Origin of the sequence: Rhizobium sp. BR 315 (assembly GCF_050577975.1) — a bacterium.
GTDB lineage: Bacteria > Pseudomonadota > Alphaproteobacteria > Rhizobiales > Rhizobiaceae > Rhizobium > Rhizobium miluonense.
On record NZ_JARWKZ010000035.1, the window covers coordinates 1 to 55559 of the forward strand.

The 55559-nt window shown below is 60.1% G+C and carries 56 protein-coding genes and 1 pseudogene (1 of these 57 running past the window's edge); 33 read left to right on the forward strand and 24 right to left on the reverse strand.

Features of this window, described 5'->3' with window-relative positions:
• A pseudogene (locus QD409_RS25240) lies at window positions 1–153 on the forward strand (IS5/IS1182 family transposase); the annotation flags it as partial.
• 100 nt (window positions 154–253) lie between these two features.
• Here QD409_RS25240 and QD409_RS25245 read toward each other — a convergent pair.
• A complete protein-coding gene (locus tag QD409_RS25245) occupies window positions 254–2155 on the reverse strand; it encodes a L,D-transpeptidase family protein (protein ID WP_430763965.1) in 1902 nt (633 codons plus the stop codon).
• Window positions 2156–2564: 409 nt separating this feature from the next.
• Here QD409_RS25245 and fumC point away from each other — a divergent pair, with 409 nt between their 5' ends.
• On the forward strand, window positions 2565–3956 hold the full coding sequence (gene fumC / locus QD409_RS25250; protein WP_092854971.1) for a class II fumarate hydratase: 1392 nt from the start codon (window positions 2565–2567) through the stop codon (window positions 3954–3956).
• Between the two features lie 73 nt (window positions 3957–4029).
• Here fumC and QD409_RS25255 read toward each other — a convergent pair whose 3' ends face one another.
• The gene (locus QD409_RS25255) at window positions 4030–4269 is read right to left on the reverse strand and encodes a hypothetical protein (RefSeq protein ID WP_092854973.1); all 240 of its coding nucleotides are present in this window, start codon (window positions 4267–4269) and stop codon (window positions 4030–4032) included.
• 254 nt (window positions 4270–4523) lie between these two features.
• Here QD409_RS25255 and QD409_RS25260 point away from each other — a divergent pair, with 254 nt between their 5' ends.
• Both QD409_RS25260 and QD409_RS25265 read left to right on the forward strand, forming a co-directional pair.
• Window positions 4524–6131 (forward strand): fumarate hydratase, encoded by a 1608-nt coding sequence (locus QD409_RS25260; RefSeq protein ID WP_430763966.1) that lies wholly within the window; start codon window positions 4524–4526, stop codon window positions 6129–6131.
• A gap of 199 nt (window positions 6132–6330) precedes the next feature.
• Complete coding sequence (locus QD409_RS25265) at window positions 6331–7398, forward strand: GGDEF domain-containing protein (RefSeq protein WP_430763967.1); 1068 nt, start codon at window positions 6331–6333, stop codon at window positions 7396–7398.
• Window positions 7399–7453: 55 nt separating this feature from the next.
• On the opposite strand, the gene QD409_RS25270 is transcribed toward QD409_RS25265, so the two are convergent.
• Window positions 7454–8062 carry a pyridoxamine 5'-phosphate oxidase family protein gene (locus tag QD409_RS25270; RefSeq protein WP_430763968.1) on the reverse strand — a complete coding sequence of 203 codons (609 nt, stop codon included), beginning with the start codon at window positions 8060–8062 and terminating at the stop codon, window positions 7454–7456.
• 60 nt (window positions 8063–8122) lie between these two features.
• On the reverse strand, window positions 8123–9088 hold the full coding sequence (locus QD409_RS25275) for an alpha/beta hydrolase (RefSeq protein ID WP_430763969.1): 966 nt from the start codon (window positions 9086–9088) through the stop codon (window positions 8123–8125).
• A 48-nt stretch (window positions 9089–9136) separates the two neighbouring features.
• Here QD409_RS25275 and QD409_RS25280 point away from each other — a divergent pair, with 48 nt between their 5' ends.
• Complete coding sequence (locus QD409_RS25280; RefSeq protein ID WP_092854985.1) at window positions 9137–9622, forward strand: MarR family winged helix-turn-helix transcriptional regulator; 486 nt, start codon at window positions 9137–9139, stop codon at window positions 9620–9622.
• On the opposite strand, the gene QD409_RS25285 is transcribed toward QD409_RS25280, so the two are convergent.
• The gene (locus QD409_RS25285; RefSeq protein ID WP_092854987.1) at window positions 9616–10815 is read right to left on the reverse strand and encodes a low temperature requirement protein A; all 1200 of its coding nucleotides are present in this window, start codon (window positions 10813–10815) and stop codon (window positions 9616–9618) included. The two genes, QD409_RS25280 and QD409_RS25285, sit on opposite strands and share 7 nt — an antisense overlap.
• 34 nt (window positions 10816–10849) lie before the next feature.
• On the reverse strand, window positions 10850–11224 hold the full coding sequence (locus tag QD409_RS25290; RefSeq protein ID WP_092854989.1) for a gamma-butyrobetaine hydroxylase-like domain-containing protein: 375 nt from the start codon (window positions 11222–11224) through the stop codon (window positions 10850–10852).
• Window positions 11225–11416: 192 nt separating this feature from the next.
• Between QD409_RS25290 and moaA the strand changes: the two genes are divergently transcribed.
• On the forward strand, window positions 11417–12406 hold the full coding sequence (moaA, locus tag QD409_RS25295) for a GTP 3',8-cyclase MoaA (protein ID WP_430763988.1): 990 nt from the start codon (window positions 11417–11419) through the stop codon (window positions 12404–12406).
• Window positions 12407–12424: 18 nt separating this feature from the next.
• The gene (locus tag QD409_RS25300; RefSeq protein WP_430763970.1) at window positions 12425–13177 is read left to right on the forward strand and encodes an MBL fold metallo-hydrolase; all 753 of its coding nucleotides are present in this window, start codon (window positions 12425–12427) and stop codon (window positions 13175–13177) included.
• A 105-nt stretch (window positions 13178–13282) separates the two neighbouring features.
• On the opposite strand, the gene QD409_RS25305 is transcribed toward QD409_RS25300, so the two are convergent.
• On the reverse strand, window positions 13283–15832 hold the full coding sequence (locus QD409_RS25305; RefSeq protein WP_430763971.1) for a methyl-accepting chemotaxis protein: 2550 nt from the start codon (window positions 15830–15832) through the stop codon (window positions 13283–13285).
• 332 nt (window positions 15833–16164) lie between these two features.
• Here QD409_RS25305 and QD409_RS25310 point away from each other — a divergent pair, with 332 nt between their 5' ends.
• Genes QD409_RS25310 through mobB form a run of 3 tightly spaced genes read left to right on the forward strand, consistent with a single transcriptional unit; the run spans window position 16165 to window position 18264 of the window.
• Window positions 16165–17076, forward strand: a complete 912-nt coding sequence (locus QD409_RS25310) for a DMT family transporter (RefSeq protein WP_092854995.1) — start codon at window positions 16165–16167, stop codon at window positions 17074–17076.
• A gap of 10 nt (window positions 17077–17086) precedes the next feature.
• Window positions 17087–17737: a molybdenum cofactor guanylyltransferase MobA gene (mobA, locus tag QD409_RS25315; protein ID WP_092855065.1), complete on the forward strand. Its 651-nt coding sequence runs from the start codon at window positions 17087–17089 to the stop codon at window positions 17735–17737.
• Window positions 17734–18264, forward strand: a complete 531-nt coding sequence (gene mobB / locus QD409_RS25320; RefSeq protein ID WP_430763972.1) for a molybdopterin-guanine dinucleotide biosynthesis protein B — start codon at window positions 17734–17736, stop codon at window positions 18262–18264. Before mobA ends, mobB begins: the two co-directional genes overlap by 4 nt.
• 47 nt (window positions 18265–18311) lie before the next feature.
• On the opposite strand, the gene QD409_RS25325 is transcribed toward mobB, so the two are convergent.
• Complete coding sequence (locus QD409_RS25325) at window positions 18312–20789, reverse strand: OmpA family protein (protein WP_430763973.1); 2478 nt, start codon at window positions 20787–20789, stop codon at window positions 18312–18314.
• Window positions 20790–21158: 369 nt separating this feature from the next.
• Between QD409_RS25325 and QD409_RS25330 the strand changes: the two genes are divergently transcribed.
• From QD409_RS25330 to QD409_RS25345, 4 genes are all read left to right on the forward strand, one after another.
• Window positions 21159–21941: a lysine/arginine/ornithine ABC transporter substrate-binding protein gene (locus QD409_RS25330; protein WP_092855001.1), complete on the forward strand. Its 783-nt coding sequence runs from the start codon at window positions 21159–21161 to the stop codon at window positions 21939–21941.
• A 118-nt stretch (window positions 21942–22059) separates the two neighbouring features.
• A complete protein-coding gene (locus tag QD409_RS25335; RefSeq protein ID WP_092855003.1) occupies window positions 22060–22872 on the forward strand; it encodes an ABC transporter permease in 813 nt (270 codons plus the stop codon).
• On the forward strand, window positions 22869–23699 hold the full coding sequence (locus QD409_RS25340) for an ABC transporter permease (protein ID WP_092855005.1): 831 nt from the start codon (window positions 22869–22871) through the stop codon (window positions 23697–23699). The genes QD409_RS25335 and QD409_RS25340 overlap by 4 nt, the downstream gene beginning before the upstream one ends.
• 185 nt (window positions 23700–23884) lie before the next feature.
• Window positions 23885–24151: an usg protein gene (locus tag QD409_RS25345; RefSeq protein WP_092855007.1), complete on the forward strand. Its 267-nt coding sequence runs from the start codon at window positions 23885–23887 to the stop codon at window positions 24149–24151.
• A gap of 50 nt (window positions 24152–24201) precedes the next feature.
• On the opposite strand, the gene QD409_RS25350 is transcribed toward QD409_RS25345, so the two are convergent.
• Window positions 24202–24927: a DUF2270 domain-containing protein gene (locus QD409_RS25350; RefSeq protein ID WP_092855009.1), complete on the reverse strand. Its 726-nt coding sequence runs from the start codon at window positions 24925–24927 to the stop codon at window positions 24202–24204.
• A gap of 143 nt (window positions 24928–25070) precedes the next feature.
• Here QD409_RS25350 and QD409_RS25355 point away from each other — a divergent pair, with 143 nt between their 5' ends.
• From QD409_RS25355 to QD409_RS25370, 4 genes are all read left to right on the forward strand, one after another.
• Window positions 25071–25895: a methyltransferase domain-containing protein gene (locus QD409_RS25355; RefSeq protein WP_430763974.1), complete on the forward strand. Its 825-nt coding sequence runs from the start codon at window positions 25071–25073 to the stop codon at window positions 25893–25895.
• 129 nt (window positions 25896–26024) lie between these two features.
• Window positions 26025–26717, forward strand: a complete 693-nt coding sequence (locus tag QD409_RS25360) for a glutathione S-transferase family protein (protein ID WP_092855013.1) — start codon at window positions 26025–26027, stop codon at window positions 26715–26717.
• Window positions 26710–27054 carry an ArsR/SmtB family transcription factor gene (locus QD409_RS25365; protein ID WP_092855015.1) on the forward strand — a complete coding sequence of 115 codons (345 nt, stop codon included), beginning with the start codon at window positions 26710–26712 and terminating at the stop codon, window positions 27052–27054. Before QD409_RS25360 ends, QD409_RS25365 begins: the two co-directional genes overlap by 8 nt.
• Window positions 27051–27527 (forward strand): SRPBCC family protein, encoded by a 477-nt coding sequence (locus QD409_RS25370; RefSeq protein ID WP_092855017.1) that lies wholly within the window; start codon window positions 27051–27053, stop codon window positions 27525–27527. Before QD409_RS25365 ends, QD409_RS25370 begins: the two co-directional genes overlap by 4 nt.
• Here QD409_RS25370 and QD409_RS25375 read toward each other — a convergent pair.
• The 4 genes from QD409_RS25375 to QD409_RS25390 all read right to left on the reverse strand — a co-directional run bounded on the left by QD409_RS25375 (window position 27524) and on the right by QD409_RS25390 (window position 31526).
• Window positions 27524–28315, reverse strand: a complete 792-nt coding sequence (locus QD409_RS25375) for an ATP-binding cassette domain-containing protein (protein ID WP_092855019.1) — start codon at window positions 28313–28315, stop codon at window positions 27524–27526. The genes QD409_RS25370 and QD409_RS25375 overlap by 4 nt on opposite strands.
• Window positions 28316–28325: 10 nt before the next feature.
• A complete protein-coding gene (gene ssuC, locus QD409_RS25380; protein WP_092855021.1) occupies window positions 28326–29162 on the reverse strand; it encodes an aliphatic sulfonate ABC transporter permease SsuC in 837 nt (278 codons plus the stop codon).
• A gap of 24 nt (window positions 29163–29186) precedes the next feature.
• Window positions 29187–30362 carry an FMNH2-dependent alkanesulfonate monooxygenase gene (gene ssuD / locus QD409_RS25385; RefSeq protein WP_430763975.1) on the reverse strand — a complete coding sequence of 392 codons (1176 nt, stop codon included), beginning with the start codon at window positions 30360–30362 and terminating at the stop codon, window positions 29187–29189.
• Between the two features lie 195 nt (window positions 30363–30557).
• Window positions 30558–31526 (reverse strand): aliphatic sulfonate ABC transporter substrate-binding protein, encoded by a 969-nt coding sequence (locus tag QD409_RS25390; RefSeq protein ID WP_430763976.1) that lies wholly within the window; start codon window positions 31524–31526, stop codon window positions 30558–30560.
• A gap of 267 nt (window positions 31527–31793) precedes the next feature.
• Between QD409_RS25390 and QD409_RS25395 the strand changes: the two genes are divergently transcribed.
• Window positions 31794–32666: an NAD(P)-dependent oxidoreductase gene (locus tag QD409_RS25395; RefSeq protein ID WP_092855025.1), complete on the forward strand. Its 873-nt coding sequence runs from the start codon at window positions 31794–31796 to the stop codon at window positions 32664–32666.
• A 61-nt stretch (window positions 32667–32727) separates the two neighbouring features.
• On the opposite strand, the gene QD409_RS25400 is transcribed toward QD409_RS25395, so the two are convergent.
• The 3 genes from QD409_RS25400 to QD409_RS25410 all read right to left on the reverse strand — a co-directional run bounded on the left by QD409_RS25400 (window position 32728) and on the right by QD409_RS25410 (window position 34486).
• Complete coding sequence (locus QD409_RS25400; protein ID WP_069613098.1) at window positions 32728–33216, reverse strand: Lrp/AsnC family transcriptional regulator; 489 nt, start codon at window positions 33214–33216, stop codon at window positions 32728–32730.
• Window positions 33217–33282: 66 nt separating this feature from the next.
• Entirely contained in the window at window positions 33283–33915 is a 633-nt protein-coding gene (locus QD409_RS25405; protein ID WP_430763977.1) for a uracil-DNA glycosylase family protein, read from the reverse strand.
• A complete protein-coding gene (locus QD409_RS25410) occupies window positions 33905–34486 on the reverse strand; it encodes a thermonuclease family protein (protein ID WP_430763978.1) in 582 nt (193 codons plus the stop codon). The genes QD409_RS25405 and QD409_RS25410 overlap by 11 nt, the downstream gene beginning before the upstream one ends.
• A gap of 123 nt (window positions 34487–34609) precedes the next feature.
• Here QD409_RS25410 and QD409_RS25415 point away from each other — a divergent pair, with 123 nt between their 5' ends.
• Window positions 34610–36139: a sensor histidine kinase gene (locus QD409_RS25415; RefSeq protein ID WP_092855031.1), complete on the forward strand. Its 1530-nt coding sequence runs from the start codon at window positions 34610–34612 to the stop codon at window positions 36137–36139.
• Window positions 36140–36156: 17 nt separating this feature from the next.
• On the opposite strand, the gene QD409_RS25420 is transcribed toward QD409_RS25415, so the two are convergent.
• Together QD409_RS25420 and cobT are read right to left on the reverse strand one after the other, a co-directional pair.
• Window positions 36157–36549, reverse strand: coding sequence for a diacylglycerol kinase (locus tag QD409_RS25420; protein ID WP_092855033.1), 393 nt, complete (start codon window positions 36547–36549; stop codon window positions 36157–36159).
• Window positions 36550–36735: 186 nt separating this feature from the next.
• Window positions 36736–37752 carry a nicotinate-nucleotide--dimethylbenzimidazole phosphoribosyltransferase gene (gene cobT / locus QD409_RS25425; protein ID WP_092855035.1) on the reverse strand — a complete coding sequence of 339 codons (1017 nt, stop codon included), beginning with the start codon at window positions 37750–37752 and terminating at the stop codon, window positions 36736–36738.
• A 128-nt stretch (window positions 37753–37880) separates the two neighbouring features.
• Between cobT and QD409_RS25430 the strand changes: the two genes are divergently transcribed.
• From QD409_RS25430 to QD409_RS25445, 4 genes are all read left to right on the forward strand, one after another.
• Complete coding sequence (locus QD409_RS25430; RefSeq protein ID WP_092855037.1) at window positions 37881–38657, forward strand: adenosylcobinamide-GDP ribazoletransferase; 777 nt, start codon at window positions 37881–37883, stop codon at window positions 38655–38657.
• 19 nt (window positions 38658–38676) lie between these two features.
• Window positions 38677–38898 (forward strand): DUF1289 domain-containing protein, encoded by a 222-nt coding sequence (locus QD409_RS25435; RefSeq protein ID WP_092855039.1) that lies wholly within the window; start codon window positions 38677–38679, stop codon window positions 38896–38898.
• On the forward strand, window positions 38895–39596 hold the full coding sequence (locus QD409_RS25440) for a retropepsin-like aspartic protease family protein (RefSeq protein WP_430763979.1): 702 nt from the start codon (window positions 38895–38897) through the stop codon (window positions 39594–39596). Before QD409_RS25435 ends, QD409_RS25440 begins: the two co-directional genes overlap by 4 nt.
• A 104-nt stretch (window positions 39597–39700) precedes the next feature.
• The gene (locus tag QD409_RS25445; RefSeq protein WP_092855043.1) at window positions 39701–40606 is read left to right on the forward strand and encodes a DMT family transporter; all 906 of its coding nucleotides are present in this window, start codon (window positions 39701–39703) and stop codon (window positions 40604–40606) included.
• A 25-nt stretch (window positions 40607–40631) separates the two neighbouring features.
• On the opposite strand, the gene QD409_RS25450 is transcribed toward QD409_RS25445, so the two are convergent.
• The 5 genes from QD409_RS25450 to QD409_RS25470 all read right to left on the reverse strand — a co-directional run bounded on the left by QD409_RS25450 (window position 40632) and on the right by QD409_RS25470 (window position 44789).
• Window positions 40632–41171: a GNAT family N-acetyltransferase gene (locus tag QD409_RS25450; protein WP_092855045.1), complete on the reverse strand. Its 540-nt coding sequence runs from the start codon at window positions 41169–41171 to the stop codon at window positions 40632–40634.
• Window positions 41171–41932: an ABC transporter permease gene (locus QD409_RS25455; RefSeq protein WP_092855047.1), complete on the reverse strand. Its 762-nt coding sequence runs from the start codon at window positions 41930–41932 to the stop codon at window positions 41171–41173. The genes QD409_RS25450 and QD409_RS25455 overlap by 1 nt, the downstream gene beginning before the upstream one ends.
• Window positions 41929–42855: an ABC transporter ATP-binding protein gene (locus QD409_RS25460; protein ID WP_092855049.1), complete on the reverse strand. Its 927-nt coding sequence runs from the start codon at window positions 42853–42855 to the stop codon at window positions 41929–41931. Before QD409_RS25460 ends, QD409_RS25455 begins: the two co-directional genes overlap by 4 nt.
• Before the next feature lie 386 nt (window positions 42856–43241).
• Window positions 43242–43496, reverse strand: a complete 255-nt coding sequence (locus QD409_RS25465; RefSeq protein ID WP_092855051.1) for a hypothetical protein — start codon at window positions 43494–43496, stop codon at window positions 43242–43244.
• Window positions 43497–43601: 105 nt separating this feature from the next.
• The gene (locus QD409_RS25470) at window positions 43602–44789 is read right to left on the reverse strand and encodes an extensin family protein (RefSeq protein ID WP_092855053.1); all 1188 of its coding nucleotides are present in this window, start codon (window positions 44787–44789) and stop codon (window positions 43602–43604) included.
• A 246-nt stretch (window positions 44790–45035) separates the two neighbouring features.
• On the opposite strand from QD409_RS25470, the gene QD409_RS25475 reads away from it, so the two are divergent.
• The 6 genes from QD409_RS25475 to QD409_RS25500 all read left to right on the forward strand — a co-directional run bounded on the left by QD409_RS25475 (window position 45036) and on the right by QD409_RS25500 (window position 49469).
• Window positions 45036–45425, forward strand: a complete 390-nt coding sequence (locus QD409_RS25475) for an acyl-CoA thioesterase (RefSeq protein WP_092855055.1) — start codon at window positions 45036–45038, stop codon at window positions 45423–45425.
• A 4-nt stretch (window positions 45426–45429) separates the two neighbouring features.
• The gene (locus QD409_RS25480) at window positions 45430–46020 is read left to right on the forward strand and encodes a hypothetical protein (protein ID WP_092855057.1); all 591 of its coding nucleotides are present in this window, start codon (window positions 45430–45432) and stop codon (window positions 46018–46020) included.
• A 115-nt stretch (window positions 46021–46135) separates the two neighbouring features.
• Complete coding sequence (locus tag QD409_RS25485) at window positions 46136–46756, forward strand: tetratricopeptide repeat protein (protein WP_159432214.1); 621 nt, start codon at window positions 46136–46138, stop codon at window positions 46754–46756.
• Between the two features lie 54 nt (window positions 46757–46810).
• The gene (locus QD409_RS25490; protein WP_245298154.1) at window positions 46811–47881 is read left to right on the forward strand and encodes an SEL1-like repeat protein; all 1071 of its coding nucleotides are present in this window, start codon (window positions 46811–46813) and stop codon (window positions 47879–47881) included.
• A gap of 150 nt (window positions 47882–48031) precedes the next feature.
• On the forward strand, window positions 48032–48865 hold the full coding sequence (locus tag QD409_RS25495) for an RDD family protein (RefSeq protein ID WP_092855069.1): 834 nt from the start codon (window positions 48032–48034) through the stop codon (window positions 48863–48865).
• 109 nt (window positions 48866–48974) lie between these two features.
• On the forward strand, window positions 48975–49469 hold the full coding sequence (locus tag QD409_RS25500) for a hypothetical protein (protein ID WP_430763980.1): 495 nt from the start codon (window positions 48975–48977) through the stop codon (window positions 49467–49469).
• A gap of 51 nt (window positions 49470–49520) precedes the next feature.
• Here the strand turns inward: QD409_RS25500 and QD409_RS25505 are convergent, their stop codons facing one another.
• Complete coding sequence (locus QD409_RS25505) at window positions 49521–50771, reverse strand: MFS transporter (RefSeq protein WP_430763981.1); 1251 nt, start codon at window positions 50769–50771, stop codon at window positions 49521–49523.
• Window positions 50772–51055: 284 nt separating this feature from the next.
• Here QD409_RS25505 and uvrB point away from each other — a divergent pair, with 284 nt between their 5' ends.
• From uvrB to QD409_RS25520, 3 genes are all read left to right on the forward strand, one after another.
• Window positions 51056–53839: an excinuclease ABC subunit UvrB gene (gene uvrB / locus QD409_RS25510; protein WP_092855143.1), complete on the forward strand. Its 2784-nt coding sequence runs from the start codon at window positions 51056–51058 to the stop codon at window positions 53837–53839.
• Window positions 53840–54038: 199 nt separating this feature from the next.
• A complete protein-coding gene (locus QD409_RS25515) occupies window positions 54039–54494 on the forward strand; it encodes an SRPBCC family protein (protein WP_004109317.1) in 456 nt (151 codons plus the stop codon).
• Between the two features lie 164 nt (window positions 54495–54658).
• Window positions 54659–55559: the 5' portion of an adenylate/guanylate cyclase domain-containing protein gene (locus tag QD409_RS25520; protein WP_430763989.1), read on the forward strand. It continues 158 nt past the right edge of the window; 901 of the gene's 1059 nt are visible here — the first part of the coding sequence; its start codon is at window positions 54659–54661; the stop codon falls past the right edge of the window.

The following is a 55559-nucleotide window of genomic DNA, read 5'->3' on the forward strand; positions in this document are numbered from 1 at the left end:
CCCGCAGAACATCCGTTCGGCACCATCAAACGGATGATGGCAGGCGGACGTTTCCTGACCAGAAACCTCAAGGGCACCAGAACCGAAATGGCCCTCTCGGTGCTCGCCTACAACATCAGGCGCACCATAAACATAACATCAAAACCCGCATAGACCCAGAAACCAAAAGAGGCCCCGGTCAAACCGGAGCCTCCAAACGTTTCCACACAGGCTGCAACGGGCCGCCCTTTGTTGTTTGTCCACTATGCGAAACTCAGATCTGCGCGGTGCGCGACTTCGAGGTGGCATCCAGCGCCCGCTGCGTGGCAGCGTCACGATCGTAAACATCGTTGAAATACTGAACCACGCCGTCCTTGTTCGGCCATGCGGTGAAGTAAGCGATGTAGATCGGGAACTTCTGCGGCACGGCGACAGCCTTGTTTTGGCCGGCTGCAATTTGCTTGGCGATATCGTCAGGCGTCGTGTTCAACACGGCCGCAGCCATTGCGCGCGGATCGGCAAGGCGGACGCAGCCATGGCTAAGCGCACGCATATCCTTCTTGAAGAAGCTCTTCTGCGGCGTGTCGTGCATGTAGATCGCATGCGAGTTCGGGAAGAGGATCTTCAGCTCTCCCAGAGCATTGTCGCTGCTCGGCGGCTGGCGCACGGAGATGCTCTTAGTCGAGCCATACCAGTCGACGCTGGAGGACGCGACGGCATGACCGCCGACTTCGACCTGATAGCCCATGCGATCCAGATAGTTCGGGTCGGCACGCAGCTTCGGCAGCATCTCGTTGATGATGATCGACTGCGGAACGCCCCAGAACGGATTGAACTCGACCGTCTGCACCTGGTTTTCGAAGAAGAAAGTCTGGTGCTGCTTGCTGCCGACGACAACCCGCATCGACAGCTGTTCCTGGTTGTTGTTGTAGTAGTAAACCATGAACGCCGGCTGATTGATGAAAACGTAGCGCGATCCGAGCTCGACCGGCAGCCAACGCAGCTGCTCCATCGCAATGATCAGCTTCTGGATCTTCACGTCATTATTCTCGCCGACCATGGCGCGAACCGAGGACGCGCCAATGACGCCGTCAGCCGTCAGACCCTTCTCCCGCTGGAAGTCCTCAACCAGCGACACGAGTTCGGGGGTGTAGTCCGGCGTGCCCAGATAAGCGGCGAAGAGATCGGCATGTGCTTTCTTCAGCGCATCGGAGCCACGGTGCTCAATCGCCTTGACGATGTTGGCCATTTCCGGCGAGCTGCCGCCCGGCTTCAGCGTACCCGTCAGGGAAACCGAAATATGGGTACCATCGGAGCCGGATTCGGCACGCAGCTTCGCAAGCTCGGCCTTAAGCAGCGTGAATTGCTGGTTGGACGGGTTGCGGCTGTTGATATAGGCGGCAACATCGGGGCTCGCACGCAGCACGTCGAGCGCGGCGGTCAGGTTGACGTCCTTGCGCTTGAAATCGTGATAGCCGGAGAGCTTGTTCGGGTCGATGCGGCCACGGACCGTATCCTGGACGAACATCAGCACCTTGGTGGAAAGCGCCAGCTCGAATTGCATGAGGGCGCGATCGCGCATCACAGGATCGGCGCCGGTCGCATCCGCATTCGGTAGCGTCACCGCATAATCCGCCGGGTCGAGACCGACAGAGCCCGCATCGGCAAGAACTGCCATGGCCGCCTTCGCCTTCTCGTTGACGGCGTGATCGGCAACCCAGAGGATCGGCTTGCTCTGATCGGCATAATAGGTCTCGATCGCCTTGGCGACGTCATTGGTCGCCATCACGCGTGCATCCGCCAGATAGCGGCGCTGCGAGATCTCGGTATCGACTGCGCTCGGCGTCGGCGACGCATCGGCAACGGCGCCGGTCACCACCGGATCGGCAAAATGCACCGTCGACACCAGACGCATCGAGTCGGCCTTATAGGTATAGTATTTCGGCGCACTGACGGTCGGCAACGCCTGCTTGGGCTGCCCTGGCTGGTTCGGGTTCAGCATCGTCTGCGCCGGGTTGTTCGGAACAGGAGCCGAAACCTGCGTGCTTTGCTGACGTCCTTGACCGCCACGGATGAAATCCATGAGGGTCATCGCGCTCGCCGACGTCGCGCCGATGGAGGAAAGGCAACAGGAAAGAGCCAGGACGGATGCTGTGGCTTTGGCTGCAAGTTTCATTCTCTAATCAGTCCCTGTATCGTGCGGTAGGTTCGAGCCAGACGGTGCTGCTTCGGTTGGGCCGCGATGTCGAAAACATCGTATACTCACTACTATAAAAACAGCGAGACCCCGCCTTTTGTTCAATGCCTCAACTTCACGTTACGAAGCAGAGACGTTCTCAGCGATTCAATTCACACAAAATTATGAAATTATTGGTTAATCTTTTATTGAAATCGCCCAAAGTTTTTACGCGGATGAAAATTTCGCGTTCACGAATATATGAGGAGCGTGTTAAAAAGAGCACGCTCGGCAAAGCGCACTAAAAACATGATTATTCCAATCACGTAAATGCGCTTCGGTGTTTTCATAAGCACCGTTCGGGCCTATATGGCTGCTATCTATTTCCATAGAAAGCAGGATCAGGAACATGACTTCCACCCGCACCGAAACCGATACCTTTGGCCCGATCGAAGTCGCCAGCGACCGATATTGGGGCGCGCAGGCGCAACGTTCGCTCGGCAACTTCAAAATCGGCTGGGAAAAGCAGCCGCTATCGGTCGTCCGCGCCCTCGGCATCGTCAAGCAGGCAGCCGCCCGCGCCAACATGGAGCTCGGCCAACTCGACCCCGCGCTCGGCAAGACAATCGTCGAAGCGGCGCAGGAAGTCATCGACGGCAAGCTCAACGACCACTTCCCGCTGGTGGTCTGGCAGACCGGCTCAGGCACGCAGTCCAACATGAACGCCAATGAAGTGATCTCGAACCGCGCAATCGAGATGCTCGGCGGCATCATGGGCTCGAAGAAGCCGGTGCACCCGAACGATCACGTCAACATGAGCCAGTCGTCGAACGACACCTATCCGACGGCCATGCACATCGCCTGCGCCGAGCAGATTGTCCATCATCTGCTGCCGGCCCTGCGGCACCTGCACGCAGCGCTGGAAAAGAAGGTCGCGGACTTCGCTCATATCATCAAGATCGGCCGCACCCATACACAGGACGCCACGCCGCTGACGCTCGGCCAGGAATTTTCCGGCTATGCCGCGCAGGTCGCCTCCTCGATCAAGCGCATCGAACTGACGTTGCCGGGCCTTTGCGAACTCGCCCAGGGCGGCACCGCAGTCGGAACCGGCCTCAATGCGCCGATCGGCTTTGCCGAGAAGGTCGCGGACGAGATCGCCAAGATCACCGGCCTGCCCTTCGTCACGGCCCCGAACAAGTTCGAAGCGCTGGCTGCCCATGATTCCATGGTCTTCAGCCATGGCGCGATCAATGCCGCCGCCGCCGCACTCTTCAAGATCGCCAACGATATCCGCCTGCTCGGCTCTGGCCCACGCTCCGGTCTCGGGGAGCTGGCGCTGCCGGAAAACGAGCCGGGCTCGTCGATCATGCCGGGCAAGGTCAATCCGACCCAGTGCGAGGCGCTGACGCAGGTCTGCATCCATATTTTCGGCAACAATGCCGCCCTGACCTTTGCCGGTAGCCAAGGTCATTTCGAGCTCAACGTCTATAATCCGATGATGGCCTATAATTTCCTGCAGTCGGTACAGTTGCTCGGCGATGCTGCCGTCTCCTTCACAGACAACTGCGTCGCCGGTATCGAGGCCCGCGAGGACAACATCAAGGCCGGCCTCGAGCGCTCTCTGATGCTGGTAACCGCACTGGCGCCGAAGATCGGCTACGACAATGCCGCCAAGATCGCCAAGACGGCCCACAAGAACGGGACGACGCTGAAGGAAGAAGCTCTGGCGAGCGGATTGGTATCCTCGGAAGAATATGACGCCATCGTCCGTCCGGAAACAATGATCGGCCCGAAGTAAGCCAAAGCAGAGACTCGTTAATACGGGCAGGCATCTCCGAATATTGGCGGGATGCCTGTCTGTTCAGCCAAGGCTAGCGAACGCTTGCTGTCTCCGCCTTGTCTTGCCTTGGGAGCACAGCCCTTCTCTCCGGCATCCGCGAAACCATGTCTGTGGCCGTGATGACGGTCGCGGGATCGATGCTGGCAAGAATTTCCTTGTGAAAGGCGTGCTTCAAGTAGCCGCCGTGGACCACAGCAAATAGGCCGACAGCGGCAACGAGCGCCGCGATAGCCAGCGGCGAAATGTGGTGGTGATTGTGGGAGATATCCATGATCTCAATCCCTTGGCTTCGGGCCTTTAGTCTTCAGGACAGCGAGCTTGTCTGCCCTGCCCGTGTTGAGATCTATTTGCGCCTTTCCCACCCGTCTTTGAAGTCGGCAATTTCGACACCGATCGTCTACGCCGCATTGACAATCTACCTATCGAAATCGCGAGGCGCTTTGCAGCCGATTGCATTTGGCGCGAGCCGGATTTAGACCACCTCCAAACATTTTCCTCCGCCATCCGGCTTGAAAGGTTCCCCATATGGCTGACGATCTATTTCCCCTCGGCGACGACAAGACCCCCTATCGCAAGATTTCGGGCGACTATGTTTCCGTCGACACCTTCAAGGGCCAGGAAATCCTGACCGTCGATCCTGAGGGCATTCGCCTGCTCGCTGAGACGGCTTTCGCCGACATCAATCATCTGCTGCGCCCCGGCCATCTGAAGCAGCTCGCCTCGATTCTGGAAGATCCGGAAGCCACCGACAACGATCGCTTCGTCGCCTACGATCTACTGAAGAACGCCAATATCGCCGCCGGCGGCGTGCTTCCGATGTGTCAGGACACCGGTACCGCCATCATCATGGCCAAGAAGGGCCGCCGCGTCTGGACCGAAGGCGGCGACAGCGGTGCGATGGCCAAAGGCGTGCTCGACGCCTACGAGAAGAAGAACCTGCGCTACTCGCAGCTTGCGCCGATCAAGATGTTCGAAGAAAAGAACACCAAGAACAACCTCCCGGCCCAGATCGACATTTACGAGGAAGGCACCGACGCCTACGAATTCCTCTTTGTCGCCAAGGGCGGCGGCTCGGCCAACAAGACCTTCCTCTATCAGGGCACGCCATCGCTGCTCACGCACGACCGCATGATCGATTTCCTCAAGGAGAAGATCCTTACGCTCGGCACCGCAGCCTGTCCCCCCTATCATCTCGCCATCGTCATCGGTGGCACCTCGGCCGAGATGAACCTCAAGACGGTCAAGCTCGCCTCGACGCGATATCTCGACTGTCTTCCCACGGAGGGCTCCGAAAGCGGGCATGCCTTCCGGGATATCGAAATGGAGAAGGAAATCCACAAGCTCACACAGGGCCTTGGCGTCGGCGCGCAGTTCGGCGGCAAATATTTCTGCCACGATGTCCGGGTTATCCGCCTGCCCCGTCATGGTGCCTCGCTGCCGATCGGTCTTGGCGTCTCCTGCTCTGCCGACCGCCAGGCCAAGGGCAAGATCACCCGCGACGGCATCTTCATCGAGCAGCTCGAGACCGATCCGTCCAAGTACATGCCTGAGATCGACGAGGCGAAACTCTCCGAATCGATGGTTCGCATCGATCTCAACCGGCCGATGGCCGACATCCTGGCCGAGCTGTCGCAGCATCCGGTCAAGACGCGCCTGTCGCTCACCGGCACCATCATCGTCGCGCGCGACCTAGCGCATGCCAAGATCCGCGAACGCCTGGAAAAGGGCGAAGGCATGCCGGAATATCTGAAGAACCATCCGGTCTACTATGCCGGCCCGGCAAAGACGCCGGCCGGCTACGCCTCCGGTTCCTTCGGCCCGACGACGGCAGGCCGTATGGACAGCTATGTCGACCAGTTCCAGTTGTTCGGCGGCTCCATGGTCATGCTGGCGAAGGGCAATCGCTCGCGCGCCGTGCGCGAAGCCTGCAAGACCCATGGCGGCTTCTATCTCGGCTCGATCGGCGGCCCGGCAGCCCGGCTTGCTCAGGACTGCATCAAGAAGGTCGAAGTATTGGAATATCCAGAACTTGGCATGGAAGCCGTCTGGAAGATCAAGGTCGAAGATTTCCCTGCCTTCATCGTCATCGACGACAAGGGCAATGACTTCTTCCAAGAGCTCAATCTGGGATAAAGACTAGCCGTATCTATATGTTCCATCCAAAGAGGGCGCCAATAGCGCCCTCTTCTGTAAAACCAGTTTCAATTCTATTTATTTTTGAATAAAGCTGTAGTGACGGGGGATTTTTCATAACCATCTCCTTAATATTTTTTCAAAGAATCTCTGCATAAGTAAAAATAGGAATTAACCAATACATGTACGGAGCTCACCGATGAGTACGGCGATTGCGCCCAAGGCGCAAATTCCCGACGTGGCAGGGCAGATTACCTACGCCATGCGATCCATGGGGGTCGCACCGATTCCGCGGAATTACGAACTTTTCTATGAAGCCTATATCGGCTCCAATCCCGCGCTAACCCGTGAATTGGCAGCTCTTGGCAACAGCGCGACGCAGGAAGAATTGGACGATATCGGCGCCAAATACTTTCCACGCCATGCGGGCCGCATTTTCGACGACGCTCACGCCCGCCTGTCTGTCGAACTGGATGCCGTTCTGCGCGCGTTGAAACAGGAGCAGCTGACACTCGATAGCTACAACCGGCTTCTCGGCGAGACCTGCGAGCGCATCACCTCGAGGAACCACAACGGCGCAGATCTGCTGCGCAGCGCCATAGACATACTGACTGCCGCCACCGGCGATACGATGGCCCAGGGCGAAAAGGTCGTTGAGAACGTCGCCCAGCGCAGCCAGGAAATGGATCAGGTGCGCAAGGAGCTGGACGAATATAAGCGCATAGCCAACACGGATGCCCTGACGCGGCTCTCCAATCGCCGCGCGTTCGAGGATCGGCTGATCTCGATTTTCGACAACCAGCTGACCCGCCCGACGACGGCGCTCGTTCTGGCCGATGTCGATCATTTCAAAAGGATCAACGACACCTACGGTCACCCGGTCGGCGACAAGATCCTTGCGACCGTAGCCTCAGTCATTCGCGCCAATGTCCGGCGGGAAGTCTTCGTCGCTCGTGTCGGCGGCGAGGAATTTGCTTTGATCGTGGAAGGCACTACGGCGGAAGAAGCCATGACGATGTGCGAGCGCATCCGCCGCGCGCTGGAAACGACGCCCTTCAAGAATTCCCGGACGAAGGTCGATTACGGTCCGATCACCATATCGCTCGGAATCTGCATGGCTTCGGAAGCGGCCAATTCCGGCGAACTCTACAACAAGGCAGACCTCGCGCTCTATTGCGCCAAGAACGCCGGTCGCAACTGCTGCAATGTCTATCAGGACGGCATGCAGAAGGACTTCACGAAAAGTTGGCTCATTTACAAGAACTAAAAGTGAAGCCAACCAACCGCCGGCGCAGCTTTCCCAGGCAGCCCGGCGGTTTTGTTTACCAGAGTGTCTTCGCCGCCCGCGCCGGCCATTCCCGATCGTAGGTTTCCTGATCGAAGTCGCCCTTTGCCGCCTTGAGCATCACGCCAGGGCTCGGCAGGCTCGCGGGATCGGCGAAGCGCTCCGCATTCCAGAGCTCCGCCCGCATCACCGCCCGCGCGCACTGGAAATAAACCTCATCGATCGTGATCACGACGACGCAGCGCGGATGTTTGCCATCCATCGCGAAGCTCTCGAGCAGGCCTGGCTCGATGGAGATGACGGCGCGGCCGTTGAGCCGCATCGTCGTGTTCGACCCAGGAACCAGGAACATCATCGCCACCCGCGGGTCGCGCACAATGTTCTCGAGGGAATCGACGCGATTGTTGCCTCGCCAATCCGGAAGAAGAAGCGTCCGCTCGTCCTCTACACGGACGACGCCGCCAAGGTCACCGCGCGGCGAACAATCCAGCCCTTCCGGCCCGACGGTTGCCAGCGCCATGAAGGGCGAAGCTTCGATCATCCGTCGGTAAGGCGGCGTCAGTACCTGCGTTACCTTGGTGATCGATGCCTCGCCAACGCCGCCATAAAGCGCTCTCAACTCCTCGACGGACGTAACGATACCCATGCTGCCTCGCATTCTTTTCCGCGGTGATCTGCCAAAAAATCCGGTGCAGCGCGCGCCTTGCTACGAGGAGCGCCGAACCGGGGTCCGGTAAATGGATAGCACTGTCCCATCGTCGCTTTCGAGAGATTTTTCCGTTTTGACCACTTCCGAAAGGAAGCCGTCGATCGCCTCGAACACGGGAGCAGCGCTGACGATGCGCCGGTGCCCGAAGCCATTGGCCCAGAAGAGGCGAACATGCTCTCCTTGGGCGGCATAGGCGCGGGCGTGATCGGCACTCACCTCCTTGTCGTCCTCGGCATGGATGACCAGCACGGGCCGGCTTGGATCGAGTACGCCGTGTGGTTCGTCATAGGCGGTAAGCGCCCTGCCCGTAATCCGCCCGACTTCCGCCTCCAGTTCCGTCTGCACCTGCGGGCGAAGTCTCATGAAGCGACCGAAATCCCTGAACAGCCATCGCATGGCGCTCGGCGCTCCGATGAGCACCAGCTTCTTCGTCTCGATAGCATCTATACGAGGCAGGAAACCCGCGGAGGCCAGTGCCAGGCACGCGCCGCCAAAAGAATGCCCGATCGCGGCGTCGAAGGCGCCGAAGCGTATGGACGCGGCCGATATGGCCGATATGGCGAGGTGCACATTGAGAAAGCGACCTGCCGAGCGGCCATGCCCCGGAAGATCGAGCGAAATCACTTCCGCTCCGGTACTTGCAAGGAAAGCCGTCAGCTCCGACATGTATTCGCTGCTGGAGCCCCAGCCATGCACAACGAGGTAGCGCTTGCGCGGCCCCTTGGCTCCGCCGTTGAAACGATAGGCCATGGCGCGGCCGCCCGGGAAAGGCAGAATGAACTCCTCTGCCACGACCAGCCGCTCTCGGCCCTCCCTATGAGCGGTTTTCGCCTTGGAACCGCGCGGTCTGCGTGAGGGCGTAAGGCAGAACAGCCTGAATGCGACCTTGCCGGCGAGCTTCGGTGAAAACCTGCCGAGACCGGACAATCCCGACCGGGTGACCTTGAGTGCAAAGGATGGCATAGTGGGAATCCAAGAAAAATGTTCAACTATGAACAATAAAGTACAACGATGAACAAAAATCAATCCCTTCCTTGGGACCATCCGCGTTTTCGAAGCTGGATCGCCGTGGCGCGCGCCTGCCAGTTGATGCAGCAATCGCTGGCGCGGGCATTGGCACATCTCGACATCAAGCCGCCGCACCTCGACATTCTGGTCAACCTGTTTCGCTTCGAAGGCATCTCGCAGCAGGAACTCGCCCGCAAGCTGCTGGTCGGCCGCTCAAATATGAGCATGCTTTTACCGCAGATGGAAAAGCGCGGGCTGATCGAACGCCGCGGAGACAAGCAGGACAAGCGTGTGCTGCGCCTCTATCTGACGGCGGAGGGCCGCCGCGTCACGGAAGAAGCCATGACCATTCAGACCGCCCTCATCGACCGCATGATGTCACATGCGCCAGTCGAAGAGTGTGAAATCATGACCGCACACATGGAGCGGGTCGTTACACTGTTGATGCAGGACGAACGCGAGCCGCTGGAGACGGTGGGCGATCAGTGACCGCCCGTCGAGCGCGACGATGGGACAACCCGCGACAGTGACGCGAACTCCCATATCGCTACGACGACCAGCACTGCTGTGGCGAGAATGCCGAGCTGGTAGACCACGACCATCGGCAATGTGAGGAGCAGCAGCGCCAGCCCGCCAAGACCCACCATATGCGACAGCGGCGGCCGGCCAGTAGTCACACCCTTGAACCAGAGGTTTCCTAGCAGGAAGACCGCCGGGCCACCGAGAAGAGCCGCTGCAGTACGCATATCTGCGGCGCCGTGCGGATGGGCAAACAGGAACTCGTCACCGACGACGCTCAGCATGATGCCGGCGAGAATCGGAATGTGAGCATAGGTGAACGCCTGTCGTGCCAGGCTTCCCGGCGTGTCGTCATGCTCGATACGGTGGACGGCCCGTTCGTGGCCGAACTGGAAATAGATCCACCAGAGAGCGACCGTGCCGACGAAAGCAGTGATGAACACGGCGACGATCAGCGGCGTCACCGGCTGCTCGGCAAAGGTCTTGCCGGCCTGCAGAACGGCTTCGCCAAGGCAGATGATGATGAACAGCGCGCAGCGTTCCGCGAGATGCGCGCCCGAGACGTTCCAGTCCGCCGTCGTCGACTTGCCAAGGCCGGGCACGCGGAAGCCGAGCGCAGGCGCCGAATACTCGATCACGAGGGCGATCAGCCAAAACATGACCCGCGTCTCGCCTTCCATCAGCGCCCCTGCGATCCAGAAGATGGCGGAAAAGACAAGCCAGCTGGTGATACGCAGGAAATTGCGATGATTGGCCTTGCTGGCGTTCTTGAGCGCGTAGACGGTGAACAACGACCGGCCGACCTGCATGAAGACATAGGCGCCGGCGAAATAGATCCCCTTCTCGCCAAAAGCTTCGGGGATCGAGGCGGAGAGAATGAGCCCGGCAAACATCAGCGTGAACAGCATGATGCGCACGGGCATTCGATCCGGGTCCAGCCAGTTCGTCACCCAGGCGGTAAAGACCCAAACCCACCATACCGCGAAAATCAGCATGATGGCTTCCAGCCCGCCCAATGGCGTGAAATGTTCCGCTAGGGTATGGGCAAGCTGCGAAATCGAGAAAACGAAGACGAGATCGAAAAACAGCTCGACGAAAGAGACCTTGCTCTCGTTCTTGCTGCCCTTGGCGCGAAGCCAGTTTTCCCTACCCCCAAGGATCATGCCTGCGCCCTTCTTTCCGTTGATGGCGATTGTGCTAGTGCGGCCTTCCGCTCGGGTCGCGACTGAGACCCTTTTCCTTCAATTCGGCTTCATAAGCCGCGAAAAGCGCACCGCCCTTCTCGCCGAGTTCGCGCAGATAGGACCATGTGAAAATGCCCGTATCATGCATGTCGTCGAACCCGATGCGCACAGCGTAGTTGCCAGTGGGCGTCATCGACATGATGCCTACATTGCGCTTGCCCGGCACGGTAACCTTCTGGCCCGGTCCATGCCCCTGCACCTCGGCCGAAGGCGATAGCACCCGCAGCATTTCCGCCGGCAAATCGAAGCTTGCGCCATTGTCGAATGTCACTATGAGGTGATGGCGGTCCTTCGATACCCGCAATTCGGTCGGCCAAACGTCGCTCATCGGTTTTCCCATGCCTTTCAGTGTCTTTCCGAGAATTATGCCGCTGCTCGTTCACACGCAAGTGTATTCGAAAAGCATTTTCCTTGACGCAACAATCGCCTATGCCCACATTAGCAGTATATGGAGGCATGAGTGAACAGCATCGTCGGCAACATAGGCAACGCATCGCAGCTTCGGTCGGATGCAGGCCCCATGATGGACCCTTTCGGGCGCGCCGTTACCTATTTGCGTGTTTCAGTCACTGATCGCTGCGACTTCCGCTGCACATACTGCATGGCCGAGCACATGACCTTCCTGCCGAAGAAGGATCTGCTGACGCTCGAAGAGCTCAACCGGCTCTGTTCCGCCTTCATAACCAAGGGCGTTCGCAAGATCAGGTTGACCGGTGGCGAACCTCTGGTGCGCAAGAACATCATGTTTCTGGTTCGCGAGCTCGGCAAGCAGGTGCAGGACGGCGCGCTCGATGAACTGACGCTGACGACAAACGGCTCGCAGCTTGCCCGCTATGCCGACGAACTCTACGATTGCGGTGTGCGGCGCATCAACGTCTCGCTTGATACGCTCGATCCAGATAAGTTCCGCACCATCACCCGCTGGGGCGATTTCACCAAGGTGATGGAAGGTATCGACGCAGCGCAGAAGGCCGGCTTGAAGATCAAGCTCAATGCCGTGGCCTTGAAGGACTTCAACGAGACGGAAATTCCCGACCTGATGCGTTTTGCTCACGGCCGGGGCATGGACCTGACCGTCATCGAGACGATGCCGATGGGCGAGATCGAGGAAGATCGTACCGACCAGTACCTGCCGCTCTCGCAGTTGCGCGCCGATCTCGAGCGTCAGTTTACGCTAACCGATACCGCCTATCAGACCGGCGGCCCTGCCCGCTATGTTGAAGTTGCCGAAACCGGCGGACGGCTCGGCTTCATCACGCCGATGACCCATAATTTCTGCGAGAGCTGCAATCGCGTGCGGCTCACCTGTACCGGCACGCTCTACATGTGTCTCGGTCAGAACGACGCGGCCGACCTGCGCACGGCGCTGCGCGCTACGGAAGACGATGCGCTCCTTCACGCTGCAATCGATGAAGCCATCACCCGCAAGCCGAAGGGCCACGACTTCATCATCGATCGCACCCATAACCGCCCCGCAGTCGCGCGCCATATGAGCGTCACCGGCGGCTAGCCAACATCGAGAAAATCAATGCGGCTTGAGCTCCTTCGCAATGCGACGCTGAAGATCAACTATGGCGGCCATGTGCTGCTGATCGATCCCCATTTCGCGCCGCGCCACAGCCTTCCCTCGTTCACCGGTCGCTCTCCCAATCCGATGACAGAATTGCCGCGCTCGATCGACGATATCCTCCAAGGCGTCGATCTGGTGATCGTCTCGCATCTGCATACCGATCACTTCGATTCGGTGGCGAAGGAGCGGGTCCCGAAATCGCTGCCGATCCTCTGCCAACCCGGCGATGAAGGAAGCATTCGAGATGCCGGTTTCACCGGCGTCACGCCCCTATATGAAGCGACCACCTGGAATGGCTTGACGATCACACCGCGGCAAGGCAGCCATGGCCTCGGGCAGGTTGTCGAGAAAATGGGACGGGTCATCGGCTTCACGCTGGAGGCAGCCGGCGAGCCCACCGTCTATTGGGCAGGCGATACCGTGTTTTATCCGCCCGTTGCCGAGACGATCCAACAGGTTCCCCCGGATATCATCGTCACCCACTCCTGCGGCGCGCGCTGGGATGGCGATCTCATCGTCATGGATGCGGAGCAGACCGTCGCAGTCAGCCGCCTCGCGCCGCATGCAATCGTCATCGCAACCCACATGGAAGCGCTCGACCACGCCACGATTACGCGGCAGGACCTTCGCCAGGCGGCGAATGCGGCAGGTATCGATCCCTCGCGCCTGCTGATCCCCGCCGATGGCGAAACACTCCAGCTGGACAGATAGTCCGAGCGAACGTCGTCAGACGCGATGAGCACACCCAATTGAAAAGCGCCGGACCATTGGCCCGGCGCATTTCTGTTGCATAGGTCTCTCTATCGATCTGCCGGCTTATGCAGCACGATAGCGTGCGTCAGGACCATTGTAGTCTTCATAGCCCACTTCGCCTTCGCCAGTCCGGAAGCGATCGATCTTCTCGGATAGCATGTCGACGCGCTGGCGCAGACCATGGATTTCGGCGTTGTTTTCCTCGACCATGGCCGCGTTGCGCTGGGTAATCAGCTCGACTTCGGCGACGGCGCGCGTCACTTCCTCAATACCGGTCGACTGCTCCGTGGTCGCAGACGAAATATCAGCGACGAGCTTCTGGACGCCGGTGACGTGGCTGATGATCTCAGCCAGTGCCGCACCGGTCTGCTCGACCAGATGAACACCGTTCTGCACCTGCGCCGAGCTTGCAGAAATCAGGCCCTTGATTTCCTTCGCCGCATTGGCGCAGCGCTGCGCCAGCTCGCGAACTTCCTGGGCCACTACGGCAAAGCCACGGCCCGCCTCGCCGGCGCGGGCAGCCTCGACGCCGGCGTTCAGCGCGAGAAGATTGGTCTGGAAGGCGATTTCGTCGATGACGCCGATGATCGTGGCGATCTTCTCGGAGGAACGATTGATCTCGCTCATGGCGCCCACAGCCTTGGCGACCACCTCACCCGACTGCGTCGCATAGGCCTGCGTTTCATTGACGGAGCTTGCCGTTTGCCGCGCGCGATCGGCGGTCGACCGCACCACGTCGCTGAGGCGATGCAGCGCCCGCGAGCTTTCCTCGAGCGCCGCCGCCTGCTGTTCGGTGCGCCGCGCCAGATCGTCGGCCGACATGGCAAGATTGCCGGTGCCGCCTTTGATTTCTTCGGCGGTATAGCGAACGTCCGTCAGCGTCTCGCGCAGAGCTTCGATGGCGTGATTGTAGGTGAAGGCCATTTCGACGAAGTCCGCAGACAGGTCTTCGCGCATGCTTTCTTCCAGATTGCCGTCGGCAAGCTTGGCCAGAACATCGGCCAGCGCGTTGAGGGCCTGCTTCTGCTCGGCCTCGATGCGGGCGCGCTCGGCAGCCCGACGCGAAGCCTCTTCCGCTGAAAGCGCTCGCGCACTCTCCGCCTCCCGCTCCAGCCGCACGTTTTCAAGCGCCGCATCACGGAAGACGCTAACCGAACGGACCATATCGCCGATCTCGTCGCCACGGTTGCGTCCGTCGATCGCCACTTCCAGATCGCCGCTTGCAAGCCGCGTCATGATCTCGGTGACGCGCTTCAGCGGTGCGCGCAGGGTTTCCACCAGCATCAGGCCGCCAACGATGGCAAGCAAGGTGCCGAGGATCATCGCGATCACGGAAACGTTGGCGGAACGCTCGCTGTCTTCCTTGCCAAGCTCCTGCGCCTGGGCGACGAAGCTGCGCAGCGAGGTCATGGCATCAGCCAGCAGACTGTTGGACTGGATACGTGTCGTCTTCCAGTCGATCGAGGTCTGCAGCAGATCCGCCGATCCATTGGTGAGGCTATCGATCAACGGCTGCACATGAGCGGCAAAATCACGCATGGTGGCGTTGGTCTGCCCCAACCCGGAAATCTTGGTCGCCGCAGCCTTCAGATCCCTTAGATCCGTCATCACAGGGTCGCGCGAAACCGCATCGCGAACCGTCTCCATGCGCGATGCATGCAGCGTCAGGCGATCGACGATGCCAAGCACCTCGTCGACGCGATCCAGAAGCTCTTTCTGACCGGCGATGATCTTGTCCAGGCTGACGAAACGATCGGCGGCAGTATCGCTGTTCTTGGCCGACTGCAGCGTCATCTCGCCTTCGATCTTCACGAAGCTCTGCAGGATCGGACCCATGGCCTCGACCTTCTGGTCGGGCGTGCCGGAGCCCTTCAATACCGCATCGAGTTTGTCGGCGGCATCGGAGGCATTCGCAACGAGGCTGGCGCCGCGCTTGGAAACCAGCGCCTTGGAAACCGTCACCTGCTTCAGAATGGCATCGGCGTAAGTGCGCGCGTCCGAAATTTCTTCGGTGGAATCGGCGGCCATCTGCACCTGAATGCGCAGATTGCTCATCTTCTCCGACAGCCCCTTATAGGCCGCTGCATCATAGAGCAGCTCCTTGGCGAAGGTTTCCTTGTCGTTGAAATCCTTGCGGATGATATCGATCTGCTTGCCCGCTGCCTTGGCGGCGACTTCGACGCCCTGCACGGACTTGCGGATCGCCTCGACATCGCTGTCCTGCTTCTGCCGGATGGACCAGAGCGTTGCCTGCTGAGTGCGCATCTTGGCCGCAAGCTCGCTGACCGGCACGATCTTGGCGCGCTGATCGTCGCTCAGCAGCCCGCTCAGCCGATGCACGCCCTGCTCCTGCGCATCGATCTTGCCGCTCAGCGCCTGACGCGTATCGTCGGAAGGAGCCGCTGTGAATTCCAAGAGAGCAGCCTGCAGGTTTTCGAAATCGCTGATATTTTCAATCGTGGCCCGCGTCACGGTCATATGACCGTTCAGGATATTGGCCGTGTGATAGCCGACCAGGCCAACGCCGGCGATGAGAACCACCAGCGGCACAACGAAAATGAGAACCTTGGTGACAATCCTGCGGCCTTGCAAAAGTCGATCAATGAAAAACATGCGGCGCCTCAACTGGATTATAAAAATCTCCAGCGAAAGCGGGATCGTCATTCCTGCTGCGCTGCGGTAGGGCTTCTGCCTCATGCAAAACCGTAAGTAGCCTCGAGAAATAAGATTGAATAAGAATTAATCGCCCGCCTAAAAGCGGCCATATCGGGAAAAATCTACAACCTACGGATCATTTTACGACTATTGCGCGAGAAGAGCACCTCCCGCGCGACGACTCTACCGCAGTGCACAATCGAATTTAGCCGCAGCCGAAGGACAAATGATTCCAATTTGCGTCAAACGGCGCTAATCCGGATGGATATATTAGGGGACTCATTTTTCTCATGCGAATGACCAGGAATATGCAGGGCGCGCTCTTCATGGCCGTATCCATGGCCAGCTTTTCCAGTAGCGACGCACTGTCCAAGACGGTCATCGCTTCCATGAATGCGGGCCAAATCATCTTCATCCGCGGCTTGTTCACGACCTTTTTCGTCTATCTCGTCGCGCGCAGGATGGGTGCCTTGCGCTCGTGGAGGGTCGCCTTGCAACCGATGATCGCGCTGCGCATCGCCTGCGAAGCGATAGCGGCAGCAACCTACATTACCGCCCTCGGGATGATGCCCCTCGCCAATGCCTCGGCCATCCAGCAAGCCGTGCCGCTCGCGGTGACGCTTGGCGCGATGATCTTTCTGAAGGAACCTGTAGGATGGCGGCGGTGGACGGCGATTGTCGTCGGCTTCGTCGGCGTGCTCATCATCATCCGGCCCGGCCCTGCGGGTTTCAATACGGCCGCTCTCCTCGTCATCGCCTGCATGTTCGCGACCGCCGCCCGCGACCTGGCGACGCGCTGTATCGACAAGGACGTGCCGTCGCTGATGGTGACCGTATGCACCGCAATTTCCATATCCGTTTTCGGAGGCCTTTGCATCGTTCCCTTCGGCGGCTGGCAGCCGGTAGCCATGATATCGCTGCTCCAGCTTCTGCTTGCCTCCATTCTCGTGCTGATCGGCTATCAGACCGTGATATCGTCAATGCGCACGGGCGAGATCTCCTTCGTCGCGCCGTTCCGCTATCTGAGCCTCATCTGGTCCGCCCTGCTGGGCCTGATCGTCTTCGGTGAAATGCCGGACGGCTGGTCCATCTTCGGCGCCGCGATTGTCATCGTCTCTGGAATCTATACATTCTACCGGGAACACAAACGTCGCGCTGCCGAGCTCATTGCGCGGCAGGCTGACCAGCGCGTTCCCGCTTGAGGTCGCTGCCATGTCGGGCGCCATTGCCAATGCCGACGATATTCCCGTCGTCCTGCTTGCAGGCGGCCGATCAAGCCGCATGGGGGCGAACAAGGCTTTCGCGACCCTCGGTGGCCAGAGCCTCTTTGTCCGTATCGCTGCACGCATCGCTAAAACGCAGGTAAGGCCGGTAGCGCTCAACGCCGATGCGGATTGGCCAGATCCAAAGGGCCTGACGCTGGTCCCCGATGGGATCGCCGGCAAGCTCGGCCCGCTCGCCGGTGTGCTCGCGGCCATCCAGTATGCGGCACAGCACTATCCGCAGGCCTCGCATGTCGCCACGGTGCCGATAGACAGCCCCTTTTTCCCAGACGATCTTCTCGTGCGGCTGGCCGAAGCCATCGGTGCCAGCGATGAAATCGCAATCGCTGCATCGTTCAATCGAGACCATCCCGTTTTCGGTCTCTGGCCTGTTTCCGCCGCCGGCGATCTCGAAACATGGATCCTCACCGACCCAAAGCGGCGGGTCAGGGATTTCCTCGCACGCCATACGGTCCAGCGCGTGGAGTTTCCCGCCGTCCAGACCCCGATCGGCCCTCTCGATCCTTTTTTCAACGTCAATACGCCCGACGATCTTATCGACGCCCAGAATTGGCTTGCAGCACTGGAAGACATGTCATGACGATATCCCGACCGAAGATCTTCGGCATTGCCGGCTGGAAGAATTCAGGTAAGACCGGACTTGCGGTGCGTCTGGTCACCGAGTTCACGCGGCGCGGCTATTGCATTTCGACGATCAAGCATGCGCATCATGATTTCGATATCGACAAGGTCGGCGCCGACAGCTTCCGTCATCGCGAGGCCGGAGCGTATGAGGTTACCATCGTTTCCGGCACGCGCTATGCCATCATGCACGAATTGCGCGGCGCACCCGAACCGAGTTTTGAGGAAATATTGGCGCGCCTAGCCCCTTGCGACCTCGTACTGATCGAGGGCTACAAACGCGAGCCTATCCCGAAGATCGAGGCTCGTCGCCTGGAAGCGGCCCAACGCGAGCCGCTCGCCCCACACGACCCGCATATCGTCGCCATCGCCGCCGACCATGCCGTCGAAGCGGCCGGTTCGCTTGCCGTCTTCGATCTCGATGACACGATTGCAATCGCCGATTTCATCGCCGCGACCACGGAACTCGGCGAGCCGGCAAAATAAAAGGCCGCCAGTTTCCCGGCGGCCCCTTTTCATGTGTCAGCAGACGCTTACTGCTTCGATGCGACCGGACGGACCAGCGGCGTGATGCGCCGGATGGTGACGCGGCGATTTTCCTGCGACGGTCCCGTCGTATTCACCTTGAGATACTGCTCGCCATAGCCCTGAGTTACCAGGTTTTCGGCCGGGATGCCGTAGACATCGGTCAGCACGTTGGCGACCGATTCCGCGCGGCGGTCCGACAGGATCAGATTGCTCTGTGCCGAACCCACGGCATCCGTATGGCCTTCGATAAGGAAGGTCTCGGTCTGATCGCGCTGGATGACCTTCGACATGCCGTCTGCGACACCGCGCAGCGTGCTGGCCTGCGACATCGGAATGTCGGCGCTGCCCGTTGCGAAGGTGATCGTATCGAGGTCGATACGGCGGATCTTGTCACGAATACGGGCCGAATAACGCACTTCGTTGACCGAATAGATTCGCTCGACCGGCTCGACCGGCGGCTCCCGCAGGAAGTCGTAGTAGTTCGCATTGCGGTTGGACGCCGTGTCGATGATGTACTGGCTCAGCGGAATGAGCAGGCGCATCGGCGGCAGGTCGTCGCCCGGATCGCGGAAATAGTCGTCATGATCCGGCCGGTCTTCGAGCTCAGGCGAATAGAACAGCACATATTCCCGACCTCGGGCATCGACACGCGAGCGCTGGATGATGTCACCATAGCGGTTGCGGATGGTGATGATCTGATCGCCGTTCGGCTGGTCGATGGTCTCGCGGTAGCGATCCCGTGGCAGCTGCTCGTAGGTAGGCCGCTCGCCGCCGCGAACGAAGCGGTCGGTATCGTCATGGCGAACGACATAGGTGTTGTCGACATTCACGAGGGTGCGATTGTCCTGATTGATGATGGTCTGGATAGACGTGCCCTGCGGCGGGGCGAAATCCGGACGGCGGTCTATCCGGCGGCCCTGCTCGCTGGTCACGGCCTCGATCTTGACGGGCGGTTGCGCCTGGGCGCCGGCGGCGGCGCGTTGTGCCTCGGCATCGGAGGTCGGCGGCTTGGTGTAAGCCGGTGGCGGCTGCTGGGCCGGGTTGGTTTGCGCCTGGCCGCTCTGAACTTGACCGGCCTGCCCGCGACCACCTTGTGCACCAGGAGCGACCGGGTTCTGGCCGCCATTCAGATGTTCTCCGCGACGGACGGAATCCTTCTGGCTGTCGAGCACGGCGCTGCCGTTCTCAACCGGCAGGATGACAGGACCATTTGCCGAAGCCGGATTTTCCGCGATCTTCTTGCGGCGTTCCAGCTCCTGCGGCGAAACCTGTTCTGCCGGAGGCACCTGAATTTCGCCGGCCTGCTGGCCGCTGCCATTGGCCGCTGGAGGCGTTGCACTGCCTTGAGCGGGCGCCACTGCCCCATTGGCGGGCGGCTTGCCAGGCTGCGGGGTGGCTGCCTGATTTCCGGGCTGAGCGGGCTGTGCCTGCGGCTCGCCCTTCTGGGCCGGCTGCTGTGGATTGGCGGCAGGCTGTTCGCCCTGCTGCTGCGTCTGCGGCTGCTTGCCATGCGTCTTGTCGCCGGGCTTCTGTCCCTGCTCGGTGCCGGGTGCCACCTGAGTTCCAGGCTGGGCTTCAGGTTGTGCCTGCGTCGCGGGCTGCTGAGTCTTTTGCCCCTTGGGCGGCTGAGCGGCAGGCGTCTGCGGCTGTTCGGCCGGCTGTTGCGCCGGAGCCTCCGGCTGAGCCTGCTTCTTCGGATGGGCATTCTGGTCAGGTTGGGCCTGCTTCGCCGGCTCCTGCTGAGTTTGCGGCGCGGCGGTCGCCGGAGCTTCCTTCTGGACAGGAGCTTCCTTCGGAGCCTGCGCGGGCTGTTGTGCCTTCGGCTCGGGCTTGGCCTTGGGTTCAGGCTTTGCCTCCGGCTGCGTTTCAGCGGCAGGCTGCTGCTGTTCTACCTTGGGCTGCGGTGCTTCCGCAGGCTGCTTGCCCTTCTGCTTGGGTTGCGGCGCCTCGGGCTGGGCCTCGGGAGCGACGGCCTTCGGCTGCGGCTTGGCTTCAGGCTGGGCCTGCGGCTCTTCGGCCGGCTGCTGATGCTGCTTCTTCGGCTCGGGCGGAGCCTCTGCGGCCGGCTGCTGCTTCTGCGGCTTCGGCTGCTCCTGCTCTGCGGGCTGCTGATGCTCGGCCTTCGGCGGCTGGGCTTCCGGTTGCTGCTGCTTCTGCGGCTTTGGCTGCGGCGCCGCTTCGGGCTCGGCCTGCTTGTGCTGCGGCTCTGCACCGCCCTGAGACTTCTGGCCTTCGTGCTTCTGGCCCTGCTCACCCTCGGCGGGCTTCTTGTGCTTGAGCTGCTCTTCGTCCGGCTGGGCGGCCGGTGCCTCCTGCTGAGCCACTTCGAAGCTTCCAGCGACACCCTTCGTTCCGGCGATGCCATTACTCAATGGCGTGATGGCCTGCCCGCTCAACGCTGCAGCGGCTGCCGGCTCGAACGCGAGCGATAGGGACAGCAGCGGAAATGCGGCGCTGGCAAATAGTCTGGATCGCTTTCCCATATGGGATCTCCTCTTATGATCTTTGTCCGCCGAATTGCGAATCTCAACGGGCAAGGCGATGCCTCACGATCCCGGCCAATTTTCGGTTCTCATGAGGCTGAATCACGGCAAGCCGCTATTAGGTTCCGAACTATTAGGTTGCAGCAATTAACCTCGGCTGAACGTAGCGGATGGCTTTCGTTCAGATTTCCCTTTGGCGCGTTTCCATTGCAGCGGAATTGCGCAATGGCGATTGCCTTCGTGATTCCAGTTGCATTTTCCGGAAAAAAAGTACGAATATCGGCGCAAGGCGGGCCACCGACCCGCTCCACTCGAGCCGTCTGCCAAGAAATAATAATGAGCTGCCGGCCACCACCAGAGAGGACCAATATGCGCATCTCCACTCGTCTTTTTGCCGCCGCATCCTTCGCCGCGATGTCACTCTTCGCTGGCGCCGCGCTTGCCGACGGCGATTCGATCGTGTTCGGCACCGACGCGACCTACCCGCCCTTCGAATCGCTGGAAGCAGGCGGCAAGTTCGTCGGCTTCGACATCGATATAACCAACGCGCTTTGCGATCATATGAAGGTCAAGTGCACCTTCGTGAACCAGGATTTCGACGGCATCATTCCGGCCCTGCAGGCCAAGAAGTTCGACGCCATCATCTCGTCCATGTCGATCACACCGGAACGCCAGAAGATCGTCGACTTCACCAACAAGATCTACAACACGCCGCCGGCGATCGCCGTGCCGAAGGACTCCACCATCAAGGAGGCCACCAACGAAGGTCTGAAGGGCAAGTCGATCGGTGCCCAGTCCTCCACGACGCATGCCAATTACGCTTCCGCCCACCTGAAGGACGCGCAGTTGAAGCTCTATCCCTCAGCTGACGAATACAAGCTCGACCTCGGCAATGGCCGTATCGATGCCGCCATCGACGACGTCGTCGTCCTGTCAGAATGGGTAAAGTCGGACGCCGGCAGCTGCTGCAAGATGCTCGGCACGCTGAAGAACGACCCGGTCATCAACGGTGCTGGCGCAGGCATTGCCATCCGAAAGGGCGACACGGCTCTCCGTGACAAGCTCAACGCGGCCATCGATGCGATCCGTGCGGACGGCACCTATAAGAAGATTCAGGACAAGTACTTCGATTTCGACGTTTACGGCGGCTGATCGCCCGTCGATTCCTTGGGAAAAGACGACGGCGGAAGCTTGCTCTTCCGCCGTTTTTGTTTGACAACGAGAAGAATATAAGCAGAAACGCGGCAAAAGCCGCTAGGGGAAATACAGCATGAGCGGATTGTTTTCCGCCGTCGGTTCCTTGTGGACCTGGTTGAGTACGATTTTCGACCCGTTGTGTGGTCCGGCCGGACTATTCACCGTGTTTACCATGTTCAGCCCGCACACGATGCTCGCCTGTGGCGATGCGGGCTGGGGAGATGAGCTGGCCGGTGGCCTGAAGATTACCATCGCCGTCTCTCTCGCGACGCTGCCACTCGGGATCGTCATCGGTTTCTTCGTCGCACTTGCTCAGCAATCGGAAGAGAGGTCGCTGCGGCTTGCCGCCGGCGTCTTCACCACGATTTTCCGCGGCCTGCCGGAGCTGCTGACGCTCTTCATCATTTACTACGGCCTGCAGATCCTGCTGCAAACGCTGCTTGCCAAATTCGGCTATAACGGTCCCATCGAGATCAATGCCTTCGCTGCGGGCATGGTCGCGCTGGCAATCGTCTTTTCGGCCTATTGCTCGGAAGTGCTGGTATCTGCTTTCAAGGCTATTCCGAAAGGCCAGTATGAGGCAGGCGATGCCTTGGGCTTCCATCGCGCACGCACCATGCGGCTGATCATTGTGCCGCAGCTCGTCCGCATCTCGCTGCCAAATCTCGGAAACCTCTGGATGAACCTGTTGAAGGACACATCCTACGTGTCGATCATCGGTCTTGCAGACATCATCAGGCAGACGGGGATCGCCGTGCGCGTCACCAAGGCGCCCTTCACCTTCTATTCGATCGCCTGCCTGTTCTATCTGACCTTGGCCGTCATTTCGTCGATCGGTCTCTTCTATCTCGACCGATGGGCCAAGCAAGCGGAGGTCCGTCGATGAGCCATGCCGAAATTCTGATCGCGGCGCAGCCGGCTCCGCCGCAAACGGCAAGAAAGCTATCCAAGGCCCGCATCGCTGGCTATTTCTTTCTAGGCTTATGGGCCGTTCTCGGCATTTCGCTGCTGGCGATGATCGTGTTCGGCTGGGATCTCGATAAGGTCGTGACATATGGACCCAGGCTTCGCAACGGTCTCTGGATCACCGTCAAGCTGGTCACCATATCCTTTGTGCTCGGCGCGATCCTGTCGCTACCGCTGGCCTTCGCCCGCATGTCGAGCAACAAGATCCTGAGCACGCTGACCTATTGCTATGTCTATCTGTTCCGCGGCACGCCGCTCCTGGCGCAGATATTCATGGTTTACTACGGGTTCCCGAGTTTCCGCTGGTTCTTCGAGGACATCGGCATGTGGTGGTTCTTCAAGGACCCATTCTATTGCGGCGTCTTCGCCATGACGCTCAATACGGCCGCTTATCAGGCGGAAATCGTTCGAGCTGCCATCCAGAGCGTGCCGAAGGGCCAGAGCGAAGCGGCCAACGCCCTCGGCTTCCATACATGGATCGCCTTCCGCAAGATCATCATTCCCCAGGCGCTCATCGTTGCCCTGCGCCCCTACGGCAATGAAATCATCCTGCTGATAAAAAGTTCGGCGACGGTTTCCATCATCACGGTCTATGACCTCATGGGCGAAACACGCTACGCGTTTTCGCGGACTTACGACTACCAGATCTATCTCTGGGCAGCGATCTTCTATCTGGTGATCGTCGAGTTCATGAGAAACGGCTGGGCTTGGATGGAAGGCCGGCTGACGCGCCACCTCAAGCGCTGATCGGATAAAGGCGGCGCAAGCCGCCTTTATTGGCAGCACTCGCTTGATATCGCTGCTAACGCATTGATTATTTAATTGAAATTCCCTTTGCGACACTTTTGTAAAGCTTGAGTTTACCTTGAGCTGTTTCCATATCTTAGTGACCATGAGTCACGAACAAGAATGGGAACGGAAAGAGAAAGCTCATGCACGACGACATGCAAAAGCAGTTGCAAGGCTATGGGTTGACGACGGCGCAGATCCTCTATCACCTGCCCGACCATCCGCAATTTCTCCAGACCTATATCTGGCAGGACTATGACCTTGCCCCGAACTTCCCCGAAATGCGCGGCTTCCTGAAATTCTGGCAGGAGAAGCTGGACGGACCGCTGCATTCGGTACACTACGTTCACCGCAAGCTCATATCGGCAACCGAGTGGCGGGCCGTGAAAGGCGAATTCATCCTGCACTGAGGCAATCAGGCCGAATGTGCGGCGTTTCTCTTACGGCGACGCTGCCGCCGTCAGACATGCGCTTCGCCATGGACAAAGTCCCCTTCATCCGACCCGCGATGGAGCGTGCCATAGACAACAGCAGCGTAGAAAACCGCGACAAGAACGATGACAACTACGCCGGGGATCGGCCCGAGTGCTGCATTGTCGGTGATGTAGCTCCATGAATGCGCCATCTCTTGCGCGGCGGGATCAGTCTGAAGTCTTGGCGTCGAAATCTTCAGGACCCACGCCAGCAGCAGGATCGCATACATCCAGCAATAATTGCGCCGCAAGCGCCGCTGCGCCGCTTCGGCATAACTGAGCAGCAGCCGCGGAGCGCGCAGACTGGACGCAATCGCCAGCGCCCAATCATTGTTGAGTTCGGCTTGCGGCGCCAGGATTTGCGCAAAATAGTTCCGCTCCAGCTGCCGCACGCGCGAGCGGTAGACATCGAAGAAGCGATATCGCCGCGCTTCGATCATCAGTAGCAGCGTGATCAGCATCATGCCGAAGAGCAGCACGCCGTGATGAGACGAGGGCGTCGATAGCGACACGGAAAGCAGAGCCGCAACCACCGTGATCGCCCAGTTCGACGTCCGGTCGATGCGATCGCGCCAGCTTGTCATCCTCGCCAGTTCGCCCCGGTAGTAATGGGTCAATGTGTTGGTGACTTCAGCCGATGACGACGGCATGGAGGGACGACCGCGCTCAACTGGGCTGTTTGTTGGGTTCGGTGCGGTCAGTTCGGTATCCATGGTTGTTCCTCCCTTGTTTTTTATTCGGATAGCGTCCTCAATTCGCCTTTACCGAAAGCGATATTCTGCACCTGCAAGGCAAGCATTGCAAAAGCTGATCAAGCGCCTTAATGCCTGCGTGACAAAAGGAAGGGCCGGCATCCATGGCAAAGAAGAAGATCGACGAAGACGCGCTGGCGGAAGCCTACAACCGGGCATTGGCACTGGAGAAGGCGGGCGATATCGACGCCGCGGTCAAAGCCTACGAAGAGGTTTTGGCTCTCGATCCGGAAGACCATGGCGGCGCTGCCGTGCGCATCGCCTCGATGGGGCGCGGCGAGATACCGGTGAAAGCACCGGATGCCTATGTCGAGACGCTGTTCGATCAGCACGCCGAGGTTTTCGAGGATGTGCTCGTCGAACAGCTCGGCTATCACGTTCCCGTCCTCGTTCGCCAGCGCCTGCAGACACTTGGCCTGGGACCGTTCAAGCGCATGCTCGATCTCGGCTGCGGTACGGGCCTGACCGGGAGCACCCTGCGCGACATCGTCGATGACATCACCGGCATCGATATCTCGGAAAACATGGTCGAAGTAGCCCACGAGAAGGACGTTTACGAGACCCTCTTCGTCGCCGAGGTCGAGGACTTCCTCGACGACAACGATGAGGATGCCTTCGATCTGATTACCGCTACCGATGTCCTGCCCTATCTCGGTGCGCTGGAACCCCTGTTCTTCGGCGCAGCCGAAAACATGACAGCGGGCGGCCTCTTCATCTTCTCTTCCGAGACCCTGCCGGAAGCGACAATGGCCGGACGCCCATATATGGTCGGCCCGCATCAGCGTTTCGCCCATTCCGAGGCCTATGTGCGCGAACGGCTGACGGCGACCGGCTTCGAGCTCATCGAAATCACCGACATCAACGTCCGCATGCAGGATGGCCAGCCGACGCCGGGCCATCTGATCATCGCCCGCCGCCGCACAGACTGAGACCATCGACATCAAGTGGAAAATAGTTATCCAAATGGATAACTATTTTCTTGCTCCGCGGCGATCGAGCTGATACTTAGCCATTCAGATAAGTTTCAGCTCGAACCTTGGACTTGGAAAGGTCGTCGCATGTCCCTCACTCTCTACCAGCATCCGCTCGCCTCCTTCTGCCACAAGGTGCTGATGGCGCTTTATGAAAACGGCACGCCGTTCGAGAGCCGGATCATCGATCTCGGCAATGAGGAATCACGCGCCTCATTGGTGCGCCTCTGGCCGCTCGCCAAGTTCCCGGTGCTTCGCGACGAAGCGCTCGACAGCACCGTGCCTGAAACCAGCATCATCATCGAATATCTCGACCGGCACTATACCGGAGCAGCGCCGCTATTGCCAACAGATCCGTCGGATGCTCTGTGCGTCCGGCTTTGGGATCGATTCTTCGATCAATATGTTCAGGACCCGATGCAAAGAATAGTCGCGGACGTCCGCCGGGCAGACGGGGATCGAAGCCCGCAAGGCGTTTCCGAAGCCCAGGCACTGCTGCGCACCGCCTATGGGATGATCGAAAAGCAGCTGGATGGGAAAACCTGGATCACCGGCAACAGCCTGACCATGGCAGACTGTGCCGCTGCACCTGCGCTTTTCTATGCCGAAACCGTCGTTCCCTTTGGAGAGGGGCATACCCGGCTGAAGGCCTATTATCAGCGCCTCCTCGACCGTCCGTCCTTTGCCCGCGTCCTTAAGGAAGCCATGCCTTATTTCCACATGTATCCCTATAGCGAGAAATTGCCGTCGCCGCTCCGGCCGGAAAAGCCGAATGCTTGAAGACGCGCAAGCGCTCGACCGCATGTTCCATGCCCTGTCCGACCAAAGCCGGCGCGGCATGATCGACCGGCTCGGGCTAGGGCCTGCTTCCGTCACGGAACTGGCCCAGCCCCTGGACATGGCGCTGCCGACCGTGATGAAACATCTGCAGGTGCTGGAAACCAGCGGGCTCGTTCTCTCGGAAAAAGCCGGCCGGGTGCGAACCTATCATCTTCGCAAGGAGGCGCTGGCATCCGTGGAGCGATGGATTGCCGAACGCAAGGCATCCTGGAACAGGACCTTCGACCGGCTCGACATATTTCTGGCAGATACATCGACGGAGACGACGGGCGAATGAACGAAAGATCGACAGACCATACGACCATCACCATCGAGCGCCACTTCAAGGCGCCGCTGCCGCGGGTCTTCAATGCCTGGGCAATCCCCGAGCAGAAACAGCGATGGTTTGCCTGCAGTGGTGACTGGACGCAGCTGGATTTCCAGCTCGATTTCCGCACCGGCGGCAGCGAAAGCAATCGGACCGCCTCGACCAACGGCGTCGTGCACGCCTATCAGGCCCGCTATGTCGACGTCGTCCCGAACGAGCGCTTCATCTATGCTTTCGACATGATGCTCGACGACATCAGAATTTCCGTGTCGCTGGCGACGGTCAGCTTTGAACCGGAACCCGGCGGTACGAAGATGACCTTCGTCGAACAGGTCGTGTTCCTCGACGGCTATGGCGACAATGGTTCGCGGTTAATGGGCACGGAAATCGGCTTCGACAATCTAAGACTCTTTGTCGAGGCGGACGATACGAGAGCGAATTAGCCCCGAATCTCGCCAAGGATGGCAGCCAAAAGCCGCCCTTCGAGTTCGGCGAGCGCCGGATTGCCGTGGCGGCGCGGATGCGCATGAGGAATGGCGAGATCGAGCACGATCCTACCCTCGTCCAGCACCACGACCCGATCGGCCAGATGCACCGCTTCGCTGACGTCGTGCGTAACCAGCACCGCGGTAAAGCCGAGCTCGCGCCAGACGAGGTTTAGCAGCTCCTGCATGCTGACGCGCGTCAGGGCATCCAGCGCACCGAGCGGCTCATCGAGCGCAAGGATACCGGGCTTGCTGACGAGTGCGCGGGCGAGTGCCACGCGCTGCTTCTGTCCGCCGGAAAGGCTGGAAGGCCATTCGCCTGCCTTTTCGGCAAGCTGCACCTCGGAAAGAACGGACGCAGTCTCCTTCCGCAACACATCCTGCGGCACGCCCTCGCCCAGACCGACGGCGGCATTGTCTGCCACGGAAAGCCAGGGCAGCAGCCGCGGCTCCTGAAAGACGATGCGCGTGTTGGGTTGCGCCTCGCTGCCATCGGTCGCTTCGAAGCGCAGATGCCCAGCGCTCGGCTCTTCCAGTCCCATCAGGATGCGCAGTAGCGTACTCTTGCCGCAGCCGCTCTTGCCGATGACGGCAACGAACTGGCCGGCGGGAATATCGAGATCGATGCCACGCAGAACGCGGTTGTTTCCGAAGCTCTTCTCCAGCCCCTTGATATGGATGGCCGCGGCCTGCGGAGCCGCATGTTCAGCTTCAGCCCGTGGGCGATCGAGTACGTTGACGCTCATGGCAGGTTCCTCAATTCTGATAGGCCGGGTTCCAGCGCAACGCCCTGCGCTCGATCGTCCGCGCAACCACATCGGCGAGCTTGCCGAGAATGGCGTAGATGACCAGCGTCAGGACGACGACATCGGTCATGCCGAATTCACGGGCATTGTTGGCCATGTAACCGATGCCTGACGACGCCGCGATCGATTCAGCAACGATGAGCGTCAGCCACATGATGCCGAGGGCAAAGCGCAGTCCGACGAGAATGGATGGCAAGGCGCCGGGAAAGATGACCTTCCGGAACAGCGTCCAGTTGCTCATACCATAGACCCGTCCCATTTCGATCAGTCCGCGGTCGACATTGCGCACACCGTGATAGGTGTTGAGGTAGATCGGGAAGAGCACGCCAAGTGCCGTCAGGAACAGCTTCGATTCCTCGCCGATCCCGAACCAGAGAATGACGAGCGGCACCATGGCGAGGTGCGGGATGGTGCGCAGCATTTGCAGCGTCGTATCGGTCAATTGCTCCGAAAGCCTGGATACGCCGTTGGCTATACCGAACAGGAAGCCGATCGAGCCGCCGACCAGCAAGCCCGCAAACGCGCGACCGGCGCTGACGAGGATGTTGTTCGGCAGCTGCCCCGAGATCGTGGTCTGCCAGAAAGCGACCACGACTGCCGCCGGCGACGGCATGATGCGGGTGGAGATCCATCCGAACGACGATCCGAGCTGCCATGCCGCGATGACGACGATTGGCAGCAGGAAGGGCAGAAACCTCTGAAACGAGATGGCCTGCCGTGCGGCCCTGGCCGGGCGCGTGCGGCGTTCCGAACCCACGCGTACGAAAGACGTGTCGAATGCCGTCATGGGGATCTCCCTTCAAAGGTGGCGTTACGAGCCGGAAACCACCTTCAGATTGCCGCCGTGGCTGCCGCCCGCAAAGATCTGTTTGGCGCCGAACTCGTTGCGGAATCCCGCGCGCTGTTCCTCGCGGCTCAAGCCGAGTTCGGGGAACAGAAGCTCAGCGACACGATAGGCTTCCTCCAGATGCGGATAGCCGGAGCCGATCACGGTTTCGATGCCGAGCTCCTGATATTCGCGTAGCCTTGCCGCCACCGTTTTCGGCGACCCCACAAGTGCCGTGCCGGCACCGGCGCGAACCAGTCCGACACCGGCCCAGAGGTTCGGCGACACTTCGAGCTTGTCGCGACGACCGCCATGCAAAGCCGCCATGCGCTTCTGCCCCACGGAGTCCGACTGCGTGACGAATTGCTCCTGCGCCTCGCGGATCGTCTCGTCATCGAGCTTGGAAATCAGCTTCTCAGCGGCGGCCCATGCCTCTTCGTCCGTCTCGCGAACGATAAAGTGCAGGCGGATGCCGAAGCTCACCTCGCGTCCGCGCTTGGCGGCCGCAGCCCGCACCTTCTCGATCTTTTCAGCCACCTGCGCCGGCGGCTCACCCCAGGTCAGATATTTGTCGACGCGACCGACGGAGAAGTCGATACCGGCATCGGAAGAGCCACCGAAATAGAGCGGCGGCCGCGGCGCCTGTACCGGCGGCAGGCCCAGCCGCGCATTGATCGCCTTGATATACTTGCCTTCGAAGGTGGACGAGCCCGTCTCCAGCAACTCCTCCCAGACGTGGAAAAATTCATCGGCATGGGCATAGCGCTCGTCATGTTCCAGATGAATGCCGTCGCCCGCCAGCTCGGCCGGGCTGCCGCCAACGACGATGTTGAGCAGAACGCGGCCATTCGAGACACGATCGAGCGTCGAGGCGAGACGCGCATAGTAGGCTGGCGACGCCGTACCCGGGCGGATCGCGACGAGGAACTTCAACTTCTGCGTATGGGCGGAAAGAGCAGCTGCGGTAACGAAGGATTCCTCGCAGGAGACGCCCGTCGGCAGCAATACGCCGGAATAGCCAAGGCGATCGACCGCCTGCGCGATCTGCTGGAGGTATCCGATCTCCGGCCCCCGATTGAGATCGGAGGTGCCGAGATAGGTGCCGTCGCCGGAAGTCGGAATGAACCAGAGAAAATCGATGGGTTTTGCGGTCGCGGTCATGACGTTTTCCTGCCTTCTGGATGCGCGTGATCGGAAGCCACTTCCCGATGTTCGATCTGGATAGTGACATAGACTATGGATTATATCGACAATGCAGATTTTCTATTGCCAGGCATTGGACGGAATATTTTTGCTGAAGCGACCCACATCCGTAGTGTTTCGGATGTGGGTTGCCGCAGCGGCAGTGGCCGCTCCTCAGCTCGCCTTCGGTCGCCAGACGATATCCGTGACGGTCAGTTTCTTCGGCACGATCCCGAGATTGTAGAATTCATCGGCCAAGCCCTGCTGATAGGCAATTGCGGCATCCGTGATGGTCGAGACACCGCCGAGATCGGCGCCGGGACGCGTCAGTGTCACTCGGGTCACCGCTGCCGGAACGCCGGTAATTTCGGCTAGCGCTGCAACGCTTTCATCCAGATGGGACTGTGCCGCTGCGCCGACCTTGGCAAGCTCATCAAGGATGTCGGCGACGACCTGCGGGTTATCCTTGGTGAAATCAGTGTTGGCGAGGAAGTAGCTGAAGGAGTCGACGATCCCACGCGCTGTCGTCAGGATGCGGGTATCCGGGTCTGCCTCGGCGATGGCGAGATACGGATCCCAGATCGACCAGGCGTCGATCGCGCCGGTCTTGAACGCTGCTGAAGCATCCGGCGGCGCAAGATCCAGTGCCTGAATGTCGTTGACCGTGAGCCCTCCTTTGCGCAGCGCCTTAACCGTGACGTTGTGGGCGCTGGAACCGCGCTTGAAAGCGACTTTCTTGCCCTTGAGATCGGCGAGCGTCTGGATCGGCGAATCCTTGCGAACCAGAATGGCCGAGCTTTCGGGACTGCCGGTGTAGAGGCCGACATAGAGCAGGTTGCCGTTGGCGGCCTGTGCAAAGAGCGGCGGCACGTCACCGGTAGCGCCGAAATCGAGAGCGCCCGCACCAAGCGCTTCGAGCAGCGGCGGACCTGAGGTGAACTCCGACCATTCGACCGAGATCCCGCGATCGGAAAGCCGCCTTTCCAGCGCGCCCTTGCGTTTGGCGAGCGCCAGCACACCGTTCTTCTGCCAGCCGATCCGAAGCGTCGTTGCTGCGGCCGCTCGCGCCGACCGGATCGAAGGCAAAGCAAAGGCGGCCGCCGTGGCGCCGAGGAGGCCGAGTGTCTGTCTGCGCGAAATCATCGAGGATCCCTTTTCATGAGGCCCTGGCGCTTCCGCGGCCATCGGCTCGTTGTCGATAGCTAAGGATCGCAAATCCATAGATTATATCGACAAAGGATATTATGAAGTTTTGGGCACAAATCGAAATTTAATTCCCGAAAATGGAAAAATCAGAAATGTGATTTCAAATGCTGTGCTACGGTGACAAGTTGCCCGATAGATCGGCCTTCCGTCCCTTCGGGCTTTCCGCTAAGCCTTCGAGTCGAATTCGGACAGGGAGTTATAAGAATGGCAAAGGTCGCGTTCATTGGCATGGGCGTAATGGGTTACCCGATGGCAGGGCATCTCAAGGTCAAGGGCGGGCATGACGTTACCGTCTACAACCGCACCATCGCCAAAGCCGAGGCATGGGCCAAGCAATATGACGGCAAATTCGCCCCTACCCCGGCCAAAGCCGCCGAAGACGCCGACTTCGTCTTCACCTGCGTCGGCAATGATGATGACCTGCGCTCGGTGACTACAGGTGAAAACGGCGTCTTTTCAAGCATGAAGGCGGGCGCAGTCCTCATCGACAATACGACCGCCAGCGCCGAAGTTGCCCGCGAGCTCTATGCGGCAGCCAAGGAAAAGGGCGTGGAGTTCATCGACGCGCCGGTTTCCGGCGGGCAGGCTGGCGCCGAAAACGGCGTGCTGACTGTGATGTGCGGCGGCCACGAAGCCGCGTTCGAGAAGGCCCGTCCCGTCATCGACGCTTATGCCCGCATGGTTGGCCTGATGGGGTCGGCCGGCGCGGGGCAGCTGACCAAGATGATCAACCAGATCTGCATCGCCGGCATCGTGCAGGGCTTGGCCGAAGGCATTCATTTCGGCAAGCAGGCCGGGCTCGATATCGAAAAGGTCGTGGACGTCATTTCCAAGGGTGCCGCCGGCTCATGGCAGATGGAAAACCGCCACAAGACCATGAATGCCGGCAAGTACGATTTCGGCTTCGCCGTCGATTGGATGCGCAAGGATCTCGGCATCGTCCTTGAGGAAGCCCGCCGTAACCAAGCCAAATTACCGCTGACGGCGCTCGTCGACCAGTTCTACGGCGATGTCCAGGCGATGGGAGGCAATCGCTGGGATACCTCCTCGCTGCTCGCGCGCCTGGACAGGAAATAGGAAGACCGCCCCAATTGGCGACATCGGCTGAGCGCCTCAAGACAGCGGCGCTCAGTCTAGATCAATCCTCGTTGGACTTGGCATTCTCAAGCAGCATGTAATCGAGCGGCAGTTCCGTCGAATACTTGATCTGCTCCATAGCAAAAGCGGAGGAGACGTCGCGGATTTCGATCTTGGCGATCATGCGCTTGTAGAAGGCGTCATAGGCGGCGATATCGGGAACGACGACGCGCAGCAGATAGTCGACGTCACCGCTCATGCGATAGAACTCGACCACTTCCGGAAAATCGGCGATGACTTCGGAGAAGCGCTTCAGCCATTCGATGGAGTGGCTGTTGGTGCGGATGGAAACGAAAACGGTAACCTTCGTGTTGACCTTTTCAGGGTCAAGAAGAGCCACGCGACGGCGAATGACGCCATCCTCTTCCATCTTCTGGATGCGGCGCCAGCAGGGTGTCGTCGACAATCCGACCTTCTTGGCAAGGTCGGCCACGGCCAGAGTGGAGTCCTCCTGCAACAGGCGCAGAATTTTGCGATCAAGGCGGTCCATTTTAAGCATCCCTTCGAATTATATTCTCTCTATAGCCTATTTCAGGGACGAGAAAAGAAACTTTTTTCAGGAAACCAGGAATCTCACACGTTCTTGTAATACGGGAAGCAGTTCCTCCTCAAACCAGGGATGGCGCTTCAGCCAGCCGCTATTGCGCCAGCTTGGGTGCGGTAACGGCAGTATGGCCGGCGAACGGTTGGTCAGGAGATAGCGCCGCCATTCGGCGACCGTCTCGGTCATGGACGCCATCCGCTCAGTGCCCATATGCCATGTCTGGGCATATTGACCGATGGTCAGGATCAGCTCGATCTGCGGCATTGCCTCCATGGCTCTCCGGCGCCACAACGGCGCGCATTCCTTGCGTGGCGGCAAGTCGCTGCCGGCCGCATCATAGCCCGGGAAACAGAAGCCCATCGGCAGAATGGCAAAATGATCGGGGTTGTAGAAACTCTCGCGATCGACGTTCAGCCACTGCCGCAGGCGATCACCGGAAGCGTCGTTGAACGGCAGGCCGCTCTCGTGAACGCGCAGGCCCGGCGCCTGCCCGGCAATCAGGATGCGCGCAGTCGAGGAAAGAGTGGCAACCGGCCGCGGCTCGTGCGGCAGCCGATACGCCTCACCCTTGGCCGGCTTATCCCGACAGACGCGGCAGGCGGCAATCGCCTGGCTCAGCTTCTGCAATTCTGCTTCATTCATCATGCGAGCCCCAGCCGACGAGCTGCCTTATATAGTCTATCAGACCCTTCATCGGATCATCCGCTGCGGATTGTTGCATTCGCTCCTCGCGCCGGTAATCGCCGGGCCGTTCGAAATCGCCAGCCCATACGCCCGCCTTCGCTTGCCGTGCCGCCCGCTCTTCGGCGGCATAGCCGCCATAGGAAAGCGCCATGCCTTTGCGAACCATCGCGGCATTAATATCGACATCGCCAACCACGCAAGTCACCAGGAGGCGACCATAGCGATCCCTCTCCTGCCCGCGGCATTCCGGCTTGCCGGTCTTAACGATTGTGGCGAGAGCCTTGCGCGCTTCTTCGCCGCATGCCCAATCGGCGCCATCGCGCCGACACCGTTGCCGATATTCCGGCGCATCGATGCCCTTCAATCGCAGACGGTCTCCGTCAGAGGAAAGCGTATCACCGTCGATAACATAAAAGTCGCCTGTGTGAACGAGTTCCGGCCGATTATTCATTTTCAACGCGAGCAAAGCGAGAATGGCGAGCAAAGCAAATGTGGCCGCGCCGTCTCGAAAAAGGCGGCCTGACCGCATCACGTTCCTGCCTCCTTTAACAACAAATCCTTGGCGAAGATGGCAAACAAATCATTTCAGCGCAGCATCTTCTTAAGATTTGGCAGCTAGTCTGTAATCTCACGCAGACCAAGTTTCAACGAAACCATGAGAACCGGCGTCAGCACATCGACAGATAAAAACATCGTCGACCGATCGCGCAGCCACCACAACCGGGCTGTGTCGAAGGCCGTGCGGGAGACGCGCGAGCGCCTGCAGACGGGGCACAGCAGCAATTTCGACAGCGAACTCATGGCCATGCACATCGACACGCTGCTGCAGGGCGCTGCTATCGTCCCGATCTTTGTCGTCGTCGTCGCCGCGCTCGGGGTGTACCTGACCCGCGACGCGGGGATCTTCCTGTGGACCATTCCGATCCTGACGGCGCACGCCGTCAACATGCTGCTCGGCAGACGCGCCAAGAAGCAGGAAATGACACTTGAAAGTGCCAGGAAGTGGCGGCAGATCCTGTTGCTGGGGCAGCTGCTGACGGGCCTCTGCTGGGCAATGTTCGCGATGCAGAACTGCTCGACTTGCGGCGGAGACAGTTTCAGCCTGTACAAGGGCACGACCTTGCTGGTGGCGATCTGCATCACGGCTATGGCAAGCTTCATGCTGCCGCGCGCCGTGCCTTTCGCGTTTGCGCCGGCAACCGTGGTGCTGGTCGTGACCGCGATCCTGACCCGAAAACCCTCGGACATTGCGCTGACCGCCGCCGTCTCGGTTGCCGTGATCTTCTTCACCTTCATCACCAACAGGATGTTTCAATCCAATCTGAAGATCCTCTCCTTCCAATCGGAGAAGGACGACCTGATCGCGGAACTCGAGGTCGCAAACTCCATGTCCGACGAGGCGCGCCGGCGCGCGGAAGAGGCAAACCTCGCCAAGTCGCGATTCCTGGCCTCCATGTCGCATGAGCTCAGGACGCCGCTGAACGCTATTCTCGGCTTCTCCGAGGTCATGTCGGCCGAAGTCATGGGACCGCTGAACAATCCGACCTACCGGGAATACACCACCGATATCCATCGATCCGGGCAGCACCTGCTCAACCTGATCAACGAAATCCTCGACCTGTCGCGCATCGAAGCCGGCAAATATGAGCTGAACGAGGAAGCCATCTCTCTGCTCGATATTACGGAAGACTGCATCGGCATGGTGCAGCTACGCGCCCGCGCCAAGAATATTTCCATCTCCTCGCAGATCGAGCCGCAGCTCCCGTCCGTCTGGGCCGATGAAAAGTCCATGCGGCAGGTCATCCTCAATCTGCTGTCGAATGCCGTGAAGTTCACGCCGCAGGGCGGCGAGATCACCGTCAAGGTCGGCTGGACGGCGGGCGGCGGGGAGTATGTGGCGATCAAGGACAATGGGCCTGGCATTCCCGAAGAGGAAATTCCGGTGGTGCTCTCCGCCTTCGGTCAGGGCTCGATCGCCATCAAGAGTGCTGAGCAAGGCACTGGCCTTGGTCTGCCGATCGTGCAAGCCATTCTTGCCAAGCATGATGGTCAGTTCCTGCTGAAATCCAGGCTGCGGGAAGGCACCGAGGTCATAGCGATCCTGCCGGCCAAGCGGGTGCTGCAAAGCCTGCCGGCGGTGGAAGACGCTCCGCTTGCCGGGCGGCGCAAGAAGAGCTTCGCCTGAAGTTCAGATTCCGCGGCCTAGCGGAAAAGCAAATGGCTGCCGATGACGTAAAGCAGATAAAGACCGGAGGCGACCAGCATGCAGAGCACCGCGAAGGAGCCGAGATCCTTGGCATGCTTGCCGACGTTGGAAATCTCTGGAGATATCCGGTCGATAACCTCTTCGACGGCCGTATTCATTGCCTCTACGGCGAAAACGCCCAGGAAAAGCACCACGGCGATAATGATCTCGCCGACACTTGCGCCCACGACAATCAGCAGGATCAGCGAAATTCCCGCGAACAGAAGCTCCTGACGGAAGGCAGCTTCCTGAAGCAGCCGCTGAAAACCGCCCCACGAATAGCTGGCAGCGGCGAAGAAATGCCGGATTCCGGTTTCCTTGGTCACTGCAGGTTTCGAAAACTCAGCCATTCCCGCTCCGCCCGTAATGTTCCGATTGCGATTTAGGCGCCTTGCGAATACCGCCTCGCTCTCGCCGAGGCAAGGCGACACTTCCGAGCACCCTCAGAATTCATTACAGATTTATGACGCGAACCGATAGTTCCACAGGAAAATCGGCGGCGAAATACCCTTCGAGCATCTCGCCGCAAGATCCCATCAATGCTTGTTGGCGACGCCTGCACTTTCGAAGGTCGCCATACCGGAATGACAGGCAGCGGCCGCCTTGACGATCCCGGCTGCGAGCGCAGCACCTGTGCCTTCGCCGAGCCGCATGCCGAGCGCCAGAAGCGGCGTCTTGCCGAGCTTTTCGATCGACTTCAGATGCCCCGGCTCGCCGGAGACATGGCCGATCAGGCAATGATCGAGCGCCGACGGATTGGCAGCCTTGAGAATAGAGGCTGCGGCCGTCGCGACATAGCCGTCGATGATGACAGGGATGCGTTCCATGCGCGCCGCAAGAATAGCGCCAGCCATAGCGGCGATCTCACGGCCACCGAGGCGACGCAGGATTTCGAGCGGATCGGAAAGATGATCACGGTGCAGCGCGACCGCCTTCTCGACGGCGGCGATCTTGCGCTTCAGCATCTCACCCTCAGAGCCGGTTCCGGGACCGACCCAGTCCTCCGCCTTGCCGCCGTAAAGCGCATAATGGATGGCGGCGGCGATCGTGGTATTGCCGATACCCATCTCGCCGACGCAGAGCAGATCCGTGCCGCCGGCAATCGCTTCCATACCGAAGGCCATGGTGGCAGCGCAATCGCGTTCGCTGAGCGCCGGCTCCTCGGTGATATCGGCGGTCGGAAAATCGAGCGCCAGATCGAAGATCTTGAGGCCGAGGTCGTAAGCGACGCAGATCTGGTTGATCGCCGCGCCGCCGGCAGCGAAATTCTCCACCATCTGCTGCGTGACGGAAGGCGGGAACGGCGTAATCCCCTGCTTGGTGACGCCATGATTGCCGGCGAAAATCGCGACCAGCGGCCGGGTCACGGCAGGCGGGCGGCCGGTCCAGGCGGCCAGCCAGAAGGCGATCTCCTCGAGACGGCCGAGCGCGCCTGGCGGTTTGGTGAGCTGCGCGTCGCGCTCGCGCGCTGCCACGAGCGCGCGTGCATCCGGGCCTGGAAGGTCGCGCAGCAGCGTGCGGAAATCGTCGAATGGCAAGCCGGTTACGCTCATGAATGCCGTTCCTTGTCTTTTGGTCTCAAATCAGGTTCTTTGCGTGCGACTCTATTAGTCTTAGGAAACGGCGCGAACAACTCCAAAAGCGTTCGATGCAGCCGTGCAAATAGCAGGGAGCGGAAGAAATGCGGGAATATATGCGCGACACCGCGCGCGCCGTCGCTTTCCTAAGCCGCATCCCCGTTTCGACATCCTTCTTTGCAGCTTATGACGGCAAGCTCGCGTCGGTTTCAAGGGCCTTTCCCTTGGCCGGCCTGCTGGTCGTGTTCCCCGCCGCCGCTGCCTTCGGCTTACTGCTTGCTTTGCATGCCGATCCGCTGATGGCAGCGCTTCTCGCTCTCACGGTGCAAACGATCACGACGGGGGCTTTGCACGAAGACGGTCTCAGCGACACCGCCGATGGACTGGGCGGCGGTACGGATCGCGATCGCATCCTGTCCATCATGAAGGACAGCCGCATCGGCACCTATGGCGCGGCCGCGCTGATCCTGTCCTTTGGGCTGCGTGCAGCGGCGTTGGCCGCCATTGCCCGTCACGCCACGCCGTCGGGCGCAGCCATCGCACTTCTCGCCGCGGCCGTACTCAGCCGCGGAGCAATGGTATGGCATTGGCATGTGCTCCCTTCGGCAAAACCGGACGGAGTCGCGGCTTCTGCCGGCCAGCCGGATGGCGACGCCATGCAGCTGGCGCTGATCACGACGCTTGGCCTTGCCGCGCTATTGATCTGGCCGAGCCTCGGCATTCCCGCGCTTATCTCCTGCCTTCTGGTCGTCGCCATCGCGACGTTTTTGTTGAACAGGCATGTGCGCCGAAGACTGTCCGGCCATACCGGTGACACCATCGGAGCGACGCAGCAGATTTGCGAGATCGCCTCGCTCTGTACCCTTGCCATGTGCGTTTGAAGCCTCGATATATGATCTCATGCTAACACCCTGCATCCTTGTCTGTTCTCTCGACGCGAACACCGGTTATTGCCTCGGCTGCGGCCGCACGGCTGCGGAAATCGGCGCATGGATGAGCTATGGCGACGACGAACGTCTGGAGATCATGGAGCTTCTTCCGGCGCGCCTGGCAAGGCTCGAGCGCCAGTCGCAGGAGGAAGCTCGCCGGCCTCAGCCGATACGGGAGCGCAGCGCCGTATGAACCGCCTGAACATCGTTCTCGCCATTCTCGGCATCGGCCTCGCCCTGCTCGTCTTCAACAGCAACACCGGCACGACCTTCGGCATGCACAATGACGACTTTGCTCGGATCGTCTATCTCTTGCCGATCGCCCTGATGATGAGTGCCGCTGTCTGGGGCAGTCGCCATACCGTCAGCCAGTCGCTGCGCAATCTGCTGATCTGGTTTGTGGTCATCGTGGCCCTGGCGACGGCCTATATCTATCGCTACGACGCAGAGCGCGTCGGAAATCGCCTCTTCGCCGGCCTGATTCCCGGCCACGCCGTGGTCGTCACCACCAGCGAAGGCGGCCAGGAGGTGATCCTCCACAAGCGCTCCAGCGGGCATTTCGAAGCAGTGGTCAAGATCAACGGGCAGCCGATCGACATGCTCATCGACACCGGTGCCAGCACCATTGCGCTATCGCAAGAAGATGCCGCTCGCGTCGGCATCATTCCGGAAAACCTTACCTACTCCATGAGCGTAATGACCGCGAACGGCCGCGCAAGTGCTGCTCCCGTCGAGCTTGGCTCGGTCTCGATTGGGCCTATCAAGCGGCGCGACGTCAAGGCAAGCGTGGCGGAAGCCGGCAAGCTGGACCAGAGCCTGCTCGGCATGAGCTTCCTCGAGACCCTGGGATCCATGCAGATGCAGACCGACGAGCTGCGGCTTCGGGATTGAGCGGCAAAGGGTAGAAATCAATAGTTCGGCGGGGATCGAAGCATTCAGCTGTCTCTTCACTCTAAAAGACGACATATCTGAACGGCTTGGAAAGAGAGACACCCATGGCGCCCGCTAAGACGAATATAACCACAGAACTGCTGCTGCTTCTGACGCTCGCGACCTGCTGGGGCGCGTCCTACAGCTTTATCCGCGTCGGCGTGACGACCATCCCGCCGATCACGCTGATTGCCGCCCGCACCTTGATCGCCGGCCTCGTCCTGCTCGCCGTTATTCGCTGGCGCGGCCTCAGCCTACCGAAGGATGCTGCCACATGGCGGCGTTTTCTCATTCAATCCTGCCTCAATAGCGCCATTCCCTTCACGCTGATCGCCTGGGCCGAACAGACCCTCGACGCCGGCCTGGCGACCATATTGAATTCCACCACACCAATCTTCGCATTCCTGATTGCCGCAATCCTTCTGCGCACCGAACGGCTGACCGGCCGCAAACTCTTCGGCGTGATCGCAGGCATGGCGGGTATTTGCCTGATCATCGGTTTTGATGCCCTGCACGGGGTAGGCCGGCAGCTGCCTGCACAGCTCGCCGTCGTCGCCGCGTCCATCTGCTATGCGAGCGCCGCATTGTTCGGGCGCAACTTCAAAGGGTTGGATCCGATGATGCCTGCGGCCGGCTCCCTGCTATGCGGGGCGGCTCTCCTGGTCCCTGCCAGCGTGGTCTTCGAACATCCCTGGCAGCTCGCTCCGTCCGCGGCCTCGATCCTGTCGCTTCTCGGCCTGTCGGTCATCTCGACCGCCCTTGCCTTCAGCATCTATTTCCGGCTTATCCAGACCCTCGGTTCCGTGGCCACCACCTCGCAGGCCTACTTGCGCGTTCCAATCGGGGTCGGCATCGGCGTCATCTTCTTGGGCGAACCCGTATCCTCGATGGCAGCCATCGGCCTGGTCTGCGTCGTGGCCGGCGTCATGGCCATGACCATCGCCCCGCGCAAAAAGGTCGTCGCTGGGTGACCTTTAAGGAAAGCAGCTCGGGAGATCAGCTCAGCAACGAGAGATCGTCCCAGACGAAAATCAGATTGTCGGAACGCCAGATCGGCCCAGGGTCGGTATATCGGCCGATCATCCGGCCTCCGAGCGACCGGTAGAAAGCGATCGCCGGTTCATTACCGGCCACGACGCCAAGCGCCGCACCGGAATAGCCAAAGGCGGCAAGCTGCGCCGCCAACTCCCGCATGAGGCGACGCCCGAGCCCCCGCCGCTTCACTGAAGGGTCGATGTAGAGCGAACGTATTTCCCCTCGTCCCTCGAAAGCCGATTCCGATGGCGCACCGATCGCGCCGATGCCGACAAGCCGGTTTTCCTGCTCCGCGAGCAGCGCACCTTGATGCCGGCGCGGATTAGCAAGCATATCGCTCCACCGCGCCCGGCGAAAATCTTCGTCGAGCGTATGATAGACATTGGCCGGCGCGAGATCGCGATAGGTTTCGCACCAGACCGCTCGATGCAGCCTGGCAATATCGGCAGCATCGTCGATCGTAGCCGGCCTGATCTCGATCTGTGCCGGCAATTCCACCATCAGTTCCTCAGCCGATAGCCCGTCTTGAAGATCCACCCGAGAGTGGCCAGGCAAGCGGCCAGAAAGAGCGTGATAATGGTAAGGCTCAGCACCGGATTGACGTCGGCAATGCCGTAGAAGCTCCAGCGGAAGCCGCTAACGAGGTAGAGGACCGGATTGAGATGGCTGACCGCCTGCCAGAAGGGCGGCAGCATGTTGATCGAATAGAAGCTGCCGCCAAGGAAGGTCAGCGGCGGCACGACCAGCATCGGGATGAGGTTCAGCTGCTCGAAATTCCCCGCCCATATGCCGATCATGAAACCGAACAGGCTAAAGGTCACGGCCGTTAAGACGAAGAACAGGATCATCATGAAGGGATGCTCAATCCTGATCTCAACGAAGAAGCTTGCCGTCATGAGGATGATCAAACCGATCAACATGCCCTTGGTCGCCGCTGCCCCCACATAACCGAGTACGATTTCGGTCATGGCGACGGGCGCCGACAGCACCTCATAGATCGTGCCGGTGAACTTTGGAAAGTAGATGCCGAAGGAGCCGTTGCTGATGCACTGGCCAAGTAGCGTCAGCATGATCAGGCCGGGCGTGATGAAGGCTCCATAGGAAACGCCTTCGACGAGATTGATGCGCGATCCGATCGCGGCGCCGAAGACGATGAAGTAGAGCGAGGTGGAAATGACCGGCGAGACGACGCTCTGCAGCAAGGTGCGGCGCGTGCGGGCCATCTCGAACATATAGATGGATTTGATCGCCTCGAAGTTCATTTGCCTGCTCCTACCAGCGATACGAAAATATCCTCGAGTGAGCTCTGGCGCGTCGAGAGATCCTTGAAGTGAATTCCCTCTGCAGCCAGCTTCGACAGCAGCGCCGCAATGCTGGATTGTTCATTGTGGGCGTCGAAATCATAGATCAGCGTCAGTCCGTTCGGGCCGAGCGAAAGCCCGTTGCCGTCAAGGCGGTTGGGAACTTCCTCAAGCGGTTCGTTCAGATCGAGGATGAGCTGCTTGCGGCCGAGCTTGGCCATCAGCACCTTCTTGTCTTCCACCAACAACAGCCGGCCGCCATTGATGACGCCGACGCGATCGGCGATCTCTTCGGCTTCTTCGATATAGTGCGTCGTCAGGATAATGGTGACGCCGGAAGCCCGCAGGCGCTCGACGACGTGCCACATGTCCTTGCGCAGCGTGACATCCACGCCCGCGGTCGGCTCGTCGAGGAAGAGGATCTCCGGCTCGTGCGACAAAGCCTTGGCGATTAGGACGCGACGCTTCATACCGCCCGAAAGCTGACGAAGCATATTATCCTTCTTGTCCCACAGCGAGAGATCGCGCAGCACCTTCTCTATATGCGCAGGATTCGGCTTCTTGCCGTGCAGGCCGCGCGAAAAGCTCACCGTGTTCCATACGGTTTCGAACTGATCAGTCGTCAGCTCCTGCGGCACGAGGCCGATCATGCTGCGCGTGGCGCGAAAATCGCGCACCACGTCATTGCCGCCGACCGTCACCGAGCCGCTGCTCGGATTGGCAATCCCGCAGACGATGGAGATCAGCGTCGTCTTGCCCGCACCGTTCGGCCCGAGCAAAGCAAGGATTTCTCCTTGTTCGATATCAAGATCGACACCTTTCAGTGCCTGGAACCCATTACTATAGGTTTTGGTAAGACTGCGGATAGAAATGATCGGAGCCATGATGCGGGCAAGTCCGGCCTTAAGCTGTGATGAGTTTGTCGGCGTTTGCCCGCTATATAGTCGGTTTCAGGCTTTTACCATCCCACAGGGCCTAAACACAGCGTTCGCTTAAGACAAATAAGCTGTCATCAAATCGTGACCTTAGTCGGGCATATACATCCTTAGGTGAGCAACGTTTGTCGCAACTCCGCCCAACGCCTCTTGGCGACATCGTCAGCGCCTATCGTACTCGACGATTTATTGCCCTCGCATTCATATTGCGTGCCTCATTGCTACATGAAGTTTTTTTCTGGAGCAGGCAGGGATACCCCGTCGTTGTCATGCACCACTCAAGCCGGCTCTGCCGGCTTTTTCTTTTTAACGGCTTGCAACCGACAAAACGACGGCTACCAGCGGCCGTTCACGCCGCAACCGGCCGGCGGCAGCGTTTTCTGCTCGAAGCGCGCCTTCAGCATCGCGCAGCCCTTGTCCCTAATAGGGCCTGGCATCATCGAGTTCAGGCCGATGCCAACCTCATCGAAGGGATCATCGGCATAAGCGACATAGACGTACCAACGCCCGCCGATGACGACAACGATGGCAATCAAAGCCGCGACAAGCGCTCTTCCCAGGCTTCTCTTTCGTCTCGGTACGTCTTCCATGAAACCCTCGCTGCTCTCCGTCGCCGCACTTAACCGCGTTTCCAAAGCTAGGTAAATCAACTTTCGCTTTCGGCAAGTGCAGATGTGTCTCCGGCAAAATGCCAATCAAAGGCTGCAATAACGCCGGCCGCCCTTGCGATCCCTGAGGTCGAAGTGGAAATGGTTCCAGTGCTCCGGATTGCTGCCTGGCCCAAGCACCGTATCGAAATAGCGGCAGCTATCGGAGCGAACGGCTTTCAGCAATCCACCCTCTCGGAAAGAGAACAGGCCTTTCTTCCGCACGTCGATCACATGACCGTTCTTCAGCACGAAAGTACCGACATCGATTGCATTGCCATGCGCATGTTCCGACATCGGATTATAACGTTGCCGGCTATTGTTCATCCGCCGGCAGGAATAGCCGCCGAGCGGGACGATCGTGCCGATGCCGGACCAGTAGCGGGTGCGCGCCGCCGGCGCCAATTCGTTCTTCACCCATTTCGCAAAGGCCAGAGTGACCTGGCAATTCAAGGTGACGGCCGGACGGACGGCGATATTGCCGGAGAGCCCGCTCAACGACACAGGATAGGGCACCTGGCACGCGGGTCCGTTCGAAATAGCCGGCTTGTCGGTATAGATGACGCCCATGCGGCGCAGTTCCTGCCGGCAGGCGATTTCGGAAGGCGGCATCATGCCCGGAGGCGATTGCGGCGCCTCGAACTGCCGGTCGAGGCGCGGCATGGGATTGTCGACGCGCGGAAGCATGGCAAGCTGAGTTCCCGGCTGCCGTCGCGGCATCGGCGACTGATTGAGTTCTGCCTGTATGGCCGATCTCTGAAGGACGGAGCGATTGGTCTGGACCGGCGCGTCCGAACCAATACCGTCGACCACGGGCTGATCGGTTTGACCCTCGGCGATATTTTGTTCTTCCTCCTGCACCAATCCGACGACGGATGCGGATTGCGCCTCCTCGGCAGGCCCGACACCGAGCTCGGCATCCATGTTGACGCCCTGGGACGGAATGTTCGATTGCTGCGCCAAGCCTGCTTCGACATCCGTCGTCGTCACCGCTTCGTCCGTTCCGGTGGAGCGTTTACCGCTGCTGTAATTGCTTGACGTGGAAACGACGGGGTCCTGCGCGCCCGGATAGGCGAATTGCCTTTGCGACACGCTGCGGTGCGGCTTGATCGAGCCGACGCGCGAGGAGCTGTCGACACTTGACGGCGGCACGAGGCTGTCTGCCGTGCAGGCGACCAGCGCCGACGACAACAGCAACGGCAACAGAGCACGTCGTACAATGGATAAATAGGCCATAGTCCTGATCCGTTGCCCCAGCCACGGTCGGTAACACTTACAAAGCCTAAACGGGAACAGTGAACGAATGCTTACCGTGGTGAATTGGGACACATCCAAGGAAGTTTAGTCAGCCTGATAAAGTGTGCCTGCAGGCCGAAATTTCGCGAAAGTCCGATGTGCGAAGCAGCAGTGCGGTCTTTCCCATCGGAACCGGATTGCATAGGCTGGATACCGGAATCAGTATTTGGCGATAGGAGCGAACGAATGAATGACAGCATCAAACCGAAAGGCGAGCTGACATTGCGCACGCTGGCGATGCCTGCCGACGCCAATCCTGCGGGCGATATCTTCGGCGGCTGGGTCATGGCGCAGATGGACTTGGCAAGCGGTATTCGCGCTGCCGAGCGCGCGCGCGGCCGCGTGGTGACGGCTGCGGTGAAGGAAATGGCTTTCGAGCTGCCGGTCAAGATCGGCGACACGCTGAGCGTCTTCACCGACATCGAGCGCGTCGGCCGCACCTCGATCACCCTGAGCGTCGAAGCATGGGCGCACCGCTCACGCTACAACCAGATGGAAAAAGTCACTGCGGCGACCTTCATCATGGTCGCTCTCGACGAGAACGGCGCCCCCAAGCCCATACCCATGGAGAGCTGACATCATGGGTTCGGCACACGCGCCGGAGGTTTACGTCTACATACGGACGGTCATGAGCATGGTGATCGGCCTTTCGCTCGCCCAGCTTCTGACGCGACTTGCCGGTTTCGTGCAGGCGCCCGGCAAGAACAGGATCTACTTCGTCCACATCGGCTGGGTGCTGTCGATGTTCCTCTACATCATCCATTTCTGGTGGTGGGAATATCGGCTGCAGTCGGTGCAAGTCATCACCTTCGCCGTTTATCTTTTCCTGATCTGTTTCTGCTGCCTCTTCTATTTCCTCTGCGTGCTGCTCAATCCGCCCTCCATCGACGAATATGGCGGCTTCGAAGAGTATTTCATTTCCCGCCGGGGCTGGTTTTTCGGCCTGCTCGCCGTCACCTACGCCGTCGACCTCATCGACACCTTGCTCAAAGGGGAAGCCTATTTTCAGTCTCTCGGCTGGGAATATCCGACCCGCAACATCGTCTATATCGTCCTTTGCATCATCGCTGCGATCACCGCCAACCGACGCTTCCAGGCGGCATTCGTGATCCTTGGGCTGATCTACCAGATCACATGGATCTTCCGTCTCTACGACGTGCTCCCGGGATAGGCAGGCATTTCGCTGCGTAAAACGGCTGCCATTTCGATGCTCTACAATTCTTGACCAGGACATCGCGATATTGTTCGGATCGAGTGTCCTTCGGATGTGGGTGGGAGACCGAGCCTTGAAAGCAAAGGGCTATGCATTGGGATTGGCGCTTGCTCTTTCGTTGCCTTGGTTTGCTTATGCAGAAGATCCCGCACCGGGCCAGGCCAACATCACCATCGCCCTGAAATACTGGGTGGAATTCGCAAAACAGGGCAATGCCGCCGCGCAATACGGCCTCGGCTATAGCCTCGCCAACGGCGATGGTGTGGAGCAGGACGACGCCCAGGCTGTCGCTTGGTACCGGAAATCGGCAGAACAGGATAATTCGCAAGGGCAATATGCCCTCGCCTATCTCTATTATCACGGCGATGGCGTTGCGAAGGATTATGGTCAGGCGGCCAAGCTCTTTCGCAAAGCGGCGGGACAACGCGACGCACGCGCCGAATATGGCCTTGGATATCTCTATTATAACGGATACGGAGTACCCAAGGATGCCGGGATCGCTGCCGACTGGTTCAACAAGGCGGCGGCGAAGGGATTGCAGGAAGCGCAGCACGGCCTCAGCTACATGGAAGCCAACGGCGAAGGTCCGATCAAGGATCTCGGTCCGCTGGGCGAAGGGCGAACCACCGGCAAAGACACCGGAGAGACGCCAGGCTGGGTCGTCTTTCAGCTGCTGATGGCGCTTCTGCCTTAGCGGCCGCAAAACGGCATATCGATAACGAACGGATCATCGACTGAGGGGTAAATCGTGAATTGGAAGAAGGGGGCCATAGGATTGCTCGTCATGCTGGCGGCCGTGGGAACCGCCCATGCCGACGTCGGGCGGAACACCTATGATCGCGGAGATTTCAGATCGGCCGTCGACTATTTGCGCCCCCTGGCAAACAAGGGAAATGTCGCAGCGCAGATAAAGCTCGGCCACATGTATGAAGAGGGCGATGGCGTCGAGAAAAATCTCGCGCAGGCCCTCCACTGGTACAGGAAGGCGGCCGAACAGGGAAATGCCGAGGCGCAGTTCAACGTCGGCACCATGTACGACCAGGGCGAAGGCGTCGCAGTCGACAAGAACCAGGCCATCCTGTGGTACGGCAAGGCGGCGGCGCAGGGCCATGCCAATGCGCAATACAATCTCGGTGTCATGTACGACACGGGCGAAAGCATCTCGCAGGACAAGGCGCAGGCCTTCATCTGGTATCGCAAGGCGGCGGAACAGGGAGATGTGGACGCGCAATACAATGTCGGCGTCATGTACGATCAGGGCGACGGCACCGGCAAGGACAAGAGCCAGGCGGTCATCTGGTATCTGAAGGCGGCCGACCAGGGCAAGATCGCGGCGCAATACAATCTCGGTATCATGTATCGCGATGGCGACGGCGTCGCCAAGGATGGGGCTCAAGCCCTCTCCTGGTTCCGCAAGGCGGCCGACCAGGGGGATGCCGATGCCAAGTACAATATCGGCGCGATGTATGCCGACGGCGACGGGATAAAGCAGGACGATAAAGAAGCGATCGCCTGGTTCCTGAAGGCTGCCGGGCAAGAGGATGTCGAGGCGGAATACAATCTTGGCGTCATGTTCCGCGATGGCGAAGGCGTCGCCAAGAATGGCAAGCAGGCCGTCTTCTGGTTCGAGAGAGCAGCCGGGCATCGCTATGCCGACGCGGCCTACAATCTCGGCATCATGTATCGCGATGGCGACGGCGTGCCGGTCGATCCGGTCAAGGCGCTGGAATGGTTCCGCAAGGCAAAGAACCTGGGCCATCAAGGCGGGACCGATGACGAGCAAGACCAGCCTTCCGACGCAAAGAGCATCCCGATCTGAGACGATCGGACCAATCCGCCGCTAGCCCCCCTTTTTTGGCCGCGCCATATCCGCGACCATCCAGCGAATCGCCGCAAACAGTGATATATCCTGCAACTTGAAGTACATCATGTCGCACATTGCCGCAAAGCGCGCAGAAGGTGGGGGCCCATGAGTTTTGCTGCTTCGGATCATCAAACGGCGTCCTTGCCGCCGCGCCATTTCTGGCGCCGGCTTGGCGCATGTTTGATCGACATCATCATCTTCCGGATCGCTCTCATCATCATATTCCTCGCAATATCGGCCGTGACGTCATGGGATGTGGCGCTGCCTTATCTCCGCAATCAGCGATGCGAGGCGATCACATCGGGGCCACTCATTCCGAAGGTAGAAACCGATTGGCCGCTGCAGCCCGGCGAGACCCGAACCAACAAGCTGTGCCAAGTTTCCTGGCTCGGCAGCAAGGGATACAAGATCTTTGTTTCATCGGTCGCTTCGCAGCAGGGAACGACAAACTGGACGCATAGTGTGTACTTGCCGGTCGATGACAATGGAAATCCGCTCGATACGGACGTAGCCGATAGGCCGTCATCCAACGTCGCACTTCTTATTCTGCCATTCGCATTTGCCTATCTATCGGCCAATGGCAGGCGCACGCTTGGGAAGCGCCTCTTGTCGCTAAGAGTGAAAACGACCGATAACGGGACCCTTCCCTTGGGATTGGCCATAAAACGCGAGCTATTCAAGTTTCTGCCGGTGATATTGCCGGCGATCCTCGGTTTGATCAGTCTCGTTCTTCCGCCATCCATGCCCACGATCGAGCAGCTGATCCAGCAGGTTCGCGACCCCAACCTCTTTACCGCCGGCGGTATGCTTAGCCTGATCGGCGTCCTGACGCCGCTCCTGTTCGTCTTCGCTGCTATCTGGTGGCTCTATCCGCTGATCGTATGGCACGGCCAGACTTTCTACGACCGTTTCTGCGACACAAAAGTCGTCAAGGATTGAGGCAATGCCCCTGGGAAACCGGGGATTGCCTTGGTGGCGAAAGGCATGAAAGATTGCCACAGGGCCGGGCCATGTCTTGCTGCTGCTTCTCCAGAGAGGTTCGATCGCTGTGAATCCGAAATATGCCGCACTTCCGTCGTCACTTCGCTTGACCTTGTTGGCAGCAGCTGTCGCTCTGCCACTACCGATGGCGGCGACGCCGGCCAAGGCCGCACCAGGCACATGCTGGTCGTTGCTGCAGGGCAAATTCGGTCCGCAGATCGAAAAATCGGTGAACGAAGTCGACCCTTGCAAGAAGCTGCCGGGTGTCGACCACAAGGAAAAATTCGAGGTCAAATCGCTCGATGTCTGCGATGGCCCGAACGGCGGTGTCCAGATCAACGCTCACGCCGAAATGGCCTGCAAGTCACATGGCGTGCTGAAGGCAACGATCAAAGGCGAGCTCGACGCATCCATGACGGTCGATGTCGGCGCATGCCATATCACCGACATGCATCTTGGCATCAACGGTCCGATCGGCGAGCTGATATCCTCCGTCGGCGGGCTGCAGGATCTCGCTCGCGGCTTCGCGCAGACGAAAATTTCGGAGATCTGTGGCAAATAAAAGCGAGGCCGGCGAAGCCACCGACCCCATCGAGCAAGATAACGAGACGGTTCAGGTTTGCATGGCACGATCCGCCTCGTCGGCACTTTTGTCGCCGAAACGGACGCCCTTCTTTTCGAAACCGAAGCCGGCAAACAGAGCTACGACGACGGCGACAATGCAGGCCACGGCCAGCAGCGCAAGGGCATAATCGCCACCCCATCTCTTCGCCAATCCAGCCTGGATCGAAGCATTCCCCGAAGCCAGCAGATTGCCGAGCTGATAGGCAAATCCAGGGAATGTGCCGCGCACCTCGTCCGGCGACAATTCGTTGAGATGCACGGGCACAATACCCCAGGCGCCCTGTACGAAAAGCTGCATCAGGAAAGCGCCAAGCGCCAGCATGACCGGCCCTTGCCCGTAAACCCAGAGCGGCGCGGCAGGGATGGCCAAGAGGGCAGCAATGACGATGGTGCGACGCCTGCCGATACGCTCGGACAGTGCGCCGAAGGACAGACCGCCGACGATCGCGCCGATGTTATAGACGATGGCAATGGCCCCGACCGTATAGGAATCATACTGCTTCTGGGTTTCGAGGAAGGTCGGATAGAGGTCCTGCGTGCCGTGGCTGAAGAAGTTGAAGGCCGTCATCAAGAGCACCGCCCAGATGAACAACGGAATGTTTTCACGCAGCACGGTGAGGAATGGTCGCTGCGGCTTGGATTGCCGCTGCACGAAGGCCGGCGATTCCTGCACGTTGCGTCTGATATAGAGCACCAGCAGCGCCGGCACCGCGCCGACGATGAACATGCCGCGCCAGCCGATGATCGGAAACAACAGGAAAAAGACGATCGAAGCAATCAGATAGCCGGAAGGATAGCCCGCCTGCAGGATGCCCGAGACGAGACCGCGTGACTCCTCGGGAATGGTCTCCATCGTCAATGATGCGCCGACACCCCATTCGCCGCCCATGGCCACCCCGAAGAGTGCCCGAAGGACGAGAAACATTGTCAGGCCCGTCGAAAAGCCGGTCAGAAACTCGAAGACTGAATAGAGCAGCACATCAACCATCAGTGTGACACGCCGGCCGTAACGGTCGGCGGCAAGGCCGAAGATCAGCGCGCCGAGCGGCCGCATGGCCAAAGTAAGGAAGATGGCGACGGCAACCGCCGGGACATCCGTGTGAAATTCCTCGGCTATATGCTTGAGAACGAAAACCAATATGAAGAAATCGAAAGCGTCCAGCGTCCAGCCCAGATAGGCCGCGATGACGGTGTTTCGTTGCTGGGGCGACAAGGAGCGTAAGCTATCCAATGCGGTCATCATGATCCTCCGACCGGATGGCGGCGGCGAGGCGGGCAATACCGGATGCCGTCGAAGCTGGGGGAACCCGGCACTGGCCGGGCATGTCGACGTTGCGGCCTGCTCCTCATTCGGCGCCTGCGAGGATCGCGCTATGCGGACTTTCAGATCAGCGACAACGCATCGGCCGCCCTCAGGTTGTAGCATATTTGACATGTCCGACGAACGGAAAAATCTACCATTCCGTTTCCCTTTTGTACCCTTTGCCTCTTCACATCCACGCGTTCTATCGCCATATTCGCCGCATGGCCAGATCACCGAAAAAACCCTCCGCCCCGTCCGGTTTCGAAGAGGCGCCGCAGACGCCGTTTGAAGGCGCGCCGCTGAGCGGCAGCGTCGCCGACTGGGTAAAGCAGCTCGAGGCCGATGCCGAAATGTCCGGCATCGAGACGCAACGCGAGATTGCCTCGAAGGCCGGCAAGCATCGCAAGAAGGTGGAAATCGCCGCTTCAAAGTCTGGACGCGGTACATCGATGGGCGGATCGACAGACCCGAAGACGCGTGCCGCCGCGGGCCTGAACCCGGTATCCGGCATGGACACATCGTTGGAAAACGCCGTCAATGCCGGTACTGCCGTGACGGCAACGGTCGAGGCGCTGTCGAAGCTGATCGAGAGCGGCAATCCGCTGTTCAAGGACGGCAAGCTCTGGACGCCGCACCGCCCTGCCCGGCCGGCGAAATCCGAAGGCGGCATCCAGATCCGCATGGCCTCGGAATACCAGCCCGCCGGCGACCAGCCGACGGCAATCCGGGATCTCGTCGAAGGATTGGAGAATGGCGACCGCAGCCAGGTACTGCTCGGCGTCACCGGCTCCGGCAAGACCTTCACCATGGCCAAGGTGATCGAGGCGACGCAGCGCCCCGCCGTCATTCTCGCGCCGAACAAGACGCTGGCAGCACAGCTCTATTCCGAATTCAAGAACTTCTTCCCGGACAATGCGGTCGAGTATTTCGTCTCCTACTACGATTATTACCAGCCGGAAGCCTATGTTCCCCGCTCGGATACCTTCATCGAGAAGGAAAGCTCGATCAACGAACAGATCGACCGCATGCGCCACTCGGCGACCCGCTCGCTGCTGGAACGCGACGATTGCATCATTGTCGCCTCGGTCTCCTGCATCTACGGTATCGGCTCGGTCGAAACCTATACGGCGATGACCTTCCAGATGAATGTCGGCGACCGGCTGGATCAGCGCCAGCTTCTCGCCGACCTCGTGGCGCAGCAATACAAGCGCCGCGACATGGATTTCATCCGCGGCTCCTTCCGCGTTCGCGGCGACACGATCGAGATCTTCCCGGCCCACTTGGAAGATGCTGCCTGGCGTATCTCCATGTTCGGCGACGAGATCGATTCCATCACCGAATTCGATCCGCTCACCGGCCAGAAAACCGGCGACCTGAAATCGGTGAAGATCTACGCCAATTCGCACTACGTCACGCCGCGCCCCACGCTGAACGGCGCCATCAAGGCGATCAAGGAAGAGCTGAAAATCCGGCTCGCCGAGCTGGAGAAGGCAGGCCGCTTGCTTGAGGCGCAGCGACTGGAGCAGCGCACCCGCTATGACGTCGAAATGCTTGAGGCTACTGGCTCTTGCGCCGGCATCGAGAACTATTCGCGTTATCTCACTGGCCGCAATCCCGGCGAACCGCCGCCGACTTTGTTCGAATATATTCCCGACAATGCCCTGCTGTTCATCGACGAAAGCCACGTCTCTGTCAGCCAGATCGGCGGCATGTATCGCGGCGACTTCCGGCGCAAGGCGACGCTCGCCGAATACGGCTTCCGCCTGCCCTCCTGCATGGACAACCGGCCGCTGCGTTTCGAGGAGTGGGATGCCATGCGCCCGGACACGATCGCGGTTTCCGCAACGCCCGGCAGCTGGGAAATGGAGCAATCCGGCGGCGTCTTCGCTGAACAGGTCATCCGCCCCACGGGCCTGATCGACCCGCCGGTCGAGGTCCGCTCGGCCCGCACGCAGGTCGACGACGTGCTCGGCGAGATCCGCGAGACCGCCGCCAAGGGTTATCGCACGCTTTGCACCGTGCTCACCAAGCGCATGGCCGAGGATCTGACGGAATATTTGCACGAACAAGGCGTGCGCGTGCGCTATATGCACTCCGACATCGACACGCTGGAGCGCATCGAGATCATCCGCGATCTTCGCCTGGGCGCCTTCGACGTGCTCGTCGGCATTAACCTCTTGCGCGAAGGCCTCGACATTCCCGAATGCGGCTTCGTCGCCATCCTCGATGCCGACAAGGAAGGCTTCCTGCGCTCGGAAACATCGCTTGTCCAGACCATCGGCCGTGCCGCGCGTAACGTCGACGGCAAGGTCATTCTCTATGCCGATACCGTCACCGGCTCGATGCAGCGGGCGATGGACGAAACCAGCCGCCGCCGTGAGAAGCAGATGGCCTTCAACCTCGAGCACGGCATTACGCCAGAATCGGTGAAGGCGAAAATTTCCGACATTCTCGACAGCGTCTACGAAAGGGACCATGTGCGCGCCGATATCGGCGGCGCCTCCGGCAAGGGCTTCGCCGATGGCGGCCACCTCGTCGGCAACAACCTGCAGGCCCATCTCAACGCCCTGGAAAAATCCATGCGCGATGCCGCCGCCGACCTCGACTTCGAAAAGGCAGCAAGACTGCGCGACGAGATCAAGCGCCTCAAGGCCGTCGAGCTCGCAGCCATGGACGATCCGATGGCCCGCGAGGAGGCCCGGAGCCTCGAAAGCCGCAGCGCGTCGGGCAAGCGCGCCGCCCCCGAACCCGAGGCATCACGCTCCTATTTCGCCAAGCCGAACCTCGATGAAATGGGGCCTGGCAGCGATGCCGGCACACCGCTTTTCCGCAAGAATACGCTGGACGAAATGACTGTCGGCCGCACGGAGAAGCCGGTGACCGGCAAGATGCCGGACAAGCCGATCACCCGCGCCAAGCCCGGCGTCGGCTCCTACGAGGATCCGGTGGACGAGAAGCAGCGCAAGGGGCGGACGAAGGGCAAGACGGGTCGACCCGGGCGATAAGATTGATGTCGCCGGCGAAAATCCGCCGGTCTGAGCTGCCGATTTGTGATAAGCAATGCCTGCGAGCATCGAGAGATATCTTGCTGGCCGTGCATCAGCACCTACATATCATTCTATAAGGAGGCCCACGGAGGGACGGAAGACGCTCGATCGCGGACCGTGCCGTGGGAAAGCGACAGCAACCACGGGAGAGAGACCGATGCCAGAGCCCTTCGTCGTCCGCCGCGAGACCCGCGTCCCGGCGCCGCCTGCCGCCATATTCGCGCTGCTGACCGATCCGGAGAAGATCCTGCGCTGGATGGGTACGGAAGCCCAGACCGAGCCTCAACCCGGCGGCATCTATCTCGTCAACGTCACCGGAGCCCGCGTCGCGCGCGGCTCTTTCCGAGAGGTCGTGCCGGTCCATCGCCTCGCCTATAGTTTTGGCTGGGAAGGCAGTGAAGAAGTGCCTCCGGGGTCGAGCCTGGTGGAAATCGACCTGATCGAACAGCCGGAGGGAACCTTGGTCCGCCTCACCCATACCGGCCTGCCGACATCCGAACAATGTGAAGCCCATGCAAAAGGCTGGGCGCATTATTTCGATCGCATGGCCGAAGTGGCGGCCGGGCGGGATCCTGGCCCGGACCCCATGCGTGGTCACGACCGCAAGAGCTGACGATGTCTCGAGCGTGGCGCCATCGGGCTAGATGGCCTGATATTCACAAGATATCACCGATCGGCGACAGTAGTCTTGCTCATGGCATATGAAGGTCTATGCGCCACCGGGAAGGTTGCGCCGGCAAGGATGACAGCCTGCAGCCGCCATGGCATGATCCCAGCATGGATTTGCCCGCCCCTCTTGCCTGGCTGGTTGACGAAGCCGGCACCTCGCCCAGCCCCGAACGCTTTCTGGCCGATCTGGGAGGACACCTGCTGGCCGCCGGGCTGCCTCTCGCCGGCGGCGCTCTGACGCTTGCAGCGCCGCATCCGATCATCACGCAGCACACCTGGCTCTGGCGCGCCGAGACCGGCGCAGTCGTCGAGGCCCTCGGCTTCGCCGGCACGGCGCTCGGGCAGGCCGGCCGAGACTGGCTCGGCGAACTCGGCCCGGCATGCGAGGAAACGATCGGGACTGCGCCCGGCAATTCCTTGCTGGCCTGGGCCGGCACCAGACCCTTCAGCTCTTCCGAAACGGATAGTTTGCGTCAGGTCACGCGCTTTGCCGCAGCCCCCTTGGCGGGCTTGGCCGCCCGCGCCACTCTATCAACCCTGCTCGAAGCCTATCTCGGCCGCAGAAGCGCCGCCAGGGTCCAGGCCGGCGCGCTCAGCCGCAGCACCGGCGAGACCATCCGCGCAGCACTGCTCTGCGCCGACCTCCGGGATTTCACCGCCCTGTCCGAAGCAACGGAACCGACCGTCATCATCGCGGCCCTCGACGCTTGGTTCGATCGCGTCGCCGGCGCGGTCCATGCCTTCGGCGGCGAAGTGCTGAAATTCATTGGCGATGGAGTGCTGGCGATCTTTCCCGTCACCGTGACACCGACGGAAGCCTGCGAGGCAGCATTGCGCGCCGTCACCGCCATCCGCGCCGGCATGGCCCATCTCGACGCGACACGGGCAAACCAGGGCCTGCCGCCGCTCCCCTTCGGCGCCGCCCTGCATTTCGGCGACATGCTATGGGGCAATATCGGCGCCGCCGACCGCCTGGACTTCACCGCCATCGGCCCCGCCGTCAATCTCG

Excerpts from the sequence above, each read along its gene's own strand:
- QD409_RS25435 (WP_092855039.1), top strand. The coding sequence starts at position 38,677 with ATGCTAACACCCTGCATCCTTGTCTGTTCTCTCGACGCGAACACCGGT.
- QD409_RS25480 (WP_092855057.1), top strand. The coding sequence starts at position 45,430 with ATGGGTTCGGCACACGCGCCGGAGGTTTACGTCTACATACGGACGGTC.
- QD409_RS25465 (WP_092855051.1), bottom strand. The coding sequence starts at position 43,496 with ATGGAAGACGTACCGAGACGAAAGAGAAGCCTGGGAAGAGCGCTTGTC.
- fumC (WP_092854971.1), top strand. The coding sequence starts at position 2,565 with ATGACTTCCACCCGCACCGAAACCGATACCTTTGGCCCGATCGAAGTC.
- QD409_RS25285 (WP_092854987.1), bottom strand. The coding sequence starts at position 10,815 with ATGATCCTTGGGGGTAGGGAAAACTGGCTTCGCGCCAAGGGCAGCAAG.
- QD409_RS25450 (WP_092855045.1), bottom strand. The coding sequence starts at position 41,171 with ATGGTGGAATTGCCGGCACAGATCGAGATCAGGCCGGCTACGATCGAC.
- QD409_RS25270 (WP_430763968.1), bottom strand. The coding sequence starts at position 8,062 with ATGGGTATCGTTACGTCCGTCGAGGAGTTGAGAGCGCTTTATGGCGGC.
- QD409_RS25455 (WP_092855047.1), bottom strand. The coding sequence starts at position 41,932 with ATGAACTTCGAGGCGATCAAATCCATCTATATGTTCGAGATGGCCCGC.
- QD409_RS25470 (WP_092855053.1), bottom strand. The coding sequence starts at position 44,789 with ATGGCCTATTTATCCATTGTACGACGTGCTCTGTTGCCGTTGCTGTTG.
- mobA (WP_092855065.1), top strand. The coding sequence starts at position 17,087 with ATGTCGGGCGCCATTGCCAATGCCGACGATATTCCCGTCGTCCTGCTT.
- uvrB (WP_092855143.1), top strand. The coding sequence starts at position 51,056 with ATGGCCAGATCACCGAAAAAACCCTCCGCCCCGTCCGGTTTCGAAGAG.
- QD409_RS25280 (WP_092854985.1), top strand. The coding sequence starts at position 9,137 with ATGAACAAAAATCAATCCCTTCCTTGGGACCATCCGCGTTTTCGAAGC.
- QD409_RS25445 (WP_092855043.1), top strand. The coding sequence starts at position 39,701 with ATGGCGCCCGCTAAGACGAATATAACCACAGAACTGCTGCTGCTTCTG.
- QD409_RS25390 (WP_430763976.1), bottom strand. The coding sequence starts at position 31,526 with ATGATTTCGCGCAGACAGACACTCGGCCTCCTCGGCGCCACGGCGGCC.
- QD409_RS25290 (WP_092854989.1), bottom strand. The coding sequence starts at position 11,224 with ATGAGCGACGTTTGGCCGACCGAATTGCGGGTATCGAAGGACCGCCAT.
- QD409_RS25475 (WP_092855055.1), top strand. The coding sequence starts at position 45,036 with ATGAATGACAGCATCAAACCGAAAGGCGAGCTGACATTGCGCACGCTG.
- QD409_RS25405 (WP_430763977.1), bottom strand. The coding sequence starts at position 33,915 with ATGATGAATGAAGCAGAATTGCAGAAGCTGAGCCAGGCGATTGCCGCC.
- QD409_RS25300 (WP_430763970.1), top strand. The coding sequence starts at position 12,425 with ATGCGGCTTGAGCTCCTTCGCAATGCGACGCTGAAGATCAACTATGGC.
- QD409_RS25415 (WP_092855031.1), top strand. The coding sequence starts at position 34,610 with ATGAGAACCGGCGTCAGCACATCGACAGATAAAAACATCGTCGACCGA.
- QD409_RS25400 (WP_069613098.1), bottom strand. The coding sequence starts at position 33,216 with ATGGACCGCCTTGATCGCAAAATTCTGCGCCTGTTGCAGGAGGACTCC.
- QD409_RS25495 (WP_092855069.1), top strand. The coding sequence starts at position 48,032 with ATGAGTTTTGCTGCTTCGGATCATCAAACGGCGTCCTTGCCGCCGCGC.
- QD409_RS25365 (WP_092855015.1), top strand. The coding sequence starts at position 26,710 with ATGCTTGAAGACGCGCAAGCGCTCGACCGCATGTTCCATGCCCTGTCC.
- QD409_RS25350 (WP_092855009.1), bottom strand. The coding sequence starts at position 24,927 with ATGGATACCGAACTGACCGCACCGAACCCAACAAACAGCCCAGTTGAG.
- ssuC (WP_092855021.1), bottom strand. The coding sequence starts at position 29,162 with ATGACGGCATTCGACACGTCTTTCGTACGCGTGGGTTCGGAACGCCGC.
- mobB (WP_430763972.1), top strand. The coding sequence starts at position 17,734 with ATGACGATATCCCGACCGAAGATCTTCGGCATTGCCGGCTGGAAGAAT.
- QD409_RS25370 (WP_092855017.1), top strand. The coding sequence starts at position 27,051 with ATGAACGAAAGATCGACAGACCATACGACCATCACCATCGAGCGCCAC.
- QD409_RS25430 (WP_092855037.1), top strand. The coding sequence starts at position 37,881 with ATGCGGGAATATATGCGCGACACCGCGCGCGCCGTCGCTTTCCTAAGC.
- QD409_RS25305 (WP_430763971.1), bottom strand. The coding sequence starts at position 15,832 with ATGTTTTTCATTGATCGACTTTTGCAAGGCCGCAGGATTGTCACCAAG.
- QD409_RS25255 (WP_092854973.1), bottom strand. The coding sequence starts at position 4,269 with ATGGATATCTCCCACAATCACCACCACATTTCGCCGCTGGCTATCGCG.
- QD409_RS25310 (WP_092854995.1), top strand. The coding sequence starts at position 16,165 with ATGCGAATGACCAGGAATATGCAGGGCGCGCTCTTCATGGCCGTATCC.
- QD409_RS25360 (WP_092855013.1), top strand. The coding sequence starts at position 26,025 with ATGTCCCTCACTCTCTACCAGCATCCGCTCGCCTCCTTCTGCCACAAG.
- QD409_RS25245 (WP_430763965.1), bottom strand. The coding sequence starts at position 2,155 with ATGAAACTTGCAGCCAAAGCCACAGCATCCGTCCTGGCTCTTTCCTGT.
- QD409_RS25335 (WP_092855003.1), top strand. The coding sequence starts at position 22,060 with ATGAGCGGATTGTTTTCCGCCGTCGGTTCCTTGTGGACCTGGTTGAGT.
- QD409_RS25505 (WP_430763981.1), bottom strand. The coding sequence starts at position 50,771 with ATGACCGCATTGGATAGCTTACGCTCCTTGTCGCCCCAGCAACGAAAC.
- QD409_RS25355 (WP_430763974.1), top strand. The coding sequence starts at position 25,071 with ATGGCAAAGAAGAAGATCGACGAAGACGCGCTGGCGGAAGCCTACAAC.
- QD409_RS25460 (WP_092855049.1), bottom strand. The coding sequence starts at position 42,855 with ATGGCTCCGATCATTTCTATCCGCAGTCTTACCAAAACCTATAGTAAT.
- QD409_RS25515 (WP_004109317.1), top strand. The coding sequence starts at position 54,039 with ATGCCAGAGCCCTTCGTCGTCCGCCGCGAGACCCGCGTCCCGGCGCCG.
- QD409_RS25395 (WP_092855025.1), top strand. The coding sequence starts at position 31,794 with ATGGCAAAGGTCGCGTTCATTGGCATGGGCGTAATGGGTTACCCGATG.
- QD409_RS25325 (WP_430763973.1), bottom strand. The coding sequence starts at position 20,789 with ATGGGAAAGCGATCCAGACTATTTGCCAGCGCCGCATTTCCGCTGCTG.
- QD409_RS25340 (WP_092855005.1), top strand. The coding sequence starts at position 22,869 with ATGAGCCATGCCGAAATTCTGATCGCGGCGCAGCCGGCTCCGCCGCAA.
- ssuD (WP_430763975.1), bottom strand. The coding sequence starts at position 30,362 with ATGACCGCGACCGCAAAACCCATCGATTTTCTCTGGTTCATTCCGACT.
- QD409_RS25265 (WP_430763967.1), top strand. The coding sequence starts at position 6,331 with ATGAGTACGGCGATTGCGCCCAAGGCGCAAATTCCCGACGTGGCAGGG.
- QD409_RS25420 (WP_092855033.1), bottom strand. The coding sequence starts at position 36,549 with ATGGCTGAGTTTTCGAAACCTGCAGTGACCAAGGAAACCGGAATCCGG.
- moaA (WP_430763988.1), top strand. The coding sequence starts at position 11,417 with ATGATGGACCCTTTCGGGCGCGCCGTTACCTATTTGCGTGTTTCAGTC.
- QD409_RS25375 (WP_092855019.1), bottom strand. The coding sequence starts at position 28,315 with ATGAGCGTCAACGTACTCGATCGCCCACGGGCTGAAGCTGAACATGCG.
- QD409_RS25275 (WP_430763969.1), bottom strand. The coding sequence starts at position 9,088 with ATGCCATCCTTTGCACTCAAGGTCACCCGGTCGGGATTGTCCGGTCTC.
- QD409_RS25260 (WP_430763966.1), top strand. The coding sequence starts at position 4,524 with ATGGCTGACGATCTATTTCCCCTCGGCGACGACAAGACCCCCTATCGC.
- cobT (WP_092855035.1), bottom strand. The coding sequence starts at position 37,752 with ATGAGCGTAACCGGCTTGCCATTCGACGATTTCCGCACGCTGCTGCGC.
- QD409_RS25345 (WP_092855007.1), top strand. The coding sequence starts at position 23,885 with ATGCACGACGACATGCAAAAGCAGTTGCAAGGCTATGGGTTGACGACG.
- QD409_RS25330 (WP_092855001.1), top strand. The coding sequence starts at position 21,159 with ATGCGCATCTCCACTCGTCTTTTTGCCGCCGCATCCTTCGCCGCGATG.
- QD409_RS25440 (WP_430763979.1), top strand. The coding sequence starts at position 38,895 with ATGAACCGCCTGAACATCGTTCTCGCCATTCTCGGCATCGGCCTCGCC.